The 57,671-nt window shown below is 29.3% G+C and carries 58 protein-coding genes, 1 tRNA gene and 2 pseudogenes (1 of these 61 running past the window's edge); 45 read left to right on the top strand and 16 right to left on the bottom strand.

Annotated elements, in window-relative coordinates; genetic code table 11:
- The 6 genes and pseudogenes from AJN60_RS06160 to AJN60_RS06135 form a co-directional block, all read left to right on the top strand.
- Positions 1-840 carry the end of a proline dehydrogenase family protein gene (locus AJN60_RS06160; protein ID WP_070286103.1) on the top strand. Its footprint begins 2,649 nt before the window's first position, so only the last 840 of its 3,489 coding nucleotides appear in the window; its start codon lies off the left edge, out of view; the stop codon is at positions 838-840.
- A gap of 17 nt (positions 841-857) precedes the next feature.
- Positions 858-2,327, top strand: coding sequence for a sodium/proline symporter PutP (putP, locus tag AJN60_RS06155; protein ID WP_070274658.1), 1,470 nt, complete (start codon positions 858-860; stop codon positions 2,325-2,327).
- A gap of 73 nt (positions 2,328-2,400) precedes the next feature.
- Positions 2,401-5,370, top strand: a complete 2,970-nt coding sequence (locus AJN60_RS06150) for a type I restriction endonuclease subunit R (protein WP_070286102.1) — start codon at positions 2,401-2,403, stop codon at positions 5,368-5,370.
- Positions 5,363-6,025, top strand: a complete 663-nt coding sequence (locus tag AJN60_RS09565; protein ID WP_070286101.1) for a restriction endonuclease subunit S — start codon at positions 5,363-5,365, stop codon at positions 6,023-6,025. The genes AJN60_RS06150 and AJN60_RS09565 overlap by 8 nt, the downstream gene beginning before the upstream one ends.
- A gap of 10 nt (positions 6,026-6,035) precedes the next feature.
- Positions 6,036-6,617 (top strand): annotated as a pseudogene (locus tag AJN60_RS09560) (restriction endonuclease subunit S); the annotation flags it as partial.
- A complete protein-coding gene (locus tag AJN60_RS06135) occupies positions 6,614-8,143 on the top strand; it encodes a type I restriction-modification system subunit M (protein WP_070286099.1) in 1,530 nt (509 codons plus the stop codon). The pseudogene AJN60_RS09560 and the gene AJN60_RS06135, both read left to right, overlap by 4 nt.
- A 72-nt stretch (positions 8,144-8,215) precedes the next feature.
- On the opposite strand, the gene yedF is transcribed toward AJN60_RS06135, so the two are convergent.
- Positions 8,216-8,443 carry a sulfurtransferase-like selenium metabolism protein YedF gene (gene yedF / locus AJN60_RS06130; RefSeq protein ID WP_070286098.1) on the bottom strand — a complete coding sequence of 76 codons (228 nt, stop codon included), beginning with the start codon at positions 8,441-8,443 and terminating at the stop codon, positions 8,216-8,218.
- Between the two features lie 3 nt (positions 8,444-8,446).
- Entirely contained in the window at positions 8,447-9,655 is a 1,209-nt protein-coding gene (gene yedE, locus AJN60_RS06125; protein WP_070286097.1) for a selenium metabolism membrane protein YedE/FdhT, read from the bottom strand.
- 138 nt (positions 9,656-9,793) lie between these two features.
- Here yedE and AJN60_RS06120 point away from each other — a divergent pair.
- From AJN60_RS06120 to AJN60_RS05975, 30 genes are all read left to right on the top strand, one after another.
- Positions 9,794-9,891, top strand: a tRNA-Sec gene (locus AJN60_RS06120).
- 27 nt (positions 9,892-9,918) lie between these two features.
- The gene (locus AJN60_RS06115; RefSeq protein WP_002862151.1) at positions 9,919-11,169 is read left to right on the top strand and encodes an adenylosuccinate synthase; all 1,251 of its coding nucleotides are present in this window, start codon (positions 9,919-9,921) and stop codon (positions 11,167-11,169) included.
- Positions 11,166-11,594 carry a flagellar export protein FliJ gene (locus AJN60_RS06110; RefSeq protein WP_002880459.1) on the top strand — a complete coding sequence of 143 codons (429 nt, stop codon included), beginning with the start codon at positions 11,166-11,168 and terminating at the stop codon, positions 11,592-11,594. The genes AJN60_RS06115 and AJN60_RS06110 overlap by 4 nt, the downstream gene beginning before the upstream one ends.
- A complete protein-coding gene (locus AJN60_RS06105; RefSeq protein ID WP_070286096.1) occupies positions 11,587-12,105 on the top strand; it encodes a MotE family protein in 519 nt (172 codons plus the stop codon). The genes AJN60_RS06110 and AJN60_RS06105 overlap by 8 nt, the downstream gene beginning before the upstream one ends.
- A gap of 92 nt (positions 12,106-12,197) precedes the next feature.
- Complete coding sequence (locus AJN60_RS06100; protein ID WP_002851269.1) at positions 12,198-12,749, top strand: DUF507 family protein; 552 nt, start codon at positions 12,198-12,200, stop codon at positions 12,747-12,749.
- A complete protein-coding gene (gene carA / locus AJN60_RS06095) occupies positions 12,749-13,867 on the top strand; it encodes a glutamine-hydrolyzing carbamoyl-phosphate synthase small subunit (RefSeq protein ID WP_052858372.1) in 1,119 nt (372 codons plus the stop codon). Before AJN60_RS06100 ends, carA begins: the two co-directional genes overlap by 1 nt.
- Entirely contained in the window at positions 13,864-14,523 is a 660-nt protein-coding gene (locus AJN60_RS06090) for a sulfite exporter TauE/SafE family protein (RefSeq protein WP_070286095.1), read from the top strand. The genes carA and AJN60_RS06090 overlap by 4 nt, the downstream gene beginning before the upstream one ends.
- Positions 14,520-15,731, top strand: a complete 1,212-nt coding sequence (gene bumS, locus AJN60_RS06085; protein ID WP_070286094.1) for a butyrate sensor histidiine kinase-like phosphatase BumS — start codon at positions 14,520-14,522, stop codon at positions 15,729-15,731. The genes AJN60_RS06090 and bumS overlap by 4 nt, the downstream gene beginning before the upstream one ends.
- Before the next feature lie 2 nt (positions 15,732-15,733).
- On the top strand, positions 15,734-16,414 hold the full coding sequence (gene bumR, locus AJN60_RS06080; RefSeq protein ID WP_002862143.1) for a butyrate response regulator transcription factor BumR: 681 nt from the start codon (positions 15,734-15,736) through the stop codon (positions 16,412-16,414).
- A gap of 125 nt (positions 16,415-16,539) precedes the next feature.
- Positions 16,540-18,006, top strand: coding sequence for a cytochrome-c oxidase, cbb3-type subunit I (ccoN, locus tag AJN60_RS06075; protein ID WP_044779979.1), 1,467 nt, complete (start codon positions 16,540-16,542; stop codon positions 18,004-18,006).
- Positions 18,007-18,018: 12 nt separating this feature from the next.
- Complete coding sequence (gene ccoO, locus AJN60_RS06070; protein WP_002855439.1) at positions 18,019-18,684, top strand: cytochrome-c oxidase, cbb3-type subunit II; 666 nt, start codon at positions 18,019-18,021, stop codon at positions 18,682-18,684.
- A gap of 4 nt (positions 18,685-18,688) precedes the next feature.
- On the top strand, positions 18,689-18,952 hold the full coding sequence (locus tag AJN60_RS06065) for a cytochrome c oxidase, cbb3-type, CcoQ subunit (RefSeq protein ID WP_002851307.1): 264 nt from the start codon (positions 18,689-18,691) through the stop codon (positions 18,950-18,952).
- Positions 18,952-19,815, top strand: a complete 864-nt coding sequence (locus tag AJN60_RS06060; RefSeq protein ID WP_002870877.1) for a cbb3-type cytochrome c oxidase N-terminal domain-containing protein — start codon at positions 18,952-18,954, stop codon at positions 19,813-19,815. Before AJN60_RS06065 ends, AJN60_RS06060 begins: the two co-directional genes overlap by 1 nt.
- Positions 19,812-20,033 carry a DUF4006 family protein gene (locus AJN60_RS06055; protein WP_072223679.1) on the top strand — a complete coding sequence of 74 codons (222 nt, stop codon included), beginning with the start codon at positions 19,812-19,814 and terminating at the stop codon, positions 20,031-20,033. The genes AJN60_RS06060 and AJN60_RS06055 overlap by 4 nt, the downstream gene beginning before the upstream one ends.
- The gene (locus AJN60_RS06050; RefSeq protein ID WP_002858872.1) at positions 20,030-20,131 is read left to right on the top strand and encodes a hypothetical protein; all 102 of its coding nucleotides are present in this window, start codon (positions 20,030-20,032) and stop codon (positions 20,129-20,131) included. Before AJN60_RS06055 ends, AJN60_RS06050 begins: the two co-directional genes overlap by 4 nt.
- The gene (locus AJN60_RS06045; protein ID WP_002870878.1) at positions 20,128-20,730 is read left to right on the top strand and encodes a hypothetical protein; all 603 of its coding nucleotides are present in this window, start codon (positions 20,128-20,130) and stop codon (positions 20,728-20,730) included. Before AJN60_RS06050 ends, AJN60_RS06045 begins: the two co-directional genes overlap by 4 nt.
- Positions 20,717-21,238 carry a FixH family protein gene (locus AJN60_RS06040; RefSeq protein ID WP_070286093.1) on the top strand — a complete coding sequence of 174 codons (522 nt, stop codon included), beginning with the start codon at positions 20,717-20,719 and terminating at the stop codon, positions 21,236-21,238. The genes AJN60_RS06045 and AJN60_RS06040 overlap by 14 nt, the downstream gene beginning before the upstream one ends.
- On the top strand, positions 21,235-23,601 hold the full coding sequence (locus AJN60_RS06035; RefSeq protein ID WP_070252600.1) for a PD-(D/E)XK nuclease family protein: 2,367 nt from the start codon (positions 21,235-21,237) through the stop codon (positions 23,599-23,601). Before AJN60_RS06040 ends, AJN60_RS06035 begins: the two co-directional genes overlap by 4 nt.
- Complete coding sequence (locus tag AJN60_RS06030; protein WP_070286092.1) at positions 23,598-26,363, top strand: RecB-like helicase; 2,766 nt, start codon at positions 23,598-23,600, stop codon at positions 26,361-26,363. Before AJN60_RS06035 ends, AJN60_RS06030 begins: the two co-directional genes overlap by 4 nt.
- An 83-nt stretch (positions 26,364-26,446) precedes the next feature.
- Positions 26,447-26,872 carry a 50S ribosomal protein L13 gene (gene rplM, locus AJN60_RS06025; protein WP_002779321.1) on the top strand — a complete coding sequence of 142 codons (426 nt, stop codon included), beginning with the start codon at positions 26,447-26,449 and terminating at the stop codon, positions 26,870-26,872.
- Positions 26,873-26,874: 2 nt separating this feature from the next.
- Complete coding sequence (gene rpsI, locus AJN60_RS06020; protein ID WP_002851459.1) at positions 26,875-27,264, top strand: 30S ribosomal protein S9; 390 nt, start codon at positions 26,875-26,877, stop codon at positions 27,262-27,264.
- Between the two features lie 124 nt (positions 27,265-27,388).
- Positions 27,389-28,348: a fibronectin-binding outer membrane protein CadF gene (gene cadF, locus AJN60_RS06015; RefSeq protein WP_070286091.1), complete on the top strand. Its 960-nt coding sequence runs from the start codon at positions 27,389-27,391 to the stop codon at positions 28,346-28,348.
- The gene (locus tag AJN60_RS06010; protein WP_002887739.1) at positions 28,348-28,989 is read left to right on the top strand and encodes an HAD family hydrolase; all 642 of its coding nucleotides are present in this window, start codon (positions 28,348-28,350) and stop codon (positions 28,987-28,989) included. Before cadF ends, AJN60_RS06010 begins: the two co-directional genes overlap by 1 nt.
- Before the next feature lie 93 nt (positions 28,990-29,082).
- Complete coding sequence (gene nifJ, locus AJN60_RS06005; RefSeq protein ID WP_070286090.1) at positions 29,083-32,643, top strand: pyruvate:ferredoxin (flavodoxin) oxidoreductase; 3,561 nt, start codon at positions 29,083-29,085, stop codon at positions 32,641-32,643.
- Positions 32,644-32,666: 23 nt separating this feature from the next.
- Entirely contained in the window at positions 32,667-32,978 is a 312-nt protein-coding gene (locus AJN60_RS06000) for a hypothetical protein (RefSeq protein WP_002862131.1), read from the top strand.
- Positions 32,956-34,368 carry a pilus (MSHA type) biogenesis protein MshL gene (mshL, locus tag AJN60_RS05995; protein ID WP_070243187.1) on the top strand — a complete coding sequence of 471 codons (1,413 nt, stop codon included), beginning with the start codon at positions 32,956-32,958 and terminating at the stop codon, positions 34,366-34,368. The genes AJN60_RS06000 and mshL overlap by 23 nt, the downstream gene beginning before the upstream one ends.
- Positions 34,361-34,969, top strand: a complete 609-nt coding sequence (locus tag AJN60_RS05990) for an ATP-binding protein (RefSeq protein ID WP_070243186.1) — start codon at positions 34,361-34,363, stop codon at positions 34,967-34,969. The genes mshL and AJN60_RS05990 overlap by 8 nt, the downstream gene beginning before the upstream one ends.
- Before the next feature lie 3 nt (positions 34,970-34,972).
- Positions 34,973-35,560 carry a hypothetical protein gene (locus AJN60_RS05985; protein WP_002921278.1) on the top strand — a complete coding sequence of 196 codons (588 nt, stop codon included), beginning with the start codon at positions 34,973-34,975 and terminating at the stop codon, positions 35,558-35,560.
- On the top strand, positions 35,550-37,109 hold the full coding sequence (locus AJN60_RS05980; RefSeq protein ID WP_002862127.1) for a GspE/PulE family protein: 1,560 nt from the start codon (positions 35,550-35,552) through the stop codon (positions 37,107-37,109). The genes AJN60_RS05985 and AJN60_RS05980 overlap by 11 nt, the downstream gene beginning before the upstream one ends.
- Entirely contained in the window at positions 37,106-38,287 is a 1,182-nt protein-coding gene (locus AJN60_RS05975) for a type II secretion system F family protein (protein WP_070286089.1), read from the top strand. Before AJN60_RS05980 ends, AJN60_RS05975 begins: the two co-directional genes overlap by 4 nt.
- Here the strand turns inward: AJN60_RS05975 and AJN60_RS05970 are convergent.
- The 9 genes from AJN60_RS05970 to AJN60_RS09385 form a co-directional block, all read right to left on the bottom strand.
- A complete protein-coding gene (locus AJN60_RS05970; protein WP_070286088.1) occupies positions 38,280-39,044 on the bottom strand; it encodes a TSUP family transporter in 765 nt (254 codons plus the stop codon). The two genes, AJN60_RS05975 and AJN60_RS05970, sit on opposite strands and share 8 nt — an antisense overlap.
- Positions 39,045-39,047: 3 nt before the next feature.
- On the bottom strand, positions 39,048-39,812 hold the full coding sequence (locus AJN60_RS05965) for a TIGR02757 family protein (RefSeq protein ID WP_002921261.1): 765 nt from the start codon (positions 39,810-39,812) through the stop codon (positions 39,048-39,050).
- 16 nt (positions 39,813-39,828) lie between these two features.
- A complete protein-coding gene (gene flgK / locus AJN60_RS05960; protein WP_070286087.1) occupies positions 39,829-41,655 on the bottom strand; it encodes a flagellar hook-associated protein FlgK in 1,827 nt (608 codons plus the stop codon).
- Positions 41,656-41,664: 9 nt separating this feature from the next.
- Positions 41,665-42,099 (bottom strand): flagellar protein FlgN, encoded by a 435-nt coding sequence (locus tag AJN60_RS05955; RefSeq protein WP_002856482.1) that lies wholly within the window; start codon positions 42,097-42,099, stop codon positions 41,665-41,667.
- 41 nt (positions 42,100-42,140) lie between these two features.
- On the bottom strand, positions 42,141-42,338 hold the full coding sequence (gene flgM / locus AJN60_RS05950) for a flagellar biosynthesis anti-sigma factor FlgM (RefSeq protein WP_002855791.1): 198 nt from the start codon (positions 42,336-42,338) through the stop codon (positions 42,141-42,143).
- A 62-nt stretch (positions 42,339-42,400) separates the two neighbouring features.
- A complete protein-coding gene (locus tag AJN60_RS05945) occupies positions 42,401-42,742 on the bottom strand; it encodes a hypothetical protein (RefSeq protein ID WP_070286086.1) in 342 nt (113 codons plus the stop codon).
- Positions 42,742-43,788, bottom strand: coding sequence for a flagellar basal body P-ring protein FlgI (locus tag AJN60_RS05940; RefSeq protein ID WP_070252594.1), 1,047 nt, complete (start codon positions 43,786-43,788; stop codon positions 42,742-42,744). The genes AJN60_RS05945 and AJN60_RS05940 overlap by 1 nt, the downstream gene beginning before the upstream one ends.
- Positions 43,789-43,883: 95 nt before the next feature.
- Positions 43,884-44,810: a class I SAM-dependent methyltransferase gene (locus AJN60_RS05935; RefSeq protein ID WP_070286085.1), complete on the bottom strand. Its 927-nt coding sequence runs from the start codon at positions 44,808-44,810 to the stop codon at positions 43,884-43,886.
- Positions 44,811-44,920: 110 nt separating this feature from the next.
- Positions 44,921-45,088: a sugar transferase gene (locus AJN60_RS09385; RefSeq protein WP_079861555.1), complete on the bottom strand. Its 168-nt coding sequence runs from the start codon at positions 45,086-45,088 to the stop codon at positions 44,921-44,923.
- 113 nt (positions 45,089-45,201) lie between these two features.
- Between AJN60_RS09385 and AJN60_RS05930 the strand changes: the two genes are divergently transcribed.
- From AJN60_RS05930 to AJN60_RS05900, 7 genes are read left to right on the top strand one after another with little or no spacing between them, the layout of a single operon-like run.
- Positions 45,202-45,600: an HAD-IIIC family phosphatase gene (locus AJN60_RS05930; RefSeq protein WP_070286084.1), complete on the top strand. Its 399-nt coding sequence runs from the start codon at positions 45,202-45,204 to the stop codon at positions 45,598-45,600.
- On the top strand, positions 45,597-47,120 hold the full coding sequence (locus AJN60_RS05925; protein WP_070286083.1) for a capsular biosynthesis protein: 1,524 nt from the start codon (positions 45,597-45,599) through the stop codon (positions 47,118-47,120). The genes AJN60_RS05930 and AJN60_RS05925 overlap by 4 nt, the downstream gene beginning before the upstream one ends.
- Complete coding sequence (locus AJN60_RS05920) at positions 47,117-47,839, top strand: glycosyltransferase family 2 protein (RefSeq protein ID WP_070286082.1); 723 nt, start codon at positions 47,117-47,119, stop codon at positions 47,837-47,839. The genes AJN60_RS05925 and AJN60_RS05920 overlap by 4 nt, the downstream gene beginning before the upstream one ends.
- On the top strand, positions 47,832-48,170 hold the full coding sequence (locus AJN60_RS05915; RefSeq protein ID WP_070286081.1) for a nuclear transport factor 2 family protein: 339 nt from the start codon (positions 47,832-47,834) through the stop codon (positions 48,168-48,170). The genes AJN60_RS05920 and AJN60_RS05915 overlap by 8 nt, the downstream gene beginning before the upstream one ends.
- Positions 48,171-48,179: 9 nt before the next feature.
- Entirely contained in the window at positions 48,180-49,211 is a 1,032-nt protein-coding gene (locus AJN60_RS05910; RefSeq protein WP_070286080.1) for a radical SAM/SPASM domain-containing protein, read from the top strand.
- Positions 49,204-50,343: a class I SAM-dependent methyltransferase gene (locus AJN60_RS05905; RefSeq protein WP_070286079.1), complete on the top strand. Its 1,140-nt coding sequence runs from the start codon at positions 49,204-49,206 to the stop codon at positions 50,341-50,343. Before AJN60_RS05910 ends, AJN60_RS05905 begins: the two co-directional genes overlap by 8 nt.
- Positions 50,337-52,253, top strand: coding sequence for a capsular biosynthesis protein (locus AJN60_RS05900; RefSeq protein ID WP_070286078.1), 1,917 nt, complete (start codon positions 50,337-50,339; stop codon positions 52,251-52,253). The genes AJN60_RS05905 and AJN60_RS05900 overlap by 7 nt, the downstream gene beginning before the upstream one ends.
- Here AJN60_RS05900 and rsmD read toward each other — a convergent pair.
- Genes rsmD through AJN60_RS05885 form a run of 3 tightly spaced genes read right to left on the bottom strand, consistent with a single transcriptional unit; the run spans position 52,248 to position 54,389 of the window.
- The gene (rsmD, locus tag AJN60_RS05895) at positions 52,248-52,943 is read right to left on the bottom strand and encodes a 16S rRNA (guanine(966)-N(2))-methyltransferase RsmD (RefSeq protein WP_070286077.1); all 696 of its coding nucleotides are present in this window, start codon (positions 52,941-52,943) and stop codon (positions 52,248-52,250) included. The genes AJN60_RS05900 and rsmD overlap by 6 nt on opposite strands.
- Positions 52,936-53,319 carry an ornithine carbamoyltransferase gene (locus AJN60_RS05890; protein WP_070286076.1) on the bottom strand — a complete coding sequence of 128 codons (384 nt, stop codon included), beginning with the start codon at positions 53,317-53,319 and terminating at the stop codon, positions 52,936-52,938. The genes rsmD and AJN60_RS05890 overlap by 8 nt, the downstream gene beginning before the upstream one ends.
- Positions 53,316-54,389: a DUF5644 domain-containing protein gene (locus AJN60_RS05885; protein WP_070286075.1), complete on the bottom strand. Its 1,074-nt coding sequence runs from the start codon at positions 54,387-54,389 to the stop codon at positions 53,316-53,318. The genes AJN60_RS05890 and AJN60_RS05885 overlap by 4 nt, the downstream gene beginning before the upstream one ends.
- A gap of 86 nt (positions 54,390-54,475) precedes the next feature.
- Between AJN60_RS05885 and AJN60_RS05880 the strand changes: the two genes are divergently transcribed.
- Positions 54,476-55,297, top strand: a complete 822-nt coding sequence (locus tag AJN60_RS05880) for a thiamine-phosphate kinase (RefSeq protein ID WP_070286074.1) — start codon at positions 54,476-54,478, stop codon at positions 55,295-55,297.
- Positions 55,266-56,384: a tRNA pseudouridine(13) synthase TruD gene (gene truD, locus AJN60_RS05875; protein WP_070286073.1), complete on the top strand. Its 1,119-nt coding sequence runs from the start codon at positions 55,266-55,268 to the stop codon at positions 56,382-56,384. The genes AJN60_RS05880 and truD overlap by 32 nt, the downstream gene beginning before the upstream one ends.
- Here truD and AJN60_RS05870 read toward each other — a convergent pair.
- Both AJN60_RS05870 and AJN60_RS05865 read right to left on the bottom strand, forming a co-directional pair.
- Positions 56,377-57,339, bottom strand: a complete 963-nt coding sequence (locus AJN60_RS05870; RefSeq protein WP_070286072.1) for a radical SAM protein — start codon at positions 57,337-57,339, stop codon at positions 56,377-56,379. The genes truD and AJN60_RS05870 overlap by 8 nt on opposite strands.
- Positions 57,339-57,671, bottom strand: a pseudogene (locus AJN60_RS05865) (glycosyltransferase family 2 protein); the annotation flags it as partial. The gene AJN60_RS05870 and the pseudogene AJN60_RS05865, both read right to left, overlap by 1 nt.

Raw genomic sequence — 57,671 nt, 5'->3', positions numbered from 1 at the left:
GATATAGTAAATTCCACAGGTTATGGTTTAACTGCAGGTTTTGAAAGCTTAGATGAAAGAGAATGGGAGTATTTTCACACTCATATAGAAGCAGGAAATATTTATATCAATAAACCAACCACAGGGGCTATAGTTCTGCGTCAACCTTTTGGTGGGATTAAAAAATCTGCCATAGGTTTGGGTAGAAAAGTGGGAATTTATAATTATATCACTCAATTTTTAGAGATTAAGCAAGAAGATTTTGATGATCATTTAATTGAAGATAAATTTTCAAAAAAATTAGCACAAATAGATTTAAAAGAATCACAAGATTTTATGAACGATTTAATTAAAATGTCTCAATCTTATGCTTATCATTATAAAAATGAGTTTAGTGTTTCAAAAGATTATGTCAATATTCGTGGAGAAGATAATCTTTTTTCTTATACTAAAATAAAGAATATGGTTTTAAGACTTTGTGGAAATGAAAGCTTAAAAGATGTTTTAGGGGTGATTTTAGGTGCAAATATTGCAAATATTGATCTAAGTATTAGTTATGATGAACAAGATATTAGTATGATGGAACAAATTGTTCAAAGTATAGGAGCAAAAGTACTATTTTTAAAAGAAAATAAAGAAAATTTTATCAAGAGCATTAAAGAATATGAAAGAGTGCGTTATTTGGCAAAGCCAGATGTAAATGATGAGATTTATAAAGAGGCTGCAAAGCTTGCTAAAATCATCATAAGAGAAAAGCCATTGTTAAATGGTCGTTTTGAACTTTTAAATTATTTTAATGAAAAAGCTTTAAGTATATCTTTTCATCGCTATGGAAATTTAGGCATTAGAGCGATATCTTAATGATTAAGGAGAGATTGATGGAAGTGGTTCAAATTAATACCCCAATAGCAGTGATGTTTGTAGTATATGCCTTATTGATGCTTTATATAGGTTTTTATTTTTATAAACAAAATAAAAATTCAGAGGATTATTTTTTAGGTGGGCGTACTATGGGGCCTGTGATATCTGCACTTAGCGCAGGGGCTTCTGATATGAGTGGTTGGCTTTTAATGGGATTACCAGGAGCTTTATATGTAAGTGGTTTTATAGATTCTTATATTGCGATCGGGCTTACTATAGGGGCTAGTTTAAATTGGATTTTTGTGGCAAAAAGACTTAGAATTTATACCAGCGTGATTGCAAATTCTTTGACTATTCCTGATTATTTTGAAACTCGTTTTGATGATGATAAACATATACTGCGCATCGTATGTGCGGTGGTAATTTTGATATTTTTTACCTTTTATGTTTCATCAGGGCTTGTAAGTGGAGCAAAACTTTTTGAAAGTACTTTTGGTATCAGATATGATTATGCTTTAACTACTGGAACGATTATTATTGTTGCTTATACTTTTTTAGGTGGATATAAGGCAGTTTGTTGGACGGATATGATACAAGGGCTTTTAATGATGATGGCTTTAATCATTGTGCCTTTGGTTATGCTTTATCATTTAGGTGGCTTTGGTGAAGCGATGAATATAGTAAGAGAAATAAAGCCACAAGCTTTATCTATGGGCGAAGGAGTAGGAGTTATAAGCATTATATCTGCACTTGCTTGGGGTTTGGGTTATTTTGGTCAACCACATATTTTAGTGCGTTTTATGTCGATTCGTTCTACTAAAGATATTCCTATGGCCACTTTTATAGGTATTGCTTGGATGGCGGTTTGTCTTTTAAGTGCTTGTATGATAGGTATTTTGGGTATAGCTTATGTGTATAAATTTGAATTAAGTTTGCAAGATCCTGAAAAGATTTTCATCGTGATGTCGCAACTTTTATTTAATCCTTGGATAGCAGGTATTTTACTCAGTGCTATTTTAGCGGCTATTATGAGTACGGCAAGTTCACAATTATTAGTTTCAAGTTCTACTATAGCAGAAGATTTTTATAAAAAGATTTTTAGAGAAGATGCGCCAAGTCATGTTGTATTAAATTTAGGTAAATTAGGTGTTTTATTAGTAGCTGTAATAGCGTTTTTGATTTCTACTGATAAAAACTCAAGTGTTTTGAGTATAGTTTCTTATGCATGGGCTGGATTTGGAGCTTCTTTTGGTTCTGTAATGCTTTTTTCTTTATTTTGGAGTAGGATGACAAGAGTAGGAGCGATTTTAGGTATGATAACAGGAGCTGCTACTGTGGTACTTTGGAAGAATTTTGCAAATTCGGGTCTTTATGAAATAGTTCCAGGATTTTTAGCAGCTTCGGTGGTGATTATTATTGCAAGTTTACTTACTAATGTCCGCTCAGGAACTAAAGCTGCTTATGAAAGGATGTTAAAAGAGCTTTGAAAATCTCTAAAAATCCCTACTTTTGTAGGGATAATTGTGTATAATTTCCTAAATTATATTTTTAGGTTTTTTTATGAATGATTTAATGACGCAAAATGACAACACTACTATTATTACAGAATATAAATTCACACCAAAAGAGCCAAAAGCTTATCAAAGCGAAGAGGATTTAGAAAGATTTCTTATTAAAGAACTTACACTTCAAGGCTATGAGCGATTAAATTTAAGCGATATAAACGATCTTGAATCTAATTTTAAATTACAACTTCAAAGGCTTAATAATATCTCTTTTTCACCGACAGAATGGGAAAGTTTTTATAAGCAAAATATCACTAATCTTAAGCTAACTTTTGAAGATAAAACTAAAATGCTTCAAAGCGATGGTTTTACACTTACACTTGAAAAAGAAGATGGAAGCAAGAAAAATATTATTTTGATAGATAGAGTTAATCCTATTAATAATCACCTTCAAGTTATCTCGCAGTTAAAAAATGAAAATGGAGAATTTAAAAATCGCTATGATGTTAGCATTTTAGTAAATGGACTGCCTTTGGTGCATATTGAGCTAAAAAGGCGTGGGGTGAATCTAAAAGAAGCTTTCAATCAAATCAGGCGTTATCAAAAAGAAAGCTTTTTAGAGCGCAATGCACTTTATGAATTTGTGCAAATTTTTATTATTTCAAATGGCACACTTACTAAATACTATAGCAACACAAACCAGCACAAAGCTAAAAAATCACAAAACGATAATTATGCTTTTTGTATGAGTTTTTCAGATGCTAAAAACAATATTATCGAAGATTTAGAAGACTTTGCAAAAACCTTTTTAGCTAAAAGAAATTTGCTTAATATCCTTACAAAATATTGTGTTTTTAATGCAGATAATGAATTGCTTATCATGCGTCCTTATCAAATCGCAGCAAGTGAGAGGATTATAGATAAAATTAAAATCGCCCATAATCACAAACATTATGGCAGTGTAGAAGCAGGGGGCTATATATGGCATAGCACAGGAAGCGGAAAGACTTTAACTTCCTTTAAAACAGCGATTTTAGCCACAAAACTAAACTTTATTCAAAAAGTGCTTTTTGTTGTAGATAGGAAAGATTTAGACTATCAAACGCAAAAAGAATATGATAAATTTGAAAAAGGTGCAGCTAATGCCACTAAAAATACCAATGAGCTAAAGCGTCGCATAGAAAGCACAAAAGAAGATGAGAAAATTATCATTACCACAATTCAAAAGCTTTCAAAATTCGTGCAAAAATATGAAAATTCTCGCATTTTTGATTCTGAAATCGTCTTTATTTTTGATGAATGCCATAGAAGTCAATTTGGCTTAATGCACGAACAAATTATCAAGAAATTTAAAAAATACTATATTTTTGGTTTTACTGGCACGCCGATTTTTGAAGAAAATGCTAGCAAAAATTATTTTGTTAATAGTGATAAAAATTTAGAGCTTAAAACCACGCAAAGCACTTTTGGTACTTGTTTGCATTCCTATACGATTTTAAATGCGATAAAAGATAAAAATGTCTTACCTTTTAAAGTAAGTTATCATTCTACAATGAAGCAAATTGAAAGTGATTCAGATAAGAAAATTCTAACCATTGATAGAGAATCAAGCCTTTTAAATGATGAAAGAATAGAAAAAATCACAAGCTATATTTTAGAGAATTTTAATCGTCACACCAAAAGACAAAACGCTTATATGCTTAAAAATCAAAGAGTGCAAGGTTTTAATGCTATTTTTGCTACTGCTAGTGTGGATTTTGCCAAAAAATATTATGAAGAATTTAGCAGACAATTAAAACAAAACAAACAAGATTTAAAAGTTGGCATTATTTACTCTTATGAACAAAATGAAGATTTAGATGAGTTTGCAAGTGATAGTCAAAGTGCAAAAGAGTTTTTAAGCAATGCGATAAAAGATTATAATAGTTATTTTAAAAGTGATTTTAGCTTAGAAAAATTTGACAATTATTATAAAGATATATCCCAAAAGCTTAAAAATAAAGAGCTAGATTTGCTTATAGTTGTTAATATGTTTTTAACAGGCTTTGATTCTAAAACGATCAATACTCTTTATGTGGATAAAAATCTCAAATACCACGGACTACTCCAGGCTTTTTCACGCACCAATAGAATCTTAAATGAGCAAAAAAATTGCGGCAATGTCGTGTGTTTTAGAGATTTAGAAAATGCCACAAATGAAAGCTTAAAAATGTTTGGTGATGAAAAAGCATCAAGCATTGTTTTGCTAGAAAATTTTGCTTTTTATTTTGAAAAATATAGTGCGTTAGTGGATGAATTAAAACAAAAATTTGAACTTTTAAATTTTCCATTAAAAAGCGAAAAAGAGCAAAAAGAATTCATTAAAATTTTCAATGAAATTTTAAAACTAGAAAATATTTTAAATCTCTTTGATGAATTTAAAAACCCTTTAAACATCAGAGATAAACAAGACTATCAAAGCTACTATTTAGAGCTTTATACTGCAATCAAAATTAAAAAAAGAGTGGAAAAAGAAAATATCAATGATGATTTAATCTTTGAAATCGAGCTGATTAAACAAAATGAGATCAATGTAGACTTTATATTGTTCTTGCTTGAAGAGTATCACAAAGATTCCAAAGAAAAGACAAAAGAAAATATTTTAAAAACCATTATTTCAAACCCAAGCCTAAGGGATAAAAAAGAGCTAATCGAAGGGTTTTTAAATGAGATTGATCATAATAAAAATAGCGATTATAAAAGCCTTTTTGAAAGTTTTATGCAAAGAAAAAAAGAGCAAGAATTACAAAAAATCATAGAAGATGAAAATTTAAATGAACATTTGACAAAAGAATATTTAGATGAAGCCTTTGGGCTAAATTTCTTCCAAGATAAAGGAGAGGGCATAGGAAGACTTTTACCGCTTATTAATCCTTTTGCTCCAAAGAGTGAAGGAAATGACGAAAAACGACAACAAATCATTAATAAACTTAAGAGTTTTTTTGATAAATTTGTAGTTTTTCTTAAAAAGGAAGAGAATGAATAAAATAGAAAAATTATTAAATGAGCTTTGTCCTAATGGCGTGGAGTTTAAGAGTTTATGGGAAATTGGGGAGTTGTCAAATACAGGAGTTGATAAAAAAATAAGAGAAAACCAAAAAGAAGTTTTTCTTTTAAATTTTTTAGATGTGATGAATAATCACTATATTAATAAAAATATTCCTTCAATGAAAGTAACTGCCTCAGAAGCTGAAATACAAAAATGTAATATTTTAAAAAATGATTTATTTATTACTCCATCGTCTGAGAATATTAATGAAATTGGTTTTGCTTCTGTTGCAATTGAAGATATGCCTAATGTTTGTTATAGTTATCATATTATGCGTTTTAGGATTTTCAATAGACAAATTAATCCTTATTTTTTGAGATATTGTTTTGATTCTGAGAATCTGCGAAAACAAATTTTAAAAAATGCACAAGGAATTACTAGATTTGGTTTAACTCAACCCAAGTGGAAAAATCTCCAAATCCCTATCCCACCGCTTGAAATTCAAGAAGAGATAGTAAAGATTCTAGATGCTTTTACAGAGCTAGAAGCAGAGCTAGAAGCAGAGCTAGAAGCCCGCCGCCGTCAATATGAGTATTATCGCAACAAGCTTTTATCTTTTGAGTATCTAAAAACTAATGGGGGGGGGGTATAAGCTAAAAATGTTAGGGGAAATAGGAAAATTTACTCGCGGAAATGGTTTGCAAAAAAAGGATTTGCTAGATTCTGGAATCCCTTGCATTCATTACGGACAGATTCATACTTATTATGAGAACTATACGCACACCACTAAAAGTTTTGTTAGTGCCGAAAATGCTAAAAAACTCAAAAAGGCTAAAAAAGGTGATTTAGTTATTGCGGGTGCTAGTGAAAATATAGAAGATATTTGCAAAACGGTTGTATATTTAGGTGAAAGTGATGTATGCATTAGCGGAGATAGTTTTGCTTTCTCTCATTCTTTAAATCCTAAATATGTGGGTTATGTGTTTCAAGGCGAACAATTTATAGAATATAAGAAAAAATACGCACAAGGAACTAAGGTAATGCGATTAAGCATTGAAAGGCTTAAGCAATTCCAGATCCCAATTCCTTCACTAGAAACCCAAGAAAAAATTGTTAGCATTTTAGATAAATTCCACGCACTTACCACGGATTTACAAAGTGGAATCCCCGCAGAGATAGAAGCAAGAAAAAAGCAGTATGAATACTATAGAAATCAATTATTAACTTTTAAGGAAGCCATATGAAAAGCGTTGTAGAGAGAGAAGAATTACACAAAACCATTTGGAAGATAGCAAATGATTTGCGTGGAAGTGTCGATGGCTGGGATTTTAAAAGTTATGTTTTGGGATTTTTATTTTATTATTTTATCTGCGAGAATCTAAAAAATTATGTTTTAAAATCTTTTGAGCAAGATTATGAAAATTTAAGCGATGAGATGGCAGAAAATGGTAGAGATACAATCATTAATGCTAAAGGATTTTTTATAAAGCCAAGCCATCTTTTTTCAAATATGTTTAAAAATGCAAAATTAGAAAATTTAAATGAAAAACTAAGTGTAGTTTTTAAAGAGATAGAATCTAGTGCTAATGGAAGTGAGAGCGAAAAAAGTTTTAAAGGGCTTTTTGATGATTTGGATCTCTACTCTAATAAACTTGGAGCGGATAATAAAGAGCGTAATAAAAAGATTTTAAAGATTATGGAAACAATAAGTGAGCTTGATTTGCACTATAATGAAAATGAGATCGATGCTTTTGGTGATACTTATGAGTTTTTAATGACAATGTATGCAAGTAATGCGGGTAAAAGCGGGGGAGAGTTTTTCACTCCACAAGAAGTAAGCAAACTTTTGGTAGAAATTACTTTGTATAATAATGCTAAGCCAAATAAAGTCTACGATCCTGCTTGTGGGAGTGGATCGCTACTTTTGCAATACAAAAAATCACTAAAAAGCGATCCTAAAAAGGGCTATTTTGGGCAAGAGATCAATATCACTACCTACAACCTTGCTAGAATGAATATGTTCTTACATGATGTAAATTATACACGCTTTGATATCGCACACGGCGATACTTTGATAAATCCTAGTGAAAATCATAAAGAGCTAGAGCCTTTTGATGCAATAGTTAGCAATCCGCCTTATAGTACCAAATGGGAGGGCAAAGACAATGCACTTTTAATCAATGATGAGAGATTTAACAAAGCAGGGGTTTTAGCACCCACTTCAAAAGCTGACTTGGCTTTTGTGATGCACTCACTCTCTTGGCTTAGCGAGAAAGGAAGTGCAGCAATTGTCTGCTTTCCTGGGGTAATGTATAGAGGTGGAGCAGAGAGAGATATAAGAAAATATATGATAGAAGAAAACTTTGTAGATTGTGTGATCTCTCTAGCACCAAATCTCTTTTTTGGCACAAGCATTGCGGTGTGTATTTTGGTGCTTAGAAAGAATAAAACTGATAAAAATACACTATTTATCAATGCAAATGAAGAATTGATCAAAGTAACTAATAAAAATATGCTAAGCAAGGAAAACTTAGAAAATATCTTAAAACTTTATAAAGATAGAAAAGAAGTACCACATTTAACTAAGCTTGTAAGCATTGAAGAGATCGCAAAAAATGATTATAACTTAAGCGTATCAAGCTATGTAGAAGCAAAAGATACAAGAGAGATAATCGACATAAAAGTACTAAATAAAGAAATAGAAGAGATTGTAAAACGCCAAAGTGTTTTAAGAAATAGAATTGATAACTTGGTGCGTGAGCTTGAATGATTAAGGTTTAGAGAGAGAATAATTTTAGATGAATATTCTCACTATTTTTTTAAAGCTTAAAAATTAATATTTTTAAGGCTTTTGGATTAAAAATCTTAGTGTGGGTCCACTTTGATCGATTTCAAGCACTTCAAAACCACGGTTTTTTGCATCTTGAGGTATGGAATTGATACTTTGTGAGCAATCGCAAAGTACTTCTAAAATTTCTCCACTTTTAAGCTTAGGTAAGACATCAAGTGTTGCTATAGCAGGATAAGGGCAAGCTTCACCTTGTAAATTTAAACTATAAGTAATTTTCACTGTTTATCCTTTAAGTTGATTTTTAAAAAAGTGTTTTTTGTAAAATACTACAAAAACAAACATTAAGATGAATAAAATAAGGTTGATAAAAAATCCATTTAAATTGCCAAATTCAGTTAAAAGATTGATTTTTATACCTTCTTTAAAAGCTTTTGGTAAAAAGTCATAACTTAAAGCTAAAATCATAGTTCCTATTATATTTGCAATTCCTACTATCATAAAATGACTTTGTCCTTCAAAGGCACGATAAGCCCAACCACACTCACAACTTCCGGCAAAAACTATACCAAAACCAAACAAAAATGCTCCTACAGCTACAGCAGGAGAAAGTTCTATGAGTTTGCTAGTATGACCTTGCAAGATAAAAGCAAAAGCGATTAAAGAGGCGATAATCATACTGATTAATGCACCTTTTATAGCATTATCTCTACCAAATAAAAATAAATCTCTAAAGCAAGAAGTAAAACAAATTTGCCCTCTAGAAATAACAAAGCCAAAAACAAAACCAAAAATCAGTGCTAAAGCTAGAAGACTTTGTTTGTTTTGTGTGCTGATATTGCCATTTGTAAAAACAAGATAAAACACCCAAACTAAAAAGGCTATGAAAAGCAATATGCCTAAGTTAAAATATAATTTTGTACGCAAACTTTGCTTGTTTAACGGTAAGTTTTCTTTATTTACACGTTCTAATTTAGCTTTAGGTTTAAAAAAGGAAGTGTTGCAAATTTTCACTCCTAGATAAATTCCTAAAACCATAAAAACAGTAAAAAGCCAAGTGTGTAAAGAAAAATAAGGTAAACCTGTAAAAAAATTAGCTAAATTGCATCCAAATGCAAGTCTTGCTCCATATCCTGAAAGAATTCCACCTACTATTGCTTGAAAAATTCTTATATTGCTAGCAGGTAGACGAAATTTGACTTTGTTAGCTAAAAGTGCGGCTACTAAACAACCTATAAACATACCTATGAGCATAATACCATCAGTTCTTGTTAAAGGGGTTCCATTTAAATTTTGCTTTTGGTAATAAGAATATCCATCTAAATTCATACCTAAAAACTCTAAAAACTCACCACCCCAACGCGTCATTTCTCCAGTAACAGCCCAAACGCCACCAAAAATCCCAAAATACACTGCACTTAAAATTCCAAGTGCAATCATAGAACGGGAATTGTCCCAAAAATTGATTAAATATTTTTGTTTAAAAGAATTCAAAGAAAGATCCTAAAAATGTAATCATCAAAATTGATGCTAAAAAAGAGTGAGATTATAGCTTAAATTTAACATGAAGTCAAAAAGAATATTGGTAAATTTATTTTGTTTTTCATTAAAAATCGCTATAATTATCGCTTTGGAAGATTAGCGTATCTGGTGATCGCCACTGACTTCAAATCAGATGAAAGGATAGTTGACTATTCTTTGGGGAGTTCGATTCTCTCATCTTCTCGCCAATATTAAGTAAAATCAAGGAAATTTTTATGAGCAAAGCAGATATTATTGTCGGCATTCAATGGGGCGATGAAGGAAAAGGTAAGGTAGTTGATAAATTATGTGAAAATTATGATTTTGTTTGCAGAAGTGCAGGTGGACACAATGCAGGACATACGATTTGGGTAAATGGTGTAAGATATGCGCTTCATCTTATGCCAAGTGGAGTTTTGCATCCAAGATGTATTAATATTATCGGAAATGGAGTTGTGGTTTCTCCTGAAGTATTGATTGCTGAAATGGCTCAATTTGAAAATTTAAAAGGTAGATTATATATCAGTGATAGAGCTCATTTAAATTTAAAACATCATTCTTTAATAGACATTGCAAAAGAAAAACTCAAAGGCAAAAATGCCATAGGAACAACAGGTAAGGGTATAGGACCTTCTTATGCAGATAAGATTAATCGTACAGGACATAGAGTTGGAGAGCTTTTAGAACCACAAAGACTTTGTGAGGCTTTGATGAAAGATTTTGAAGCTAATAAAACTTTTTTTGAAATGCTTGAAATTGAAATTCCAAGTGCTGAAGAATTGCTTGCTGATTTAAAACGCTTTAATGAAATTTTAACTCCTTATATTACAGATACTACAAGAATGCTTTGGAAGGCTTTAGATGAAGATAAAAGAGTACTTTTAGAAGGAGCTCAGGGCTCTATGCTTGATATTGATCATGGAACTTATCCTTATGTTACAAGTTCAAGTACTATTTCAGCAGGCGCTTTAACAGGACTTGGGTTAAATCCTAAAGAAGCGGGAAATATTATAGGTATTGTAAAAGCTTATGCAACGCGTGTGGGAAATGGAGCTTTTCCTACTGAGGATAAGGGCGAAGATGGAGAAAAAATTGCACAAATTGGAAAAGAAATTGGCGTAAGCACGGGACGTAAAAGACGCTGTGGATGGTTTGATGCGGTTGCTGTAAGATATACAGCAAGGCTTAATGGTCTTGATGCTTTATCTTTGATGAAGCTTGATGTTTTAGATGGTTTTGAAAAGATAAAAATTTGTCGTGCTTATGAATATAAGGGCATGGAAATCGACTATATACCAAGTGATTTAGAAAATGTTCAACCTATTTATGAAGAAATGGATGGTTGGGATAAAGTTTTTGGTATAAAAGATTATGATTTATTGCCAGAAAATGCTAAAAAATATATAGCAAGACTTGAAGAGCTTGCAGGGGTTAAAGTAAAGTATATTTCCACTAGCCCTGAAAGAGATGATACTATCATCTTATGAAAAGTAAATATAATTCTGTTGTAAAAGTAAGAAAACAACAACTTGATAAAGCAGAATCAAATCTTAATCAAGCCAAACAAAGACAGCTTGAACATGAAAAAGCTTATGAACTTTCACGCCAAGAGTGTGAAAGTTTAGGCGTATTGCCAAAATCAGGATCTATAGCAGAGTTAAGATCAAATTTAAGTATGGCGCAAGTAGGACGCGAGGCTTTGGCAAGAGCTAAGGAGAAAGTAGAACTTTCTAAAAAAGAAATGAACCATTATCAGTTTTTATATCAAAAAGCGCATTTAGATTATGAAAAAATGAAGGCTTTGGAAACTGAGGAAATTAAACAAAAACAAAAAGAACTTGCGAAGGCTGAAGAAAAATTTTTAGATGAAATTGCAATCAGTCGTTTTTTCAAAGGGGAAAAAGATGATTAAAAAATTTATATTGTTAGTTTTTATTTCAAGTGTAGTTTTTGGAGCTGAACAAGATTGTGAACAATATTTTGAAGCTAGAAAAGCTCAAATTGAATTGCAAACTAGAGAATTTGATGAAGCAAGACAATCTTTAGAAGCTTATAAAGCCTCTTTTGAAGCTTTGCAAAAAGAAAGGCTTGAAAATTTAGAAAAAAAAGAGGCTGAGGTTAATGCGACTTTGGCAAAAATTGAAGAATTAAAACTTGAAAACGCAAGGCTTGTAGAAGAACAACAAAAGATTTTAAATTCAATCAATGATAAAACTCAAGGTAGGATTAAAGAAATTTACTCCCAAATGAAAGATGCAGCCATTGCAGATGTTTTAAGTCAAATGGATGCAGAGGATGCAAGCAAAATAATGCTTTCTTTGGAATCGCGTAAAATTTCAGGTGTTTTATCTAAAATGGATCCAAAAAAAGCCAGCGAGCTTACTTTACTTTTGAAAAATTTAGATAATAATGCTAGTAATTAGGTGATTAAAAAAATGAAAATTTTTCATTTTTAACATTCTTTTACCAAAAATAAGCTATTATTTTAAACATTATTAAATAAAAGGTTTTTAAGATGCGTATAAAATTACCACATATTCCTTATATCGCAAATAAAATGATGTTAGATATAGCTAATTCTTCTTTTGTAGAAATTAAAGATCAGTTAGAAAAGCTTAAGGTATGTATAATAGAAGTTTTAGAGAAAGATATTCTAAATGAAAGAAAATTAGATGAAAGAGTCAAAGAGCTTTTAGAGCAACAAGAAGATGAAATGGAGCTTATGCAAGTAGATCGTAAAAATATGTTTTGGCTTGTGAAGAAAAAGTTAGCTCCTGAATTTAATGTGATTTTAGATTCTGAAGATAGACATAATCATCTAGCGCATCAAATTTTAGAAGAACTTGTAGAGAATGATTATATTAATTTTATAGTGAGTGAAAATAGAGTTAAAAATTTAATCTTTTCAAGCATAGAGTCTTATCTTAAAATTTATGAAAAACTTGAAGATGAGGTTTATGAGAAAATTAGCAATTATAAAACAAAACCTATTCCAGGTAGCGAAGAATACGATCTTATCTTTGAAAAACTCTATCAAGAAGAGCTTAGAAAAAAAGGTATGTTTTAATGAAGGCTTATATTTATTTAGAAAATGATATTTTTTTAAGTGCTAAGGCTTTTGGAAAGAGCGGTACTTTTTTTGGAGAGCTTGTATTTAACACTTCTTTAACAGGATATCAAGAAATTATTTCAGATCCTTCTTATGCAGGGCAATTTATCGTATTTTCCATGCCAGAAATTGGTATAGTGGGAACCAATGAAAATGATAATGAAAGTAAGGAAATTTTTGCAAGTGGTGTTTTAATGCGTGAATTAAGTTCCAGTTTTTCAAATTTTCGCGCTAAAGAAAGTCTGCAAGATTATCTTGAAAAACATGGAAAAATAGGAATTTATGAACTTGATACGAGATATCTAGTAAAAATGATAAGAAATAATGGCAATTTAAGAGCTGTAATTTCAACTGAAATTTCAAATAAAGAAGATTTAAAAATCGCCTTAGAAAAATCAGCAAAAATTGATGAAGTAAATTTTGTAAAAGAAGTTAGCACTAAGAAAAATTATTCTCACAAACAAGGCGTTTGGAATGCTAGTTTTCAAAAATTTAATGACGCTAAAAGAGGCGAGAAAAAAGTTGCTGTTATAGACTATGGTGTTAAAACAAATATCTTAAATGAACTCGTAGAAGTAGGTTTTGAAGTAGAAGTTTATCCATATAATATTAAAGCAAATGAGTTGATTACTCTGTATAAAAAAGGTGAAATTCAAGGTGTGTTTCTTTCTAATGGTCCAGGTGAGCCAAGAATTTTAAAACAAGAGATTGCAGAGATTAAAAAACTTGCAGAAGCTAAAATTCCTATGCTTGGAATTTGCTTAGGTCACCAGCTTTTAAGTAATGCTTTTGGATATGAAACTTATAAAATGAAATTTGGACAACATGGAGCAAATCATCCTGTGATCAATCTTGATACAAAAACGGTAGAAATTACCGCACAAAATCATAATTATAATGTTCCAGAAGAATTAGCTCAAGTGGCTCATATCACTCATAGAAATTTATTTGGCGATAATGTTGAAGGAGTAAGATATAAAGACTATCCTATTATTTCAGTACAACATCACCCGGAAAGTTCTTCAGGTCCTCATGAAAGTAAGTACATTTTTAAAGAATTTATGAATTTGATGTGAGTATAGATTTTTTAGCTATTATCAGCGTTGCTTTTTTATCTAGTTTTGGACACTGCTATTTTATGTGTGGTGGTTTTAATTTACTTTTTATAAATTTAAATTCAAAAAGCAATAATTTATTTTTATTAACTTTTATTTATCATTTGTTTAGAATTTTTGCTTATATTGTTTTAGGGATAATTTTTGGGACTTTTGGGAATATCTTGGCAATCAATGCTAAGGTTCAAAGTTTGTCATTTTTTATTCTTGGTATATTTATGATGATTTTGGGTTTTGCTCTTATTTTTAGAGGCAATATGTTATCTTTTATTGAAAATAATGTTTTTTTTGATAGTTTTGTAAAGAAAATTATTAAAAAATCTAAAAATTTTAAAGGATTAAAATCAGCTATATTTTTAGGATTTTCAAATGGTTTTGTTCCTTGTGGATTGGTGTATTTTTTTATAGCCAATGCAATAAGTAAGCAAAATATTTTTGAAGGTATTTTGGTAATGATGATTTTTGGAATATCAACTTTACCTGCGATGTTATTTTTTTCTAAAATTTCACAATTTTTTAGTGATTTTTTGAAAAATTTGTTTAATTATTTATCGTATGGCATTATTGTTTGTTACGGTATAAATCTTGCCTATATAGGTTTTAAGGCTTTTCAATGAAAGATTTTTTTAAAGATCAGTTTTTTAAAGCTCTGGAAAAAAATACAATTTTTTCAAGAGCTGATGTGCAAGGAAATTTAATTTTTGTTAGTGATAAGCTTTGTCAAATAAGTGGATATAGCAAAAAAGAGCTTATAGGAAAAAAACATTCAATATTTAAACATCCAGATGTTGATGAATGTTATGTTGAGAAGCTTTTAAAAGATCTTTCATATAAAAAGCCTTATCAGGTTATTTTTAAAAATATTGATAAATTAGGCAAAACCTTCTATCTTGAAACTTTGTTAATCCCCATATTGGATAAAAATAATGAATTAATAGAAATAGTAGCACTTTCTCATGATGTCAGTAATTCTTTTAAGCTTAATGAAGAGCTTGCTCTAAATCACGCTAAATTAAGAGAATTAAGTATTAATCTTGAAAATACAGTTAAAAATCACCAACAAGAATTTATACAGTTAGGTAAAAAATTTGAGAAAAAAATGAAAATTGCCTTGGAAAAAAATGAAAAAGATATTAAAATAGCATATGAAGAGATTTTGAAATCTTCATTAGAACAAATGATTAGTGATATAGCACATCAATGGAGACAACCGTTAAATGAGCTTGGTATTGCCATGTTTCAAATGAAGCAAAATCTTAAAGATGAAAAAGGATTTGCTGAAATTTATTCACAATCAAAAGATATGATTAAAAATATGTCAGAAACAATTGATGTGTTTAGAACTTTGTTTAACAAAGGAGTAGAGCAGTGTGTATTTATAAAAGAGACTTTAAATAAAGCCTTAGAAATTGCTTTTGAAACTATAGAAAAAAATCATGTAAATATTAATATTGTTTCGAAAAGTGATTATGAAGTTTTGGCGTATGAGAATGGTTTAATAAGAGTTTTTCTTAATTTGATTTTAAATTCAATAGAGGCATTTAAAAACAAAAAAAGGAAAATCATAACAATAAATTTTTCAAAATTTGGAAAAAACTATCTGAAAATTACAATAAAAGATAATGCTGGTGGGATTGATAAAGAAAATTTAGATAAAATTTTTCAACCTTATTTTACAACAAAACATCCCAGTCAGGGTATAGGAGTAGGACTTTATATAAGTAGACAAATTATTGAAAGTTTCCAAGGAAAAATAAAAGTTAAGAATGGAAAAGAAGGGGCTTGTTTTGAGATATTTTTAAAACTAAAAGAGAGGGTAGAGTAGAAATGTCACAAGAATGTAAAGAATTGATAATATTAGTAGTTGAAGATGAAATTAAGACTAGAGAATCATTGATTAATGTATTAAGCGAACGCTTTAGTAAAGTAATCGGAGCTCAAAATGGAGATGAGGGTCTTAAAAAATTTAAAAAATTTAAGCCGGATTTAGTTATCACAGATATTGCTATGCCTATTATGGATGGGCTTGATATGGCAAGAGAGATTAAGGAAATTTCAGATGATGTCCCAATTGTTGTTCTTAGTGCGTATTCAGAGAAAGAGAGACTTTTGCGTTCTATTGATATTGGTATAGATAAATATTTGATTAAACCTGTTGATATAGAAGAGTTGTTTAAAGTTTTAGATTATCTGATAGGCGAAAAAATTGAAGCAAATATGCTTGTAAAAATTTCTGAAGAATATCAATTTAACAAAACTAAAAGAACTTTGATTTACAATGGTGAAGAAATTGTTTTAACTAAAAAAGAATTGGCTTTTATTTCTTTGCTTTTAAAGCAACCTGGGGCTTTGGTTTTGCATGAAGATATAAAGAAAAATGTTTGGATAGGTGAACATGTGAGTGATACTGCTGTTAGAACTTTCATTAAAAGAGTAAGAGATAAAGTAGGTGAAGATTTTATAAAAAATGTGCCAAGTTTAGGTTATAAGATAAATATCAATAAATAAGACTGATTTAGCCTTAAAATATAAAGCATAACAAATGATTAACAAAATTATCATTTTTAAGAAAAAATGTATAATTAATATTCTATAATATTCTCTTGTTATCAAAAATTTTAAGGAGAAAGTCGATGCATCCAGGTAATGTATTAAATTACGACTATACGGTTGCAAGATATTTTATGTTTACAACCGTATTGTTTGGCATTGTTGGTATGGCTATAGGAACTCTTATAGCTTTTCAAATGGCATATCCTAACTTAAATTATTTAGCAGGAGAATATGCTACTTTTTCAAGACTTAGACCACTTCATACTTCAGGTGTGATTTTTGGTTTTATGCTTTCAGGGATTTGGGCAACTTGGTATTATATAGGTCAGCGTGTTCTTAAGGTAAGTATGGCTGAGTCAAGATTTTTAATGGCTGTTGGTAAGCTTCATTTTTGGCTTTATATGCTTACTATGGTTTTAGCTGTTATATCTTTGTTTATGGGTGTGACTACATCTAAAGAATATGCAGAGCTTGAGTGGCCTTTAGATATTCTTGTTGTTCTTGTTTGGGTTTTATGGGGTGTAAGTATTTTTGGACTTATTGGAATTCGCCGTGAAAAAACTCTTTATATTTCTTTATGGTATTATATAGCTACATTTTTAGGTATAGCTATGCTTTATCTTTTTAACAACATGGAAGTACCAACTTATTTTGTTACTGGAATGGGTAAATGGTGGCATAGTGTATCAATGTATGCAGGAACAAATGATGCTTTAGTACAATGGTGGTATGGACATAATGCTGTGGCATTTGTATTTACTGTGGGTATTATTGCTCAAATTTATTACTTCTTGCCAAAAGAAAGTGGTCAGCCGATTTTCTCTTATAAACTCTCTTTATTTGCATTTTGGGGCTTAATGTTTGTTTATCTTTGGGCAGGTGGTCACCATTTGATTTATTCAACTGTACCTGATTGGATGCAAACTATGGGTTCGGTTTTCTCTATAGTATTGATTTTACCTTCTTGGGGTTCAGCGATTAATATCTTACTTACTATGAAAGGTGAGTGGAGCCAGCTTCGCGAGAGTCCATTGATTAAATTTATGATTTTGGCATCAACTTTCTATATGTTCTCAACACTTGAAGGGCCAATTCTTTCAATTAAGTCTGTTAATGCTTTAGCACACTTTACAGATTGGATTCCAGGACATGTTCATGATGGAACATTAGGTTGGGTAGGATTTATGACTATGGCTGCGCTTTATCATATGACTCCTAGAGTTTTCAAAAGAGAGCTTTATAGCAAATCTTTAATGGAAGCTCAATTTTGGATCCAAACCACAGGTATAGTTCTTTATTTTGCTTCAATGTGGATTGCGGGTATTACTCAAGGTATGATGTGGAGAGCGACAGATGAGTATGGTAACTTGCTTTATAGCTTTATTGATACTGTTGTGGCTATTATTCCTTATTATTGGATTAGAGCGATTGGTGGATTGTTGTATCTTATCGGTTTCTTTATGTTTACTTATAATATTTACAAAACAATTGCTTGTGGAAGAGTGCTTGATAAAGAACCAAAAAGCGCTTCGCCTATGGCAGCATAAAAAGGAGAAAATATGTTTAGTTGGTTAGAAAAAAATCCATTCTTTTTTGCTGTAGCTGTTTTTGTAGTGATTGCTTATGCAGGCATAGTTGAAGTTTTACCAAATTTTGCAGAAAATGCAAGACCAATTGAAGGTAAAAAACCTTATACGGTTTTACAACTTGCAGGGCGTGCAGTATATATTAAAGATAGTTGTAATGCTTGTCATTCACAGCTTATTCGTCCATTTAAATCAGAAACAGATCGTTATGGTATGTATTCTGTAAGTGGTGAATTTGCTTATGATAGACCTTTTCTTTGGGGTTCAAAAAGAACAGGACCTGATCTTGCTCGTGTAGGAAATTATAGAACAGCTGATTGGCATGAAAATCATATGTGGGATCCTACTTCTGTTGTTCCAGATTCTATTATGCCTTCATATAAGCATATGTTTAAAAATAATGCAGATATTGAAACTGCTTATGCTGAGGCTTTAACCGTGAAAAAAGTTTTCAATGTTCCTTATGATACAGAAAATGGAACAAAACTTGGTTCTTGGGAGGATGCGCAAGCTGAAGTAAAAGCTGAAGCTCAGGCTATAGTTGATCAAATGAAAAATCAAGAAGTAAAAGATGCTTTTGCTAAAGGTGAAATCAAAGAAATAGTTGCTTTGATCGCTTATTTAAATAGCTTAAAGTAAGATGATGGAACATTTATCAATAGTTTTTGATGTGATTAAAAATTTAATCACATTTGATTTAGCAACAGTTCAAAAACATGAGTGGGAGATTTTTCAAGGTTATGGTTTTTTTGCACTCGTGATGTTTTTGTCAATAGTATTATATGCGTATTGGTATCATTTATATAGAACAGAAAAAAAAGGTGAGAGAAATTATGAAAATTATGCAAACCTTGCCTTAAAAGATGATATTGATGATAGTGTATTAGAAAGTAAAAGGAGTGCTTAATGCAATGGTTAAATTTAGAAGATAATGTTAATCTCTTATCTTTAATTGGAGCTATTCTTATCATTTTAATCACACTAGTTATTGTGAGTAGAATGTTTAAGCAAATGAAAGAAAAAAAGGGCGAGTCAGAGCTTAGTGAACATAGTTGGGATGGAATAGGAGAGTATAAAAATGCTGTTCCTACTGGTTGGGCTGTGGTATTTTTCCTGACTATTGTTTGGGCTATTTGGTATTTTCTATGGGGATATCCTTTAAATTCTTTTTCAAGTATAGGTCAATACAATGAAGAAGTAGCAACTCATAATACAAAATTCGAAGAAAAATTTAAAAATTTATCTCCTGAAGATAAAATAGCAATGGGTCAAAATATCTTTTTAGTTCAGTGTTCAGCTTGTCATGGAATTACAGGCGATGGTATCAATGGTAAAGCTCAAAATTTAAATATTTGGGGTAGCGAAGAAGGTATAATCAATGTAATTAAACATGGTTCAAAAGGTATGAATTTTCCAGGTGGAGAAATGCTTGGTGCTGCTGATTTAGGTGTGGCAGAAGAAGATATTCCTGCTATTGCTGCTTATGTAGCAAAAGATCTTTCAGCTATTAAGAAAACTGCAAATGAAAATTTAGTAGCAAAAGGTAAAGAAGCTTATGCAACTTGTGCAGCATGCCATGGAGAAGATGGAAAAGGTCAAGATGGAATGTTCCCAGATCTTACAAAATACGGTTCTGCAGCTTTTGTAGTAGATGTTTTACATAGTGGTAAGGCTGGTTTTATAGGAACAATGCCGAGTTTTCCAACACTTAATGATATTCAAAAAGAAGCTGTTGGCGAGTATGTAATTTCTCTTTCAAGGGGTGAATGATGGAAAATAATAATAGATGCGTGTTTTCTCTTTCAGGTGTTACAGGTATGTTAATTGCTACGGTTTTATTACTTGCTATCTTAGTAGTTTTAACTATTTGGGGTCTTAAAGCTCAGCAAGAAGTGATGCAAAAGCCATATAGTCTTAAAGATGCACAAAGTGTAAAGATGTTTGGTTCAAAAGAACAAGATCATAGAAGTATAAAGGAAGCACAATGAGTAAGGCTTTGGAATATTTAATTGTTATTGGTTTAGTTGTTGCTGCTGCAATCACCGCTTGGTCGGTTTTAACTGTAAATCATCTTCATATAGGATGAAAAAAATATTACAAGATGGCTTTTTTTTAGCCATCTTCTTCTTTGTTTTATTGCCTTCTAGGGTTTTTGCTCTTGATGCTGTACTTTTTAATGAAAATATTTTAAGTCAAAAAGTAAGTAATGAGATTAATCTTATAGGAAAAGAGCTTTACCAAAAAAGTAATATTTTTATCGGCGTTATGGTTGGTGATGAAACTGAAATTGAAACTTTATTAAATAAACAAAAAGAACTTCCTCAATCTTATATATTGCTTCTTTTGTCAAAAAATTCTCACAAAGTTGATATAGTGGGCTCAAAAGGTGCTTTAGCTTTGATTGATAAAGAATCCGTGCTTAGTCCTTATCCTGGAACAGGATCTATTTTGCCGATATTAGCTACAAATAAAGGTGATATTTATAATGCTGCTATACTTAATGGTTATGCAGATATTGTAGATCGTGTGGCAAAATCCTTGGGATTACAATTAGAACATTCTATAGGTAATGCAAATCGTGATACTATCAATATCTTAAGAATACTTATCTATGGATTTATTTGCTTTGCATTGTTATACTATGCACAAAGAAGAATAAAGAGGAAAAAAAATGTTAGAAACTAAAAGAAGTTTTTGGCCTTATGGTATTTTGCTTTCACTTTTGGCTATAATTATTGCTTGTATTGTAACGATTTTTATAGCAAGTCACCATCCTGTATATGAGGATGATTTTTATTTTGACTCTTATCAAAATGTTGAAAATAATTACAATCAAATACAAAAACAACAAGTAAATTTTGATAAATTTTTTAAAGTAAATTTTCAAAATGATAAAATCACTTTTATAGGTAAAAGAAAAATTCCTAGTTATGAAGTGGATCAAAATTTCTATGTTGCAAATTTTAAAATTTCTGCATTACAAAATATAAATTCTGATGATTTAAAAGTTCAAGTTCTTCTTACAAGACCATTCACTAAAAATTTTGATCAAAAGTTAGAAGGACAAGTTAAAAATGGAATTTTAAGTATCGCTTTGCCTAAATTAGATAAAGGTAGATGGGAGCTTAAGCTAAAGTTTTATGCAAATCAAGAAACAGTGGGTTTTTTTAGCTACGAATTAAATGCTCAATGAAATTAAGAATTTTTAGTTCTTCAAGACAAATTAGAGAGTATTATAACCAAAAAAAACAGCAAAATGCTTTATTAGATAGTGCTATTCATATAGGTGAATTTTTAGATAAAGTTTGTTTGAGTAATTTTCATAAGGCAAGTTCTTATGAAAGCTTGCTTTTAATGCAAGAAGCTTGTCTAAAAAGTAAGGATTTAGAAAAAAAACTAGGAATTTCTGTAGAATTTTTTGCTTTTTTGAAAAACAACGAATATCTTTTTTCCTTTTTCAAAGAACTTAGTTTAGAAAAAAAAAGCATAGAAGATCTTAAAAATAATGATTATTATGCCACCTATAATGAACATTTGGAAATTTTAGATGAGGTATATAAGAATTATCTTGCTTTGCTTGAAAAGAAATCTTTTTATGATGATCTTTCTTTGCCTAAAAATTACACTCTTAATAAAGATTTTTTAGATGAGTATGAAGCTATAGTTTATGATTTGCAAGGTTTTTTGAGTAAATTTGAAGAAAATTTATTAAGTGAAATTTCTCAGATTAAAGAAGTGGTTTTAAGTTTTAAAACGAGTAAATTTAATCTCGAATATCTTTTAAAACTTGATTTTTTAAAAACATTTGATTTAAAAATAAACACTCATTATGAAATCAATCTTTCAAAACAAGAGATTTTAAAAGAAGAAATTTTTAAAACAAAAAATTCAAAAATTAAACTCAAATCTTTTGAATTAAGGGCTTTACAATGCGCTTTTGTTATGGATGAAATTTCACATTTTGTACGCAAAGGTTTAAAGTCTGAAAATATTGTAGTTATAACTCCAGATGAAAGTTTTTGTGAGTTTTTAAGACTTTTTGATAAAGACAATATGCTTAATTTTGCAAGTGGGATTAGTATTAAAGAAAGTTTATTTTATCAAAAATTTCAAGCACTTTATGAAAGTGCTAGTAGTGCTTCTTTTGTTTATAAAAATCAAGAGGATTATTTTGAAGACACGCAGATGATTTTTGATTATCACAATACGCTTTTACATTCTTTAAAGCTTGATTTTATAGAGTTTAAAAAGTATTTTGATGAGAAATGTGATTTTGAATATTTTGAAAAATTACTTGCTTTATTTTTAGAAAATGAAAAGCAAGAGCTTATTTATTTGATACGAAAAGAACTTTATTTTATTAAAGATTTATTGAAAAATCAGTCTTTAACTCTTAAAGAGTTGATCCATCTTTTTTTCATGCAAATTTCACAACTTTCCCTTAGTGATGTAGGTGGAGGTAAGGTTACGGTAATGGGGCTTTTAGAAAGTCGGGGGCTTTGTTTTGATGGGGTGATTTTGGTTGATTTTAATGAAGAATTTATTCCTAAAAGAAGTGTTAATGAACTTTTTTTAAACAATGAAGTGCGTAAAAAAGCAGGATTGATTAGCTATGATAGAAGAGAAAATTTACAAAGATTTTATTATGAAAGCTTGATGAAGAATGCTTTAGAAGTAAGTATTTGCTTTGTGGAAAATGAAGAAAAAAGCAAATCACGTTTTTTAGATGAACTTGATTTTGACTTTTTTTATGAAACCCATATTCACCAAAAAGCTTATCTTAATGCTTTAAAATTAGACTATGAGGGCATAAAACCTAATCTAACTCCTATAAAAGCTCCTATTTTAAAGCATAATCCTTTCGAGTTCCCGCTTTCTTTTAGTCGTTTTAATTTATTGGAAAATCAAAAAAGAACTTATTATTATCGCTATATTTTAAATTTAGCAGAACCTAGGGTTTTAAGCGAGGAAAGTAAAGCGAAAAATCAAGGAAATTTCATCCATAAAATGCTTGAAATTTATTATAAAAATTATGCAAATAATGATTTTGATATAAAAGTTTTTACAAATTTATTGGATAAAGAATATCAAAAATACAATATCAGCGAACTTGATCTTGAAGTGTTTAAATTAAAATTTATACAATTTGCTAAAAATGAAAAAGAGCATTTTTCAAAAGGCTTTTATGTCGCACATACAGAGCTTGAGTTAAATAATATTTTAAAGCTTGGAGCAGATAGTATAAAACTTAAGGGCACTATAGATCGTATCGATAGTTCAAAAGAAGGTAATTTGATTATTGATTATAAAAGTGGAAAAGTGCCAAGTAATTCTTATCAACTTGCTTTTTACCAGGCTTTATATGATGAAAATGCAAGCGTGGGTTTTTATGATTTAAATAGTATGCAAATATTACATCAAAAAGCCAAAAGTTTAGATGAGCTAAGAGAAAGACTTAAAGATTTAGTTCTTATGAGCAAGGAAGAAATAGAGTTTGAAAATGAACAAGATGAGTATTGTCCTTATAAACTCATTTATAAAAAGGAATTAAAATGAGTCAATTTGAGCCTTTTTTGGCATTAGAAGCGAGTGCAGGAAGTGGAAAAACCTTTGCCTTGAGCGTGCGTTTTGTAGCACTTATTTTAAAAGGAGCTAGGATTAATGAAATTTTAGCTTTAACTTTTACTAAAAAAGCTGCTAATGAAATGCAAAAAAGAATTATTGAGACTTTTTTAAATTTAGAAAAAGAAAATAAAACCAGTGAATGCAATGAGCTTTGCAAGCTTTTAGGTAAAGATAAAGAAGAGCTTATTTCTTTAAGAGATGCTAAAAAAGAAGAATTTTTAAGAACAGAGTTAAAAATCAGTACTTTTGATGCTTTTTTCGGAAAAATTTTGCGTGTTTTTGCTTTAAATTTGGGCTTAAGTAGTGATTTTACAATGAGTGAAGAGAAGCTTGATGTAAGAGAGATTTTTTTAAAACTTCTTAAAAAAGATGAATTAAAAGATTTGGCTTATTATATTAATTTAGTTGATGAGAAAGAAAATTTTTTTAACGAGCTTGAAAAATTTTATGAGAATGCTTATTTTCAAAATCTTCCTAAAATTCCAAATCCATCTAAAGCTTATATCAATAAAGCTTATAGTGAGTTAAGAAGTTATTGTTTGGGTTTTACTCATGTAAAAAATTATAAAAATTTGTGTGACAATTTTAAAAGTGAAGTTTTAGATTTGTCTGTATTTATGCAATCAAGCTTTATGACAAAATTTGAAAGTACAAAATATTTGCAAGATTTAGAAAGCACTAACTTGCATTTTAGCGCAAAAAGAATGGAGCTTATAAATGCTTTAAATACTTATGCTATAGAGCTTGAAAATTATAAAATTGCTAATTTAATGAATCTTTTAAATCATTATAGTGAAGCTAAAAATATATTTCATAAAGATAAAAATACTTTAAATTTCCAAGATGTGAGTAAAAAAGTTTATGAGTTAATAACCAGTGAATTTAAGGATATGATTTATTTTCGCTTAGATGGTTTTATTTCGCATTTGCTTATTGATGAATTTCAAGATACAAGCGTGATCCAATATCAAATTTTACGCCCTTTGATTGCTGAGCTTGTTTCAGGGGAAGGAGTTAAGAAAAATCGCACTTTTTTTTATGTAGGAGATAAAAAACAAAGTATTTATCGCTTTCGTAAAGGAAAAAAAGAATTATTTGATTTGTTAAAACAAGAATTTGATCAAATTAAAAGTGACAGTTTAAATACTAACTATCGTTCTAAAGAGCTTTTGGTTGATTTTGTTAATGAAACTTTTAAAGAAAAAATCAAAGATTATAAAGAGCAATTTGCCTTAGAAAGCAAAAAAGGCGGTTTTGTGCGTATTGTGGAATCTAAAGAACAAAAGGTTAAAAACCAAGCTCAAGAAATCAAGGAAAAGACTTTAGAAACTTTATTTGAGCAAGTTAATTTTTTAAGATCTAAAAATATTTCTTATGATGATATTTGTATTTTGTGTTGGAAAAATAGCGATGCAGATATGGTTTTGGATTTTTTAAGAGAGCAAAATATTCCTGCATTTACTCAAAGCAATGTTTTACTTGAAAATAAAGCAAGCGTAAGACTTGTTTTAGAATATGCTAAATATTGTATTTTTGGTGATGAGTTTTACTTGGTATTTTTAAAAGAACTTTTAGGTTTTGAGCCGAGAAAAATCACCCTTGATTTTTCAAAAAATGCTATGGAAAATGTACTTTTTTTAATAAAAGAATTAAAACTTGATTTAAATGATATAGCTTTAATGCAATTTATCGAATATGCTAAAACTAAGGAAAATTTTTTAAAGCTTTTATTTGAGCCTTGTACTTTGAAAATAGTAAGCGAGCAAAATATGGGTATTAGTATTATGAGTGTGCATAAATCTAAGGGTTTGGAATTTGATCATGTGATTTTGCTAGATAGTTTATCTAAAAACAATTCAAACAATGAAGATATCATGCTTGAATATGATATCAATCAAGGTTGGCAACTCCATATTAAGGATAAAATTCGAGAGCTTACTAAAGAGCCTATTTATACCCTTTTTAAAGAAAATATTACAAGAGCAAATTATGAAGATGATATCAATAAACTTTATGTGGCTTTTACAAGAGCTAAGGAAAGTTTGATTATCATAAAAAGAAACGAAGAAAGTGTAAATGGAAATTATCCAAGTTATTTTAAGGGGGGATTTTTAAATATACATTCTCAAGAGAGAGGTTTTTTAGAAAGCAAAGAGCAAATTTTAAGTATTAAAAAAGAAAGTATTCAAGCTTTACAAAAATTTGAAAAAATTAGCCCACAAGAAGTTCAAAGTGAAGAAAAGCTTGATAGTAAAGAGTTATATTTTGGAAATGCTTTTCACTTTTTTATGCAAAATTTAAAACTCCCTAAGGGTGAAAATTTTCAAATACTTACTCAAAGATGCAAGAGCAAATTTAGGCATTTTTTAGATGAGAGTGATTTTGAAAAGCTTTTTAAAAGAATTGAAATTTTGCTGAAAAATACTCAATTTCAAAATTTAATTAGCGATGGAAAGCTTTTAAAAGAGCAAGCTTTGAGTTTTAATGGAGAAATTAAACAATTAGACTTGCTTGCTCTAAAAGATGAAGAAGCTTTCATAATTGATTATAAAACAGGTCTTGCTATGCAAGATAAACATAAAGAGCAAGTAAGAACTTATAAGATTGCCATTAGTGAAATTTTAAAAAAAGATAAAGTGCGTGCTTTTATAGTTTATTGTTTGGAAAATGAAATTCAAATTTTGGAAATATAAACTTTATTTTTACTTAAATTAAGTAAAAATTAATATTATTTTTTATACAATCACATTTTAAATTTTTGGCAAAGGTAAAAATTATGACAAAGATAACAAAGCCAAACGAAGTAAAACGAGAATGGATTGTTTTAGACGCAGAAGGCAAACGCTTTGGTCGTCTTTTAACTGAAGTAGCAACAATTTTGAGAGGTAAAAACAAGCCTTGCTTTACTCCAAATGTTGATTGTGGTGATTATGTAATTATCATCAATGCTTCAAAAGCTGTATTTACAGGTGCTAATAAAGCAGAAGATAAGCTTTATCATAGACATTCAGGATATTTTGGAAGTGTAAAAAGCGAAAAATTTGGTGATTTACTTGAAAAAAATCCTGCAAAATTATATAAATTAGCAGTTAGAGGTATGCTTCCTAAAACAAATTTGGGCAGAGCTATGCTTAAAAAATTAAAAATTTATGCGGGTAGTGAGCACCCACACACTGCGCAAATTGCTAAAGAAGGAAAATAATCATGGCAACAACATACGCAACAGGTAAGAGAAAAACTGCTATCGCAAAGGTATGGGTAAAACCAGGTAGTGGTAAAATTAGTGTTAATGGTGTTGATTTAAACACTTGGCTTGGTGGACACGAGGCGATTAAGCTTAAAGTGGTTCAACCTTTACTTGTGACTAAACAAGAAACTTCAATGGATATTAAAGCAACTACTTTAGGCGGGGGCTATAGTGCTCAAGCTGAAGCTTTAAGACATGGAATTTCAAGAGCTTTAGCAGCTATGGATGCTGATTTTAGAGCTTTATTAAAACCTAAAGGACTTCTTACTAGAGATAGTAGAACTGTTGAGCGTAAAAAATATGGACGCCGCAAAGCAAGAAGAAGCCCGCAATTCTCTAAACGTTAATATTTTTGGTGGGATTTTCCCACCTTTCTACAATTTTTTATAAAACTTATCCTTTTTTCTGTCATTTATGATATAATTGCAAAATTTAAATTTTTATTTTATAACACAATGAAAGGTTTTTTCTATGAAAAAAATATTATTATGTTTAGGTTTGGCAAGTGTTTTATTCGGTGCTGATAACAATGTAAAATTTGAAATCACTCCAACTTTAAACTATAATTACTTTGAAGGTAATTTAGATATGGATAATCGCTATGCACCAGGGATTAGACTTGGTTATCATTTTGACGATTTTTGGCTTGATCAATTAGAATTTGGGTTAGAGCATTATTCTGATGTTAAATATACAAATACAAATAAAACTACAGATATTACAAGAACTTATTTGAGTGCTATTAAAGGTATTGATGTAGGTGAGAAATTTTATTTCTATGGTTTAGCAGGTGGAGGATATGAGGATTTTTCAAATGCTGCTTATGATAATAAAAGCGGTGGATTTGGACATTATGGCGCGGGTGTAAAATTCCGTCTTAGTGATTCTTTGGCTTTAAGACTTGAAACTAGAGATCAAATTAATTTTAACCATGCAAACCATAATTGGGTTTCAACTTTAGGTATTAGTTTTGGTTTTGGTGGCAAAAAGGAAAAAGCTGTAGAAGAAGTTGCTGATACTCGTCCAGCTCCACAAGTAAAATGTCCTGTAGAACCAAGAGAAGGTGCTTTATTAGATGAAAATGGTTGCGAAAAAACTATTTCTTTGGAAGGTCATTTTGGTTTTGATAAAACTACTATAAATCCAACTTTTCAAGAAAAAATCAAAGAAATTGCAAAAGTTTTAGATGAAAATGAAAGATATGATACTATTCTTGAAGGACATACAGATAATATCGGTTCAAGAGCTTATAATCAAAAGCTTTCTGAAAGACGTGCTAAAAGTGTTGCTAATGAACTTGAAAAATATGGTGTAGAAAAAAGTCGCATCAAAACAGTAGGTTATGGTCAAGATAATCCTCGCTCAAGCAATGACACTAAAGAAGGTAGAGCGGATAATAGAAGAGTGGATGCTAAATTTATTTTAAGATAATGAATAAAACTATTTTATTTGATTTAGATGGCACTTTAATTGATTCTACTGATGCTATTTTAAATTCTTTCCAAGGAGCTTTTAAAGCCCTTGGATTAACTTCTAAAAATAATGAAGAAATCAAAAATCTCATAGGTTATCCTTTAGAGCAAATGTTTAGAATGCTTTATCCAGATAAAGTAAATTTAAGTAAAGAATTTGTATTAGCTTATCGTGAAATTTATGCACAAATTTATTTAGAACAAACCACTCTTTTGCCTAAAGCAAAAGAAGCATTAGAACTTGGAAGCGAAATTGCAGATCTTGGTATAGTTACAACAAAAGGAGGTAAATTTACTCCGATTTTACTTGATTATTTGGGGGTTAAAAAATTCTTTAAAACTTTAATTACTCTTGAAGATGTCATAAATCCAAAGCCAAGTTCTGAACCTATAATTTTAGCCTTAAAAAGACTTAATAAAACTCAAGAAAATGCCTATATGATAGGCGATACAATACTAGATATTCAAGCTGCAATTTCTGCTAATATCACTCCTTTGGCCTTAACTTGTGGCTATGGCAATGAAAATGAATTAAAAGCTCATTCTATGGTATTTTTAAATGCATATGAGGCTGTTAATTATATAGCTAGATTAAACTAATTTCAAGTTTTCGTTAAACGCCTTTTAAGAGAATTTATAGTAAATTGATAGCTAAAAAATTATAAAAATTATCAATATATAAGGAAGGTCTCAATGGGTAAAATTATGAAAACTATGGACGGAAATGAGGCTGCTGCATACGCTGCGTATGCTTTTACTGAAGTTGCTGGAATTTATCCTATTACACCTAGTTCTCCTATGGCTGATTACACCGATATGTGGGCAGCTGCAGGCAAAAAAAATCTTTTTGGAGTTCCTGTAAAAATCGTAGAAATGCAAAGTGAAGCAGGTGCTGCAGGTAGTGTGCATGGATCTTTACAGGCTGGGTCTTTGACTACAACTTATACAGCTTCTCAAGGATTACTCCTTAAAATTCCAAATATGTATAAAATAGCAGGTCAATTACTCCCCTGTGTAATCCATGTAGCAGCGCGTTCTTTGGCTGCTCAAGCTTTGTCTATCTTTGGTGATCATCAAGATATTTATGCGGCAAGACAAATTGGTTTTGCTATGCTTTGTTCGCATTCCGTGCAAGAAACCATGGACTTAGCTGGTATAGCACATTTAGCTGCAATTAAGGGAAGAGTGCCATTTTTGCATTTTTTTGATGGTTTTAGAACAAGCCATGAAATTCAAAAAGTTGAAGTAATGGATTATGCACATTTTGATAGATTATTAGATAGAGAAGCTTTGCTTGAATTTAGAAATAATGCTTTAAATCCAGAAAATCCAAAAACACGCGGAACAGCACAAAATGATGATATTTATTTTCAAACTAGAGAAGTAAGTAACCGTTTTTATGATGCTTTGCCTGATGTTGTTAATGAATATATGCAAGAAATTTCAAAAATCACAGGTAGAGAATACAAACCATTTACTTATTATGGACATAAAGAGCCAGAGCGTGTGATTGTTGCTATGGGTTCTGTGACTCAAGCACTTGAAGAAGTGGTAGACTATCTTAATGCTAAGGGTGAAAAGGTAGGGATTTTAAAAGTTTATCTTTATCGCCCATTTAGCTTAAAATATTTCTTTGATGTTATGCCAAAATCAGTGAAAAAAATCGCAGTTTTAGATAGAACCAAAGAACCAGGAAGTCTTGGGGAGCCACTTTATCTTGATGTAAAATCAGCTTTCTATGGAAGAGAAAATGCTCCTGTTATAGTGGGTGGAAGATACGGACTTTCTTCAAAGGATGTTGATCCTGCTCAAATGATAGCAGTATTTGAAAATCTTAAACTTGATAATCCAAAAGATGGCTTTACTGTAGGTATAGTTGATGATGTAACTCATACTTCACTGAGTACCGGAGAGAAAATTTCACTTGGAGATGAAAGTACGATCGAATGTTTATTTTACGGACTTGGTGCTGATGGAACTGTGGGCGCAAATAAAAACTCGATTAAAATCATCGGGGATAAAACGGATTTTTACGCTCAAGCTTATTTTGCTTATGATTCTAAAAAATCAGGGGGTTATACAAGAAGCCATTTAAGATTTTCTAAAAAACCTATCCGTTCAACTTATCTTGTTTCAACTCCGCATTTTATCGCTTGTTCAGTAGCGGCTTATTTGGAAATTTATGATGTTTTAGCAGGAATTCGTAAAGGTGGAACTTTCCTTTTAAATAGTATTTGGAATGCTGAAGAAACCATAAGACAACTTCCAGATGCAGTAAAGAAAACTTTAGCTGAAAAAGAAGTAAATTTTTATATCATCAATGCAACCAAACTAGCTCGTGATATAGGTTTGGGAAATCGTACAAATACCATTATGCAATCAGCCTTTTTTAAACTTGCAAAAATCATTCCTTATGAAGACGCACAAAAATACATGAAAGAGCTTGCGTATAAATCTTATAGTAAAAAAGGCGATGCTATTGTAGAAATGAATTACAAAGCTATTGATGTGGGGGCTGATGGACTTGTAAAAGTTGAAGTGGATCCAAATTGGAAAAATTTAGAGCTTAAAGAAAAAGAACAAACCAATGCCTATAAAGGCACTGAATTTGTTGAAAAAATCGTAAAACCTATGAACGCAGCTAAGGGTGATGATTTGCCTGTTTCAGCCTTTTTAGGTTATGAAGATGGAAGTTTTGAACACGGCACAACCGAATACGAAAAACGCGGTGTTGGGGTTATGGTACCAAGATGGATAGAAGCAAATTGTATCCAATGTAATCAATGTGCTTCAGTTTGTCCACATGCTGTTATTAGACCATTTTTGATTAATGATGAAGAAATGGCAAATGCACCTCGCGGTGTAAAAGATCATGCTTTAGAAGCTAAAGGGACCAAAGGAGAAAAATTAAGCTTTAAAATTCAAGTTTCTCCACTTGATTGTACAGGCTGTGAGCTTTGTGTTCATGAGTGTCCTACTAAAGAAAAATCTTTGGTTATGGTACCACTTCAAGAAGAGATGGATTTTGGTGAGCAAGAAAATGCGGATTATTTATTTAAAGAAATCACATATAAAGATGATATTTTAAATAAAGAAACCACAAAAGGAGCGCAATTCGCCCAACCTTTATTTGAATTCCATGGAGCTTGTCCTGGATGTGGAGAAACTCCTTATATCACTTTAATTACAAGATTGTTCGGTGAAAGAATGATTGTGGCTAATGCGACAGGTTGTAGTTCTATTTATGGGGGTTCAGCTCCATCAACTCCTTATAGAAAAAGTGTGAAAAATGGACACGGTCCTGCTTGGGGAAATTCACTTTTTGAAGACAATGCTGAGTTTGGTTTGGGTATGAAAATTGCAACTGAAAATACAAGACACCGCATTGAACATATCATGAATGAAAGTATGCAAGAAGTTCCAAATGCTTTATCAGCTCTTTTTAAAGATTGGATTGCAAATAAAGACAATGGTGCTATGTCTGTGGAAATTAAAGATAAAATGATCCCTATTTTAGAGCAAAATAAAAATATTAAAGCGGTGCAAGATATATTAGAGCTTAAACAGTATTTAAGTAAAAAATCTCACTGGATTTTTGGTGGTGATGGTTGGGCTTATGATATAGGCTATGGCGGACTTGATCATGTTTTAGCAAGTGGAGAAAATGTAAATATTTTAGTGCTTGATACAGAAGTTTATTCTAATACAGGTGGTCAAAGTTCAAAATCTTCTAGAACAGGAGCTGTGGCACAGTTTGCAGCAGCAGGCAAACCTATACAGAAAAAAGATCTAGGTCAAATTGCTATGACTTATGGTTATATTTTTGTAGCACAAGTAAATTCAACGGCAAATTATACTCATCTTATCAAAGCTATCACTGCAGCTGAGGCCTATGATGGACCATCTTTGGTGATTTGTTATTCTCCTTGTATAGCTCATGGTATTAAAGGTGGGCTGGGCTACTCAGGAGAGCAAGGTGAGCTTGCTACAAAATGTGGCTATTGGCCACTTTATACCTTTGATCCTCGTTTAGAAGAACAAGGAAAAAATCCTTTAACTCTAACAGGAAAAGAGCCTGATTGGGATTTATATGAGCAATTTTTGATGAATGAAGTGCGTTATAATTCACTTAAAAAAGCAAATCCTGAACATGCTGCTGAGCTTTTTGAACGCAATAAAAAAGACGCTCAACGTCGCTATAGACAGCTTAAGCGTATCGCTATGGCTGATTATAGTAATGAGGTTGAAAGCTGATAAAATATATTTTTAGTGCTACATTGTGTTTTAGCACTTTGTTTGCACAAGATAATTTTGAAGAGTATTTTAAACTTATAGATAAAGAAAATCGCATAAATTTTAATACTCTTCAAAATCCATTTGTGAATCCTACTTTTGAAAAATTAAGACATATTAAAATTACTGCAATTATGCTTGATAAAGTAAAAATTTATGATCGATGGTATAAAAAAGGTGATATGATTGATGATGCTATAATACATGAAATAAATACTAAAGAGATTAAATTCCAATATGATAATTTAGAAATTGCAATCCAAATAAATAAAAATGATAAGATTAATATTAATTAACATTCTTTTTTGCCATTATCTTTATGCTTTAGATTGTCAAAAGCGTCTTTTTGATATCAGTATTAATGAAAAATTAAGCATACAAGAAAGTCTTGATGAGCTTGCAAAATATTGTTCTTTTAGTATTATTGTTAAAGATAAAATTGCCAAAGAAAAATTAGAAACATTGCAAAATTCTGTCAATATTCATCAAATGAGTTTAGACGAAATTTTTAATTTTTTTATCAAAGAGCATGATCTTAGCTATGATTTCGATGGTAAAATTTTAAGAATTTCAGGTATTGATACGAAGATTTTTAAGATAAGTTATATCACTTCTATTAGAGAAGGACAAAGCATAACTAAAGCGTCTGTAGACGCTAAACCAAGGCAAAGTGAATATAGCGGTAGTTTCGATGATGCAGAAGACAATATGATTAAAAGTATGGAAAAATTTGATTTTTGGCAAAATATAGAAAAAGAGATTATTGTATTATTAAAAAATTCTCATGAAGATTATGAGGCTAAAACTCCCATTATAAATCCCAATGCAGGTCTTATTATAGTAACTGGAACAAATTCTCAGTTAAAAAGTGTGAAAAATTATTTGCAAAAACTAGAAAATCGTCTTAAAAAACAAGTTATTATTGATGTTAGCATACTTGCTGTGAGTTTAAATGAAAGCCATTCTAGTGGGATTAATTGGCAAAATTTTAATATAGGTTTAAATTCGCAAGTAAATAATGAAAATTCTTTTATTCAGTTTCAAAATGAGCAAGGTTTTGTTAAGAATTTGGGTTTAAGGGCAAATTTAAATTTTGATTCTATTATTAACTTTCTTTCTCAAAATGGAAAAACTAGCGTGCTTTCTAATCCAAAGCTTATGGCTTTAAATAACCAACAAGCCATTATTTCTGTAGGCGATACTATAAATTATCAAGTTAAAGAAAGTTCTAAAGGTACTGAAAATGGGACTACTGTTAGTGAAAGTTATAATAATTATTCTATTTTTGTAGGCATTTTACTCAATATTTTACCAGAAATTTCCGATGATGGAAAAATAATGCTTAGGATTAATCCAAGCTTAAGTGATTTTAAGTATCCAGAAGATAATAAACGACAAAAAGAACCAAGAACTATTGCTCCTGATACTATACAAAAAAAGCTTTCTAGTGTTGTGCAAGTAGAGAATAATCAAACTTTAATTTTAGGTGGATTGATTTCTCACGATAAATCTAATGAGAAAAATTCTATCAATTTTCTATCAAAAATTCCAATCCTAGGTTCTTTGTTTGAAGGAGAAGTTTTAAATTCTAAAGCAACCGAAATTGTTTTTATTATCACTCCAAGTATAGTAGATAGCGTAAATGCCCCAAGTCTTAAAGATCTAGGATTTAAGCATTATGAATAAAATTATTTCATTTAGGGAAGAAATTTTTCATCAAATCAATCAAATTTTAGAAAGTCAAAAAGCTTTTATTTTTTTATGGGGAAAAAGTGGTAGCGGTAAAAGTGTATTGTTGCAAAGATTGGCAAAAAAATATAATGTTGATTTTATTAATGAAAATTTTAAAGATCAGAGTTTCTTAAAAGAAAAAATTGAGTTTTTGATTTCACAAGGTCAGAGTTTAATCATTCTTGATGAAGTAGGAATGTATGATTATGCAATGCTAGAAAGCATTAGGATTTATAGTGATTCTATAAGTTTTGTTTTAAGTTCTCATAAAAAGTTAAATATACTTAAAAAAGAGCATTTTAAAAGTCGTTTAAGTGCTTGTTTTGAATTGAAAAATATTAGTCTTTTAGAGCTTGATGATTATATTAAATTGAAATTCGGAATGAATTTTTCAAATAAATGTCTTAAGTTTTTACAAAAAATTTCTCAAGGAAATTTAAGATATATTGATAAAACTTTAAAAAGTTTTTATGAGATAAATAGTTTTTTTGATACAAACAAAAGTCAAGAGTATATTTTAAAGCTTAGTGCTTTAGAGAATGGCTTATTAAGGTAAGGTATGCAAGAAAGAATTAAAGAACTTGAGCTTAGGTATAAATATTTTTTACTTAAAAAATATTTAAAATATTTATTTTTAATTGTTTTAATCTTAGTGATAGCATTTTGTTTTTTTGTGCTAATGCAAAAATATAATAAGCAAAAAAATATTTATTTGCAAGCTATTGAACATAAAAAGCATTTAGAGCAAAAGATTCTTCAAGCGCAAATTTTACAAGAAAAAAATAAGATTTCTAGGGAAAAGTTATATAAAGAACTAGAAGAAGTTAAAGCGGTGCGGGAAAATACACACATTAGTAAGATAGAAATTGATTCTAAAATTTTAAATATTTCTGATTTAAAAAAATCTTTTTATCAAAATCCAAGCTATGAAAAGGCATTAAATTTAGCTAAGAAGTATTTTGATATTAAAGCTTATCAAAAGACAATATTTTGGGCTTTAAAAGCCAATGAACTTGACAAGCAAAAACAAGATTCTTGGCTGATTTTTGCTCAGGCTAAAAGAGCTTTAGGTGAAGAAAAAGAAGCTCAAAGTGCTTTAGATGCTTATATAAATTATTATGGTTTAATGGAATTAGATGGAAAGTAGAATGGATAAAATTTTTCAAGCTTATATTGATAATGAAATAAGTCTTGATGAAATTTGCACTAAATTTAATATCACTTCTTGGGATTTTTTTAAAAAATTAGCAAATTTTTGTAATTTACATTTTGTTGATTTAGATGAAGATAATGATTTTATTTATGAAGGTATACCTTTTTCTTTACTTTTAAAATTTAAATTTCTGCTTATTAAAAACAATGACGGCTTTATGATTATTAGATCTAAACCTTGTTCTTTAGAGCTTTTAGAGCAAGTTAAGACTTTTATGATTTGTGAAAAAATCGTCACTGCAATTGCCGATGAATTAAAGATAGCTAAAATTTTAAATCAAATTCGTATTCAAGAGGAGATTAAAAGATTAAGCATTAAGCTTAGACTTGAATGGCAAGAAAATCAAAAAAGAGATGATCAAAGTTGCATCAGTCAAATTTTTGATTTTTTATTACATGAAATTTTATCTTTTCATGCGAGTGATATTCATATAGAAGCAAGGAATGATGATGCTTTGATTAGGTTTAGGGTTGATGGAATTTTGCGTGAATTTGCTATTTTTGAGAAGGATGTTTATGAAGCTTTGGTTTTTCATGTCAAATTTTTAGCTTGTTTGAATTTAGCTGAATCAAGAAAAACACAAGATGGAAGTTTTGAATTAGATTTTGAAAATGAAAGATATGATTTTCGTGTTTCATGTTTGCCTTTGATTTATGGCGAAAGTGTTGTTATAAGAATTTTAAAACATGATAAAGAAATTTTGGATTTGTATAAACTAAATCTTGGAGATAAAAATTTAGAAATTTTAAAAAAGATTTTACATCGTCCCAATGGAATGATTTTATTAACCGGCCCTACTGGCAGTGGTAAAAGTACAACTTTATACGCGTGTTTAAATGAGTTGAAAAGTATTGAAAAAAAGATTATTTCAGCAGAAGATCCTATAGAATATAAAATTCCTTTAGTGCAGCAAATTTTGCTTAATTCAAAAGTTGGAGTCGAGTTTAATAGTATTTTAAGAGCAATTTTAAGGCAAGATCCTGATATTATCATGATAGGAGAAATTCGCGATGAAGAAAGTTTAGATATTGCACTTAAAGCTTCTTTAACAGGTCATTTGCTTTTAAGCACCTTGCATACTAATGATGCTCTTAGTACCATTGATAGGCTTTTGGATATGCAAGCAAAAAGTTACTTGATAGCATCGGCTTTGAGTCTTGTTATAGCACAGCGTTTGGTTAGAAAACTTTGTCCTTGGTGTAAGCAAAAAAGCAAAAAACATTATATTGAATTTGAAGGTGAATTTTTTGAACCAAAAGGATGTGAGCGTTGTCATCATAGTGGATTTTTTGGCAGAGAATTAATCGCTGAGTGCTTAGAGATCAATGAAGATTTAGCTTGTGCAATTAGGGAAAATCAAGATAAAACGATTTTAATGGAGCTTGCAAAAAAATATGGTTTTCAAACTATGTTTGAACAAGGTTTAAAAAAAGCCAAAGAAGGTCTTACAAGTATAGATGAGCTTTTAAGGGTTGTAAGATGAAATTTTATGAAGTAGAATTTCTTAAAAACAATCAAAATTATACAAAAACTATAAAAGCTGAAAATTTAAATACAGCACAAGCAAAAGCCTTATCAAAGAATTGGAAAATCATTAATATAAAAGAAATTCAAAAATCTAATTTTCAGAGATTAAAAGATGAAAATTTTATACTCTTTTTTAAAGAGCTGGCTTTGTTGTGTGAAGTTGGATTAAGTGTTCAAGAAGCGATTAGAGAATTATATCTTATGCATTCTTGCAAGATTATGAAAAAAATATTAGACAATTTAATTTTAGCTCAAAATCTAAATCAAGCTTTTGAAAATGCTAATTTTGGATTAAATCGTGCGGAGTTAGCCTTGATTAAAACGGCTGAAAAGACAGGAAAAATCAGCGAAGTGTTTAGTCAAATTTCTAAACTTCGAGAAAAAAGCTTAGAGACTCAAAAACAATTAAAAAAGGCTTTTAGATATCCTTCTTTGGTTTTTTTAAGTATTATCGGAGCATTTTTGTTTTTAATGCTTTTTGTAGTGCCTAATTTTAAAGATTTATTTGAAAATTTAGGCACGAGTTTGCCTTTTATCACGCATGTAATGTTAGAAATTTATAATTTTTTAGATGGCTATGGAATTTTTTGCATATTTTTGTTTGTTATTTTTATTGTTATGCTTATTTTAGCTTATAAAAATTTTCATTCTTTTGCTTTTTCTTGCGATTTTTTATTTTTAAAAATACCTTTGATTTCTCGTTTGATTATTTATAATCAAAATTATTATTTTTTTATGGTTTTTTCTTTACTTTTAAAAAATGGAATTTCAATATCTAAAGCTTTTGATTTAGCTATTATAGGGCTTGAAAATAAATTTTTAATTTTTCAGTATAAAAAACTTTTTAGTTTTATAGATTCTGGTCTTGAGTTAAGTCAGGTTTTTAAAAAGATTGATATTTTTGATTCTTTGGTATTTTCTATGCTTAGTGTTGCGATGAAAAGTGGAAGACTTGAAGTATTAAGTGAAGAAATTGCCAAATATTATCAACAAAAAAGCGAAAATTTAATGGATAGATTTTTGATTTTTTTAGAGCCTATGATGACTTTATTTGTGGCGCTTTTAGTTTTGTTTTTGGCTTTAGGTATATTCTTACCTATGTGGGAGCTTAGCTCAGGGGTCAATTTTAACTAAAATAATCCCAAGCTACTTTAATGATAGTAGCTCCTACAACGATTAAAAATAAAGTTTTTATAAACTTTCCATTAGTTTTTAATACAAGTTTTGAGCCTAAATAAGCTCCTAAAACTTGTCCTACGCCCATAAGCAAGCCTACAGCCCATAAAAGTTCGTATTGCCATAAAAATATAACAAGAGCAATGATATTACTAGTGAAATTTAAAATTTTAGTATTAATGCTTGCTTTTCTCATATTAAAACCTAGTAGCATCACACAAGCAAAAATCCAAAATGAACCCGTTCCAGGCCCTAAAAATCCATCATAAAATCCTAAAGTTAAGCCACAAATTAAATGAAAAATTTTGATATTTTTTATTTTAGGTTCACTTTCGTGTTTACCTAAGTTAGGACGTAAGGCTGTATATAAGAAAGTAAGAGTTAAAAAGATTAAGATAATAAGCTTTAATTGCTCGTCTTTTACAAAAAGAACACTATAACTTCCTATAGCTGCTCCTAAGGCTGTAAAAAAAACACCCCAAGCAAGATGAGGTAGAGTGGTGGATTTAAAATAAGTTAAAGTGGCCGTAAAAGAACCAAAGACGCTTTGGAGTTTGTTTGTTGCTAAGGATAAATGCGCAGGAATTCCACAGGCTATGAGTGCTGGTAGAGTAATAAGCCCTCCTCCACCTACAATAGAATCTATAAAACCAGCAAAAAGAGCTACAAAAAAAAGTGTGAAATAATAAATTGTATCTAAGTGCTCAAAGCCCATTTTTCACTCCTTAAATTTGTCAATTTCCTTACTTTGCCCTAAACGATAGAGTGCAAAGTCATATTTTATGGGATCATTTGCATCTAATTTTTTTAAATTTTGCGTGAGTTCTAAAACACTTTTATAATCATATATTTTACGCTTTAGAAGTCCTAAAGTCAAGGAAATTTTATGTGTATGTGTATCAAGTGGAATTAAAAGATCTTTGGTGTGAATTTTGGTAAAAAGTCCAAGATCAAGTTCATCTTTTCTAACCATCCATCTTAGATACATATTATAGCGTTTAAGAGGTGAAGTAGGGGTGTTTTGCCAAATTTTTCCAAAGAAAAAATCATACCCATAACTTGAATATGAATTTATGGTTTTGATTTTTTGCATAAAAGCTAAGATGGCATCTGTGGTATTTTCTCTTTTTTGATAGGCTTGATAAAAAAGTTCGTAGAGTGAAATTTCATTTTTAAGTCTTGAAAGAGTGATAAAAATTTCTTGTATATCTTTCTCATTTTGGAAGCGGTATTTTAAATTTTTAAGTTCTTTTTTTATTTGTTTTTCTTGAAGGTTTAATAAAGAAAAATCAAGTTTTTTTAGAAAATTTACTATATTTTTAGCATTTCCATAGGCAAATAAAGCACAAATTAAGGCAGTAAATTCATCATTGTGAATTTTAGCAATTTGCAAAGGATCTGGAGTTTCAAAAAGGGAATGATTGGTGTTTTTTTGATTGGCTAAAAAATCAAGCTTGGCTTTAAGATGGATAAAATTTTTCACTTGATATTACTAGAGCTTAAGATTTAAGTCCTAGTAAGGTATCAAGCATTTGATCTACAGTTGAGACGATTTTTGCTGCAGCACCGTAACTTGATTGGTATTGTATAAGAGCGGCTAATTCTTCATTTGTATTTACACCACTTTTAGATTGGTACTCGCTATAAACAGAATTATAAAGAGTTTCATTGCTTGAATTTACAACATTGTTATTTTCACCATCTGAGGCTATTTTACCTGTAAGTTTGCGGTAATATTCTTCCATAGTAAGATTATCGATAGTACCATCTTCATTATAAAAATTAACTTTTTCATATTGAAGTTGGATGATTTTATTTGCCATGTCATTGCCACTATCAACCCCATTTGAGCTTGCTCTTACTGTGCTTGGATCATTTAAGATAGAATCTTTTACTTTCATGTCACTTGCATCAGTTCCGCTGAAAAAACCACCTATGCTAAACGCACCTGCGAAATTTGTGCCCTTATCTTCAATGGCTACCTTAAAGCCTGATTTTGCATTGATTTGGAATAAACCATCTCCAGTTTTTGCATCGTAGCTAAAACTTGCATTGATATGATCATCAACATCATTATTTGCATTGTTATCGTTATTATCATCTGTATTAGCATTGATTTGACGCATGATATCATTCATGGTTGTATTTACATCTATAGTGATGGTTTTGGTGAGTTTTTTATCGCCTTTATCATCATAAATGACTATATCAAAACTTCCTGGTTGTATGGTTCTGTCGTAATTAACTAAAGGAATATCTCCCTTAAGTCCAGATAGATAATCAGAAGTAACAGAACTTTTCGCAGAACTCGCATAAAGATTGTTAGTTTCATTGATCATGGTCTTAGCAAAAGTATCTAAAGAATCCATATAACCTTGGATAATTCCATCTTTATATTTTCCTTCGCTTTTGCTATAGTTTCTACCGCGTAAGTCAAGTTGAGCACCAAGCTGTCCACCGTTAATCTTTGCAGTAAGATCGCGAACTTTTTCATCAGGAGTTTCATAATAAATACTATAAGATTTATTTTTATCATCATAATCAAGCTTTAAAGGATGAAAATTTATCCCATCTACTATACTAAAACCTTCTATACTTAGATTGTATTGATGTCCTGGATCAGTGATGGTTGTATCAAGGCGATTGTCTTGATTGATTTCATTTTTGCTTGCAACTGCACTAACTAGCTTTGAAAGGGTAAGTTCAAGTTCATCTCTTCTATCCCTAAGCTCATTTGCGTGTTCTGTTGGTAAGGCTTCTTGTCCATAAATTTGTTTATTTATAGTGGCAATTTCTTCACCGATTCTATTAATCTCATCAACCGTATTTTTAATATCATCATTTACTTTTTTTTGGATTTTATCCAAGGTTGCAAAAGTGTTATTAACGCTTTCTGTTAAGGTTTGAGAAGCTTTTACAAGGGCTATTTTTGTGGCATTTTCATTGGGGTTAGATGCAAAATTATTCCAAGCTTTGTTATAATTTTCTAAATCTTTCAAAATTCCAGTATTTTGTAAGTCTGGAAAACGCTGAGCGATTTCTTGTAAGGTTGAAGCCATATATTTAGTGTATTCTAGTTGGTTTGATGCACCTTTTAATTTATAGTAAGAATACTCATCATGCAAACGCACTATACTTTCTATAGCAGTTCCTGTGCCTACTTGAACTCCACCTGTGGTAATATACCCATTTGTAGTTTGCACTACTCTTTGGCGTGTATAAAAAGTTGCATTAGCATTTGAGATATTATTTCCAGTTGTTGCGATTTGAACTTCGCTTGCCTTTAAGCCTGTAACACCTGTGTATAATGTTCCAAAAATACCCATTATAAATCCTTATACATTGATCTTGAAAATTGACTCTGGATTTGTCTTTTTATCTCCATAAGCATTATTTGTTCCATCATTGATATCAAACATTTTATTTACTAAGCTATCAAGAAAATCTTTGACAATAAGAACAAATTTAGCATACTCTTTGTTTTTACTATGAAGGTTTTGAAGATTTTTTTTAAGTAGATCTAGTTTTTGTTTATCTTCATCATCTAAGAGTTCACTAAGCCCTTTTGTAGAGCTATTATTTAGCTCAACCAAGGCAACATCAAGTTGTTTTTTAGCTGTAATAAATTCGGCGATAAGTTTGTTTTTTTCTTCTACACTTGGCGTTACACTCTCATGTTTAGCCACTTTGATATTTTCTATATCTTCTTCGGTTAAAGCAATAAGTTTTGCTAAGATAGCATTTACTTCATCAAGTCTTTGTTTAAGCATATTTTCTCCTTTTCTCTCTCAAAAAAAGGAGAATGAAAGTTTTAGATTAAAGAGTCAGCAATCGCAGAAGCCGTAGCTTTTGTATCGATTTTATAAGTACCGTTTTTAATCTGCTCTGCGATTTTACTCGCTTTATCATTTTCCGTTTTTTGAGTATCGTTTGTTTTAGTTTCTTTATCTATTCTATTTGTATTTAATGTGGTATTTGCCACATAACTTTGTTGTATAGGATTGATCATTTCTGCCTCCTTGATCTTAGTTATAATCCTCTACAAACCATATCGACCCAAATTTAAAAAACTTAACCCCTTCCTTTTAAAAAATCGTATAATAATTTTGAAAAACCCATACCTCCACTTAAAGCTTTACTCATGGTATCGTTATACATGGAAGAGTATATTTCATCGCTGGCATCTTTTCCAAAGAGTGAATTTTGACTTTTTAAAGATACGTCTAAAACTTGCTTTAAAAAAAATGCTTCAAAAGCATCTGTTTGTTCTTTTAAGGCTTCATCTTCTTTGCTCTTTGTAACTATATTATTATCATTTATTTTGATGCTTGATTCTAAACTTCTTGCTTTAGCGGCACGATCAAGTAAAGCGCTATTCATACTATAAGTATTTAAAAAATTATCGATTTTCATTAGATGATCTCCAAATCCGCATTAATTGCACCTGCGCGCTTTAAATTTTCCATAATAGCGATAATGTCATTTGGGGTTGCTCCAAGTTTGTTAAGCATTCTAGCTATATTTGCAACTGTGCTTTTTGCATTGTTGATTCTTAAGGTATTTGAACTTGGATCTACAAAACCACCATCTTTCATATCGATTTCATTTTGATTAGCTACTGCGTTATTGTTTGGATCTATTTTTATGGTGATATCTTTATGGGTGATTAAAACAGGTTCTACCTCTACATCAACTCCAGCAATCACTGTTCCTGTTCTTTCATCGATGATAACTTTGCTTTGTGGTTTATAAGCTATATCTTGTTCTAAAACTCTTGCCATAAAATCAACATTTGAAAGATCTTCAGGTTTTTTGAGTTTTACTGTGCGAGAGTCGATGGCTTTAGCCACTTCTTCGCCAAAGACAGTATTTAAAACTCTTTCTATATCGTTTGCGGTTTTAAAGTCCGCTACTTTTAAACTTAAGGTTAGATCATTATTTTGGCTAAAATTTTGTGGAATTTCTCTTTCTACATTAGCTCCACCCATTACAGTTGCAGTAGTTGAGTGAGAACCTGCTCCTCCTGGTCTAGGTGTTAAACCTCCTGTTGAGATAGAGCCTTGTGCTATGGCATAAATTTCACCATCAATCCCACGAAGTGCAGTCAGTAAAAGTGTTCCGCCTTGTAAAGATTTTGCATCACCCATAGATGAAACGGTAATATCAAGTTTATCTCCGCTTTTTGCAAAGGCTGGAAGTTTGGCTGTAACCATAACAGCTGCGGTATTTTTTGATTTGATATCGTTAGGATCTACTTTGATATTCATACCTTGCAAAAGGTTTGAGATGGATTGTAGTGTAAATTTAGAGCTTGTTCCATCGCCGCTTCCATTAAGCCCTACAACAAGTCCATAACCTATAAGTTGGTTATCTCTTACACCTACAGTGTTTGCTACATCCTTGATTTGTACTGCAAAAATGCTTGTCATAAAGAGTAAAAATATCGTTAAAACTCTCATGGATTCTTCCTTTAATCTATTGTTGATGATAGATCAAGCAAGAAGTGTTCCAAAAATTTAAACCAAAGAAAAAAGTTTTGTTTTGGTTATAAAAATTATTTTTGAAGTAAAATATTTTTTTCTGTGGTAATAATATCTCCTTTATATCCTTTTTCTCTTAAAGATCTTATAATTTCTTCTTCATATAAAGGCGCTGCTATAATAATGACTTCAAGGTCTTTAAAATTTTCTATATTTGGTTCTTGAATGATAATTGAAGAATTTTGCAAATACATTCCTTGTTTTCTTACGTCAAGATCGAAGCATTTTTTAATTTTAATACAATTTGCTTGATTGATATAGCAAGGCAAAGAGCAACCTTGAGAGCCAGCTCCATAGATTCCTATAGAATTATAGTTATTTAATAAATTATTTAATTTTTGAATGTTTAAACTAAATTTCTCGGCAATATTATTAAATAATTCTATTGGATATAGGGTATTTTGTGGTTTAGATAACTCTTTTTTAAAAATTAAGCCTAATATATCGCCATTATGTAAAATTATATCTTCTAGTAAAGTAAAATTAAGTTTTAACATCACATTAATAATTGTGTTTTTTGAGTAGTATCCACAATGATCATTATAAATATCATAAAATCTAGAGTATTGAACTGATTTTGAAAAATTTGGAATTTCTATATACACTAATCCATCATTTTTCAGTAGTTTTGCAACATCACTTAAGAAATCAAATGGAGTGTTAATATGTTCCAATAAATGTCTAAAAATTATTAAATCAATTTTATCTTTTAATGTTGTTTTTAATGTATTAAAATTAAAAAACCCTTGTATATGTTTAAGATTATTTATATTTTCCATTTCTAAAGAAACTAAAGATGGATCAATGGTGTACATAAATTTTACATCATGTATGAGAGCATTTACCATGTCTCCGCTTCCTGGAGCGATTTCTAAACAAGTACTGTTTTTGTTGATATATTTTAAACAATTTTCTTTGATTAATTTTATCGTATTATTCATAGCTTTTGATACTATTTTTCTAGAAAGGTAGGTTTTGTTTTGATATTCTTGTGAGATTTTATTTAAGTCGAATGTAGAATTAAATACATAGCCACAACTTTTACATTGTACTAGAGTGATAATATTATCACCTTTACAATATCCCCCCCCCCGCTATCACTATCATCAAGATTATTAATAAGTTGTTTAGTATCAAATTTTACAGTTGAAGTAAAAGCATTTAAAGTCTTAAAAAGTTCTTTTTGATTGTTTTTGTTTTGACATAATGGACAGTGCATAATTTTCCTTTTTTATAAAATTCTCTTAAATTTTTCCATTTATTATACTAAATTATGTTAATATGTTTGTATAAAAAAATAAATATAAAATTATAAAAAACAAGTGTAAAATTATGAAAACATTACTTATTGATTTAGATGGAACTTTAACAATTGATGAAGAGAATGCTGATTATATTGATAAGAAACCAAATCTTGATTTAATTCAAACTTTAAAAGAGTATAAAAAACAAGGTTTTAAAATCGATATTTTCACAAGTCGTAACATGCGTACATTTAATGGTGATCTTGAAAAAATTAAAATTCATACTTTGCCTACAATTATCACTTGGCTTCAAAAACATGATGTACCGTATGATGAGATAATCATAGGTAAACCTTGGTGTGGGTATGATGGATTTTATGTGGATGATAAAGCCATTCGTCCGTCTGAATTTATAAGTTTAAATTATGAGCAAATTAAAAAGCTTTTAAAAAAAGAAAACCCTCATAAAGATGGTGGCAATAAATGATACTCATAACTTCTGCAAAATATTCATCTTCTGATTTTACTTTAGAATTTGGGAAAATCCCTCCATCTTTCTTACCACTTGGTAACAAAAGATTGTATGAATATCAAATAGAGCTTTTTAAAAATTTTAATCAAAAAATTTTTTTATCCCTACCCAATGATTTTAAGTTAAGCAAATTTGATGAGAAAAAGTTAAAAGAATTTAATATTGAAATTTTATTTGTGCCAAATAATTTATCTTTAGGTGAATCTGTGGTTTATTGTTTAAATGTTTGTTGTACTTTTGATGAAAAACTTTATATTTTACACGGGGATACTTTTTTCAAAGAACTTGTCTTCAAAGAAAACTCTTTACAGGTTGCAAAAGTTAAGGAAAATTACGATTGGGCTTATTTAGATAATGAATTTAATGTATTATCAAAAACATTAGAAGATGATTTGATTTTAGCAGGAGCTTATAGTTTTTCTCATCCTCAGTTTTTGATAAAATGTATGGTTGAAAGTAGTTATTCTTTCGTGGACGGCATGAAATCTTATTCTAAAGCTTATGCTTTTGATATTATAAAAAATGATACTTGGCTTGATTTTGGTCTTATAACAAGTTATTTTCACTCCAAAAAAGCTGTAAGCACGCAAAGAAATTTTAACAATATAGATATTTTAAATGGCTATATAAAAAAGTCTTCTTCTTGGCAAAAAAAAATAAAAGCAGAGATTAATTGGTTTGATAATTTGCCTAAAGAACTATTTATCTATACTCCTAAAGTTATAACTTATGAGGATAGTTATGAAATAGAATATCTTTGCAATAATACTTTAGCAGAATTATATGTTTTTGGAAAATTACCTAGTTATGTTTGGAAAAGAATATTTAAATCTTTAAAAGAATTTTTAGATAAGTTGCATTCTTTTAAAAGCAATAATAAAGATATAAATTTTAATTGTAAGGAAAAAACTTTAAAAAGATTGCAAGAATTTAGTAAACAAAGCGGAATTAATTTGCAAAAAAATATTGTTATCAATTCAAAATCTTATCCAAGTATTTTGACTTTAGTAGATAAGCTAGATTTTTATATGAACGATATAAATGAATTTTCATTAGTACATGGAGATTTTTGTTTTTCAAATATTATGTATGATTTTAGAGCTGGTGCTATAAAAACCTTTGATCCAAGAGGGTTTGATTTTAATGGAAAAATTACTCCTTATGGAGATAAAAAATATGATTTTGCAAAATTGGTTCATTCTGTTTTTGGGCTTTATGATTTTATTATTGCAGGATTTTTTGAGTGTAAAGTTAATAGCGATAATATAGAGTTTTTTATAGAAGAAGATAAAAATATTTTGGATATTCAAAAAGAATTTTTAAATATATTTAATATAGATGATAATATTAAAACTTTGACTTTGCATTTGTTTTTATCTATGTTGCCTTTGCATAATGATTTTAAAGAAAAGCAAATGGCATTTTTAGCAAATGCTTTTATACTTTATGATAAATTTTTTAAGGAGAGCAAATGATTATAATCTTTCCTATGGCAGGACTAAGTAGTCGTTTTGCAAAGGCAGGCTATGATAAACCTAAATATATGCTTGATTTAAAAGGAAATAGCGTATTCTTTCACGCTGTAAATGGTTTTAAGAAATATTTTAAAGATTTTAATTTTCTTTTTATATATAGAGATATTGAGAATACTAGCAATTTTATAAAAGAAGAATGTGAAAAATTGGGAATAAAATCTTACAAAAGTGTAAGATTAGAACAAGAAACTTTAGGTCAAGCTCATACGGTAAGACTTGGATTGGAAAGAGCAAATATTAAAGATGATGAAAGTATTTTGATTTTTAATATTGATACTTTTAGACCAAACTTCTCTTTACCTGCTACTTTGGATTTTTGTAAAATTGATGGTTGTTTAGAGGTATTTGAGGCAGATGGAGAACAATGGAGTTTTGTTTTAGCTGATGAAAATGAAAATGTAATTAAAACCGCAGAAAAAGAAAGAATTTCAAATCTTTGTAGCAGTGGGCTTTATTATTTTAAAAAAACAAAAGATTTTAAAGAAATTTTTAATAGAATGAAAGCTGAAAATGATTTTACCAAAGGAGAATTATATATAGCTCCTATGTATAATTATCTTATAAAAAAAGGCTTACTTATAAAATATCATAAAATTTCATTAGATGAAATTGTATTTTGCGGAACGCCTGATGAGTATGAAAGGATAAAAGATGCTTAGGGAACTAACAAAAAAATATATTACTGCCTTTAATGATAAAAATTTAAAAGAAATAGCAATCTTGCTAAATGATAATTTTATACTAGAGGATCCAGTTGTAAAAAGAATAGAGGGTAAGGATAAATGTTTATTAGCAATACAAAATATTTTTAAAAGTTGTAAAGAGTTAAACTTTAGTGCGAAAAATATTTTTCAAGATAAAGATACAACTTTTATAGAATTTATCTTAATACTTGATGGTATTAGAATTGAAGGTGTGGATATTATAGAATGGAAAGATGGAAGAATTGTTGAGCTTCGTGCTTATCTGGATACTAAAAATAAAAACTAAGGAGAAAAAATGAGTGAGTTAAAAAGAAATAAGACATCATTTACAGGTGTTTATGGTAGTGAAAATATGAATAATCTTGCTAAGATTAAAGATGAAAAAAAATGGGTTTCATATAGGGAAATGTATGATAAAGCTTCTAAATTAGAGTTGGTTCCAAATTTTCCTATTCAAATTGATTTTGAGTTAAATGCCACTTGTAATCTTAGGTGTCCAATGTGTCCTTTATCTGTGGAGTCAAATAATGAAAAAAAACATTTTCAAATTTCTTATGATTTATTTTGTAAAATTATCGATGAAGGTGTAGTAAATGGTTTACAGTCTATAAGACTTAACTATTTAAATGAGCCTTTATTAAGAGACGATTTAGAAAACTTTATTCGTTATGCTAAGGATAAAGGAGTGTTGGATATTTATTTTTCTACTAATGGAACTTTATTAACTAAAGAGAGAGCAAAGAAATTAATTGAAGCAGGTCTTGATAGAATTCAAATATCCCTAGATGCAAACTCGCAAGAACTTTATGAACAAATGAGACCTGGAAGTAATTATAAAAAAGTTGTTGATAATGTTTTAAATTTGATTGAGTTGAAAAAAGAAATGCAAAGTTTAACTCCTTTGGTCCGTGTAAATTTTGTTCGAACTGAAATTAATGAACATGAATTGGATAATTTTATGTCTTTTTGGAAAGATAAAGCAGATATGATAGGTGTTCAAGAGATGGTTAAGCCTCCTAGGAGTAAAAAAGAAATAAAAAGTAAAACTACTGAAAAAAAATCTGAATTCCAGTGTTCATTTCCATATAAAAATCTAGTAATCACGGCTGAAGGAAATGTTCTTCCTTGTTGTACGTTTTATGGTGATGAAATGCCAATGGGTAATATACATGATTTTTTAAAGAGTGAAGAGGCAAAAACCAAGGGCATTATAGAATATTTTTGGAATCATACCAAGATTAATCAATTGAGAGATTTGCATAAAAATTGTAAGTATTATAAACATTCTATTTGCAAAAAATGTGTTGAAGGTGCTTTGTATGAATGATATAAAATTTATTAAGCGTCAAAAATGTACTATAAATAACACGGAATTAGAGCTTTTATCTAGAGATGAATTTCCTTTGTTTTGTGGTTGTGTTGAAAGTGATTTAAAAGATGATTTGATTTGTAAGCAAGAATGGGTTATTTCTAAAGAAGGTGTGATTCAGCTTAAAAATCTTATTCCTTTGGAGGTTTTATATGCAAATGGACATGATGCTGGTGTTGTTGGAGCTCTTTGGGAAGAGCATCATAGAGAATTTGCAGATTTTATCATAAAAAGTAACCCTAAGAGTGTTTTAGAGATAGGTGGAGGACACGGAAAGCTTTCACAAAATTGCTTAAATTTAGCCGATATAAAATGGACTATAGTTGAGCCTAATTCGAAAAATAAACATAAAAATGTTGATTATATAGATGGATTTTTTCATAAAGAAATTTTTAATAATAGAAGCTTTGATGCTATTATCCATAGTCATACTTTTGAGCATATTTATAATCCTCATGAATTTTTAGAAGAAATTTCTTCTGTTTTGATGGCGGGGGGGGGTAAGATGATATTTTCATTACCAAATATGGAAAAATGGCTTGAAAATAAATTTACAAATTGTCTTAATTTTGAACATACCATATTTTTAAATGAAAATATTCTAGAGTTTTTACTACAAAAGCATAAGTTTAAGATAATTCAAAAACAGTATTTTAAAGAACACAGTATTTTTTATCATGTTTGCAAAGATGAAAGTGTCAATACTCAAAATATAGTTTTGAAAAATGAATATGAGAAAAATAAAAAGTTATTTTTGGATATGAAAAAATATTATCAAGAGAAAATTTTATATCTAAATGAAATTTTAGAAAATACTACTAAAAAAGTTTATCTTTTTGGAGCACATTTATTTGGGCAATATTTGATTTTTCAAGGTTTAAATATTGAAAAAATTATAAATATTTTAGATAACAATCCAAGCAAGCAAGAAAAAAGACTTTATGGAACAAAATTTATAGTAAAATCACCAAAAATCCTAAAAGATCAAGATGATTCCTTGGTGATTTTAAATGCTGGTATTTATAATAATGAAATAGAAAAAGATATTTTGGAGAATATTAATAAAAACATAAGGATTTTAAAATGTTAATTTCCAAAAAAATAAATGATCATATTTACCTACAAAAAGAGATTGGTTCTTGGAATTTTGATTTAGTAAACCAAATTTATGGGAATATAAATTTAGATTATAATTTGTTTAGTGACAAGTTAAGATATTATTATTTAACAGGGCAATTTATTTTACTTTTAGAGATTTGTATTCAAAAAAAATATCAGTTTTATATTATTTCTTGGATAGGGGAAATGTTTGATAATGTTATTACATTGGATAAATTTATAGCATTGTTAAAAGATATTATAAATAAACCACAATCTGACTATTTGTTGCAAAATTTTTTAGAAATTGATTCTGGTGCTAAGGTCAATTTTTATTTAAATTATTTATTAGAAAATAATGGATCTATAGAATTAGATCAAATTTATCCTATTTATGCATCTGTCATCCATCATCATAATAACGAAATTGTATTTGCATATTTTATTTCTCGTTTAATAGATTTTATTAAGAAAGAAGAAAATCAAGAGAAAGTAATCCCAATGAAACCTCTAGATTTTACTTATCTTTTGATGTGTAAAATGTATTATACAAATTCAGATGGCGCAAAATATTATTACGATATTCTTACCAATCTTATAAGATCATGCTTAGCTCAAAAAAATACTTTTATTGAATATGTAAAACCTAGAGTGGCAATTTGTTTTTTTGGAATTTTAAGAGGTGATTGGGAATTATCTATAAAGGCAAATATTAAAAATGTTGCACAAGCTCTAAATGCTGATTGTTTTTTATTTTCTTGGGATGAGGAGCAGCTATGGCCTAGTTTAGGAGGTGGGGGTAATTGGATTGAGAGAAAATTTGACGCTAATTTTGCTAAAAAAATTGGAAAAATAGGAGATAAAATATTTTTATTTGACAATTTTAGACATACTTTTTTAAAGCTTGATTCAGAATATTTAAAAAATTTAAATTGTTCAGATGTAAAAAAAATAAAACAATATTTTAAAAATATTAAATTAGAAAAACAATCAAATTTAAATTTAAGTTCATCTGTAGAAAAATTTTATTACGGAATTTATCAAAGTTTTGAAGTTATGAAAGAATATGAAAGGCTATATAATTTTCAATATGATTTTGTAATTAGTACAAGAGTTGATGTCGATATATTGCTAAATGAAAGTTGTATTAAAAATTTTTATGAGATGAAATTTTATGAAATTTGTGACAGCCATATTGGAGATGGAACTGGAACAGGATGTGTTTTTGGTGGTAGGGAAGCTATGGAAAAATATACTTCCTTGTATTGTTATATGGATAAATTAAAAGGAAGATTTGTTAATTATAAACTTGATAATCATGAAATGTTTTTTAAATTTAATATTTATAAAAACATAAAAAATGTATTTGTCAATCTATTGCAAATTAATATTTGGGGCAAAACAAGAGTTGGTAATGGGTATTATTTTCCAAATATAAAAAATGAATTAAAAATGGATATAGAAAAATTAGAAAACAAATTTAGTAAACAAGAGATTGATTTATTTATAAAATCCTTTTCTATAATAGAAAAAAGGTTTAAACCGATGAGTTCAAATGTTAAAGTTTTTAATAAGCATACCGGACTAGTAAGCAATAATTATAAAATACCTCTATCTTATATTATAGGAAATAAATTAATTAAATCATCAAAAAAATCTTATTTTTATTTATTTAAGTCATTGATAACGCTAGCTTATTTTTCTAAAAAATATAAGATTAATCCAGAGTATACCACAGATTATGAAACTTTAAAAAAATATAAAAATAGTTTTTCTTTTAAAGTAGGAAGTCAATTTATTAATGCTCATAAGAATTGGTATAAAGGCGGATATATTAAGTTTATATTTAAGGATATTCCTAGATTAAAAAGAGAATTTGATAATAAAAAATATAAATTATAACGATATAGGTTTTTTATAAAAACTCAAACTTGTTGATCCAAATTTCTTTTCTTTGACTTTTTGAAAATTTTGGATTTTTTCGGGAGTTTTTATGGTTGAGTGGTGTTCAAAAATGATTAAATTTAAAGTCTTTAAATCTAAATTTTCTAAAAAATGATAAATTTTTTCATAAATATCGCTAAAACCTTCTCTGATATCAAAAGGTGGGTCAAGATATAAGATGATTTCATTTTTTGAATTTTCTATGAGTCGGGGTAAAATTTCAAAAGTATTTGCATGGATTACTTCTAAATTTAGATCTATGTTTTTAGCATTTTCTAAAGCAATTTTATAAGCTTTTACATCAAGTTCTATAGCATAAGATTTTAAAGCATAATTACTTAGTGCTTCAGTCGCCATTAAAGCACTTCCACCAAAGGCTTCAATGAAAATTTTATCTCTTAAATCTTCTCTTATTACATTAAAAACACAACTTTTTACTATGCTTTTAGTGCTTCTTGTTGTTGTAAGACTAGGTAAAAGTAGTTTTTTCCCTTTGTATTTACCACTTTCTATATTTGTATAAAGCTTTGTTTCTTTGATTTTTTTTATTTTTTCTTTAGGGGAACTAATTTCTTGTTTTTGAAGAAATTTTTTTCTTTTTTCATTGTGATTAAAAAAGTCTTTCACGCTTATAAATTCATCATTCATCATTAAGTGCTTTTACGAGTTTGTTTTTAAGATCTTTTATGGCAAGATCGATTTTATTTTCATAATCTTTTTTAAATTCCAAGGCAATAGCGTCAATTTTTTCTTCAAGCAGTCTTTTTTGTTCAAGTGCAAGTTGTAAAGCTGCTGCTTTTAAAACATTGTCAAATTCATTTAAAGACTCAAACAAGGCTTCTTTGCTAAATGGCACGCTTAAAAATGGAGAGTTCTTAGAGATGATAAATAAGGGTTTTGCGGTATGAATTTTTTCATCGCTAATGATAAAATCACAATCTTTTTTCATCACCAAATGATCTTTTAAAAAAAGTTCTAAAGTTTTTTCTATGATGAGATCTTTGCATTCTAAAGAGATTTTCATATCAAACTAACCTTTAAAGTGTGATTTTTTAATGATGGAGCTTGTATACCTTGAATAAGAGCTAAAAACTCAAAACGGCTCAAAATATAAAAGTCTTCAAATTCCCTTCCACTTGTTTGCATAAGTTTTTTAGCGCAAGTATCAAAAAGATAAAAATCCTTTTCTTCTTTTACTACCATAAAATCAGCTCCGCTATCATAAGCGTCCAAAACAATATCTGCAGCCATTTTATAGCTTAGTGTAGGATTTAAATTCAGTAAAGTAAAGCCATTATTTTTTATACTGTTTTCATAGGAAATAAATTTAGCCTCAAGTTTGGATTTTAAAGTATCACAAGCATTAAAACCATAAAAAGCTATATTGAAATCTTTAAAATTATGCTTAATTTCCTTAAGTTCTTTAATCTCATTATCAAAAGCATTGGTTTTAGGTAAATCAAAGTGTAAAATATTTTTATCAAAAAGCCCTAAATTTAAAATTTCATTCTGTAGGTTTTTGATCGTTGTTTCTAAAATTTCATTTTTACTTTCAAGGTGATAAAAAATACCCTTTTCTTTATCTGCTAGAGTTTTTAAAATTTCTATCTTTTTTTCAGGATATTTTTCTATCATTTTTGAGGCCAAATAAAACACTCCATCGCCCATATATTCAGGAAGATAGTCTAAAATTTCACTTGCATAATATAAATAATCATATTTTGCATAAAGCTTTTTATCCTCTTCATCGCCAAATTTTTCAAGATATTTGTATTTGTCTAAAAAATCATTTTTATCAATGATAAGATCTTTAATAGCTCTTTTTGTACTTAAAGGCTCGATACAAAGATTAAAATCAAATTCTTTTGCTATTTTTTCTAAAGGTGTAAAAAGTGGTATGATTTGCTTATTTACAACTATGTAAGTATCTTCATCTTTATCAAAATCAAAATAAATATCATCATCTTGAATTTGCAAAAGCAAATCATAAAAACTTGCAAAATTTTCATAATTATCATAAATATAAGGTTTATAATAAGCCTCATAATCCTTGGTTTTATCAAATCTAAAAATTCTTAATTCTAATTTTTTCATGGTTTTTCCTTAAATATTTGTATATTATATAAAATTTTTCTAAAATTCACTAGAATTTAAAAGGAAATTTTATAAAATCACGCATTATGAACAAAGAAGATTTTATTATCAAAGTTTTTTTAAATGAAAAAAATGGCGATGATGGAGCTATTATTGATGATTGGTGTTTTAGCAAGGATTTGTTTTTTGAAAATGTGCATTTTAAAAGAGAGTGGCTTAGCTTAGAGCAAATCGCTACAAAAGCAATGCTTGTCAATATCTCAGATGCCATTGTGATGAATGCTGTACCAAAATACGCACTTTTAGGACTTGCTTTACCAAAAAATTTAAGCGAAAATGAGATCAAAGCCTTGCAAAAAGGTTTTTTAAAAACAGCTAGGAAATTTAATATAAAAATCATAGGCGGCGATACTATAGGCAATGATAAAATAGACATTAGTCTTACTATCATTTCAAAGATCAATAATAAAGCTGTTTTTAGAAAAGGTTTAAAAAAAGGACATTTACTTGCTTATACAGGAAAATTAGGACAAAGTTTAAAAGGGCTTGAAATTTTACAAAATGGGGGTGCTTTAAAACCAAACCATGTATTTATAAAGCCAAAATTAAGAGCTAGTTTTTTTTATGAAGTCGCACCTTTAATTTCTTGTGCTATGGATATTTCAGATGGTTTAAGCAAGGATTTATCAAGACTTTTAGCCTTAAATAAATGCGGTATTTCTTGGTTTAAAAAACTTGATGATTATACGCTTTATAGCGGAGAAGAATATGAAATTTTGTTTGCTTTTGATGAAAAAGAACGGCAAAATATAGAAACAATAGCCAAAAAACACGGCGTGAAATTAAATATCTTTGGAAAAGCAGTGAAAGGAAAATATGAATTTAGCGGAAGGGAACACCATTTTTAAGCCTTTGTATAGTTTAAAACACAGTCCTATTAATGCGTATTTTAGTAAAAATAGCGATGATTTTGTAGTGCGTGAAAGGCCTTTGTATGAATTTAGCGGTAAGGGCGAACATCTTATTTTGCATATCAATAAAAAAGATTTAACCACAAATGAAGCTTTAAAAATTTTAAGTGAAGCAAGCGGGGTTAAAATAAGAGATTTTGGTTATGCAGGGCTTAAAGACAAGCAAGGATCAACCTTTCAATACCTTTCTATGCCTAAAAAATTTGAGAGTTTTTTGTCAAATTTTTCTCATCCTAAACTTAAAATTTTAGAAACTTTTATCCATGAAAACAAGCTAAGAATAGGGCATTTAAAAGGAAATTCTTTTTTCATACGCTTAAAAAAAGTTTTACCAAGCGATGCTTTAAAACTAGAACAAGCTTTGATGAATTTGGATAAACAAGGTTTTGGAAATTATTTTGGCTATCAGCGTTTTGGAAAATTTGGGGATAATTATAAAGAAGGGCTTGAAATTTTGCGTGGCAAAAAGATGAAAAATGTAAAAATGAAAGAGTTTTTAATTTCAGCTTTTCAAAGTGAGCTTTTTAATCGCTATTTGAGCAAAAGAGTGGAGTTATCACATTTTTCAAATGATTTTAGTGAAAAAGAATTGATCCAAATTTATAAAATCTCCAAAGAAGAAGCTAAAGAACTTAAAAAACAAGAACAATTTTTTAAGCTTTTAAAAGGCGAGGTTTTAGGGCATTATCCTTTTGGAAAGTGTTTTTTATGTGAGAATTTAAGCGTTGAGCTTGAGCGTTTTAGGGCAAGAGACATTAGTGCTATGGGACTTTTAATCGGTGCTAAGGCTTATGAAACAGGAGAAGGTTTGGCTTTAAATTTAGAAAATGAAATTTTTAAAGATGCTTTGGAGTTTAAATCCAAAATGCAAGGTTCAAGACGCTTTATGTGGGGATATTTAGAAGAGTTAAAATGGCGTTATGATGAAGAAAAAGCTCATTTTTGTATAGAGTTTTTCTTGCAAAAAGGCTCTTACGCCACTGTGGTTTTAGAAGAAATTTTGCATAATACAATCTTTAGTTAACTGCATATTCTGTTATGTTTTTTGTACTATGACACCAAGGTCTACAATCCATTTTTGAAATGGCACAATATCTACAGAATGGCAAAGGTTTGGATATAAAGTTTAATATTTCATCGTAACTTGTAATTTTTTTAAGTTCAAGATAATCTCTATTAGAAATTTGCAAATTTTGCTTAAAGTAGCTATTAAAATATTTGATATTTGCTACTATGGGACATGGGTATACTATACCATCCTTTATTTGTATTCTTATATTAGCTCTGTGACAAATTGTAAAATTATCGAATGGATCGCTATCGCCTTTTAAATTTAAAGCTGTTTTAAAACTGGTTTTTTCTATGTTTTCATCATTGAAAAAAGATAGTGTTATGTTATATTCTTTGCATTTTTGTTTAATATTTTCCCAGTCAATTTTCAAGGGATATTTTGTAGGTCTTAGGATGATATTATTTTCTTCTAAAGCTTTCCAGAAAGAATTATCTTGTTTTGGGAGTAAAATTCCATTAGTAATTAACCAAATTGAGTTATTTTTAAAATGTTTCCTTAAAATATAAAAATATTCTTTACAATCTTTATTCATCAAAGGTTCCCCTCCTGCTAAATAAAACTGTTCTACCATTCCTTCGGTAATGTGAAATATTTTTTGCACATCTTTTTCAAATTGATTTAATTCATAATAGCCTTTTTTAGCTATCTGAGAGAAATTATCGCAACTAAAACAATTTAAATTACAGTGTTCTGCTAAATGAAAACTAATACCGTGTAAAAAAGGTCTAGGAGTAATTTTTTTAATTTTTTCTGTTATACTCCCCCCCCCCGTTGTCATATTGTTTAATAAAATATTATTTATTTTTTCTAGTTCTGTAATTCTAGATTGCAATTCTAAAATATGCTTATATTTCTTTTTAGTCTGTAGTTTTTTTACTAGTGATAATAGCCATTGTTTTAGTTTCATTAATTTTTCCTTTTTAAATTTTGTATGTTAATTAACCAAAATTTAATATACCCACCCCTATACCAATTTTTACTAGCCTTAATAAATTCTTCTCCTAATTTATAAGTAAAACATTCTTTTTCTTTTAAAGCTTCATTATAATCAGGATAAGTTTCTAAAGGTGGTAAAGCTAAATTTGGATTTTTCTTTACTTTAAATTTATAAGCCTTTTGTTCTTGTTTATGTGAAATAACAATGCTTAATATTATAAAAGGTAAAGATAAAAAACCGAATACACTTTTAGAATTTAAAATCAAAGCTTGTCCTAGTTTATAAGAAAGTTGGTTTTGAAT

It is taken from the genome of Campylobacter sp. BCW_4323 (genome assembly GCF_001763115.1).
Lineage (GTDB): Bacteria > Campylobacterota > Campylobacteria > Campylobacterales > Campylobacteraceae > Campylobacter_D > Campylobacter_D jejuni.
Note: the sequence above shows the minus strand (reverse complement) of the source record. Positions and strands in the feature narration are given on the sequence as shown.

What these genes read in the sequence shown, in the direction of transcription:
- putP (WP_070274658.1), top strand. Translation starts at nt 858, where the DNA reads ATGGAAGTGGTTCAAATTAATACCCCAATAGCAGTGATGTTTGTAGTA.
- AJN60_RS06150 (WP_070286102.1), top strand. Translation starts at nt 2,401, where the DNA reads ATGAATGATTTAATGACGCAAAATGACAACACTACTATTATTACAGAA.
- AJN60_RS09565 (WP_070286101.1), top strand. Translation starts at nt 5,363, where the DNA reads ATGAATAAAATAGAAAAATTATTAAATGAGCTTTGTCCTAATGGCGTG.
- AJN60_RS06135 (WP_070286099.1), top strand. Translation starts at nt 6,614, where the DNA reads ATGAAAAGCGTTGTAGAGAGAGAAGAATTACACAAAACCATTTGGAAG.
- AJN60_RS06115 (WP_002862151.1), top strand. Translation starts at nt 9,919, where the DNA reads ATGAGCAAAGCAGATATTATTGTCGGCATTCAATGGGGCGATGAAGGA.
- AJN60_RS06110 (WP_002880459.1), top strand. Translation starts at nt 11,166, where the DNA reads ATGAAAAGTAAATATAATTCTGTTGTAAAAGTAAGAAAACAACAACTT.
- AJN60_RS06105 (WP_070286096.1), top strand. Translation starts at nt 11,587, where the DNA reads ATGATTAAAAAATTTATATTGTTAGTTTTTATTTCAAGTGTAGTTTTT.
- AJN60_RS06100 (WP_002851269.1), top strand. Translation starts at nt 12,198, where the DNA reads ATGCGTATAAAATTACCACATATTCCTTATATCGCAAATAAAATGATG.
- carA (WP_052858372.1), top strand. Translation starts at nt 12,749, where the DNA reads ATGAAGGCTTATATTTATTTAGAAAATGATATTTTTTTAAGTGCTAAG.
- bumS (WP_070286094.1), top strand. Translation starts at nt 14,520, where the DNA reads ATGAAAGATTTTTTTAAAGATCAGTTTTTTAAAGCTCTGGAAAAAAAT.
- bumR (WP_002862143.1), top strand. Translation starts at nt 15,734, where the DNA reads ATGTCACAAGAATGTAAAGAATTGATAATATTAGTAGTTGAAGATGAA.
- ccoN (WP_044779979.1), top strand. Translation starts at nt 16,540, where the DNA reads ATGCATCCAGGTAATGTATTAAATTACGACTATACGGTTGCAAGATAT.
- ccoO (WP_002855439.1), top strand. Translation starts at nt 18,019, where the DNA reads ATGTTTAGTTGGTTAGAAAAAAATCCATTCTTTTTTGCTGTAGCTGTT.
- AJN60_RS06065 (WP_002851307.1), top strand. Translation starts at nt 18,689, where the DNA reads ATGGAACATTTATCAATAGTTTTTGATGTGATTAAAAATTTAATCACA.
- AJN60_RS06060 (WP_002870877.1), top strand. Translation starts at nt 18,952, where the DNA reads ATGCAATGGTTAAATTTAGAAGATAATGTTAATCTCTTATCTTTAATT.
- AJN60_RS06055 (WP_072223679.1), top strand. Translation starts at nt 19,812, where the DNA reads ATGATGGAAAATAATAATAGATGCGTGTTTTCTCTTTCAGGTGTTACA.
- AJN60_RS06050 (WP_002858872.1), top strand. Translation starts at nt 20,030, where the DNA reads ATGAGTAAGGCTTTGGAATATTTAATTGTTATTGGTTTAGTTGTTGCT.
- AJN60_RS06045 (WP_002870878.1), top strand. Translation starts at nt 20,128, where the DNA reads ATGAAAAAAATATTACAAGATGGCTTTTTTTTAGCCATCTTCTTCTTT.
- AJN60_RS06040 (WP_070286093.1), top strand. Translation starts at nt 20,717, where the DNA reads ATGTTAGAAACTAAAAGAAGTTTTTGGCCTTATGGTATTTTGCTTTCA.
- AJN60_RS06035 (WP_070252600.1), top strand. Translation starts at nt 21,235, where the DNA reads ATGAAATTAAGAATTTTTAGTTCTTCAAGACAAATTAGAGAGTATTAT.
- AJN60_RS06030 (WP_070286092.1), top strand. Translation starts at nt 23,598, where the DNA reads ATGAGTCAATTTGAGCCTTTTTTGGCATTAGAAGCGAGTGCAGGAAGT.
- rplM (WP_002779321.1), top strand. Translation starts at nt 26,447, where the DNA reads ATGACAAAGATAACAAAGCCAAACGAAGTAAAACGAGAATGGATTGTT.
- rpsI (WP_002851459.1), top strand. Translation starts at nt 26,875, where the DNA reads ATGGCAACAACATACGCAACAGGTAAGAGAAAAACTGCTATCGCAAAG.
- cadF (WP_070286091.1), top strand. Translation starts at nt 27,389, where the DNA reads ATGAAAAAAATATTATTATGTTTAGGTTTGGCAAGTGTTTTATTCGGT.
- AJN60_RS06010 (WP_002887739.1), top strand. Translation starts at nt 28,348, where the DNA reads ATGAATAAAACTATTTTATTTGATTTAGATGGCACTTTAATTGATTCT.
- nifJ (WP_070286090.1), top strand. Translation starts at nt 29,083, where the DNA reads ATGGGTAAAATTATGAAAACTATGGACGGAAATGAGGCTGCTGCATAC.
- mshL (WP_070243187.1), top strand. Translation starts at nt 32,956, where the DNA reads ATGATAAGATTAATATTAATTAACATTCTTTTTTGCCATTATCTTTAT.
- AJN60_RS05990 (WP_070243186.1), top strand. Translation starts at nt 34,361, where the DNA reads ATGAATAAAATTATTTCATTTAGGGAAGAAATTTTTCATCAAATCAAT.
- AJN60_RS05985 (WP_002921278.1), top strand. Translation starts at nt 34,973, where the DNA reads ATGCAAGAAAGAATTAAAGAACTTGAGCTTAGGTATAAATATTTTTTA.
- AJN60_RS05980 (WP_002862127.1), top strand. Translation starts at nt 35,550, where the DNA reads ATGGAAAGTAGAATGGATAAAATTTTTCAAGCTTATATTGATAATGAA.
- AJN60_RS05975 (WP_070286089.1), top strand. Translation starts at nt 37,106, where the DNA reads ATGAAATTTTATGAAGTAGAATTTCTTAAAAACAATCAAAATTATACA.
- AJN60_RS05970 (WP_070286088.1), bottom strand. Translation starts at nt 39,044, where the DNA reads ATGGGCTTTGAGCACTTAGATACAATTTATTATTTCACACTTTTTTTT.
- flgK (WP_070286087.1), bottom strand. Translation starts at nt 41,655, where the DNA reads ATGGGTATTTTTGGAACATTATACACAGGTGTTACAGGCTTAAAGGCA.
- AJN60_RS05955 (WP_002856482.1), bottom strand. Translation starts at nt 42,099, where the DNA reads ATGCTTAAACAAAGACTTGATGAAGTAAATGCTATCTTAGCAAAACTT.
- flgM (WP_002855791.1), bottom strand. Translation starts at nt 42,338, where the DNA reads ATGATCAATCCTATACAACAAAGTTATGTGGCAAATACCACATTAAAT.
- AJN60_RS05945 (WP_070286086.1), bottom strand. Translation starts at nt 42,742, where the DNA reads ATGAAAATCGATAATTTTTTAAATACTTATAGTATGAATAGCGCTTTA.
- AJN60_RS05940 (WP_070252594.1), bottom strand. Translation starts at nt 43,788, where the DNA reads ATGAGAGTTTTAACGATATTTTTACTCTTTATGACAAGCATTTTTGCA.
- AJN60_RS05935 (WP_070286085.1), bottom strand. Translation starts at nt 44,810, where the DNA reads ATGAATAATACGATAAAATTAATCAAAGAAAATTGTTTAAAATATATC.
- AJN60_RS09385 (WP_079861555.1), bottom strand. Translation starts at nt 45,088, where the DNA reads ATGCACTGTCCATTATGTCAAAACAAAAACAATCAAAAAGAACTTTTT.
- AJN60_RS05930 (WP_070286084.1), top strand. Translation starts at nt 45,202, where the DNA reads ATGAAAACATTACTTATTGATTTAGATGGAACTTTAACAATTGATGAA.
- AJN60_RS05925 (WP_070286083.1), top strand. Translation starts at nt 45,597, where the DNA reads ATGATACTCATAACTTCTGCAAAATATTCATCTTCTGATTTTACTTTA.
- AJN60_RS05920 (WP_070286082.1), top strand. Translation starts at nt 47,117, where the DNA reads ATGATTATAATCTTTCCTATGGCAGGACTAAGTAGTCGTTTTGCAAAG.
- AJN60_RS05915 (WP_070286081.1), top strand. Translation starts at nt 47,832, where the DNA reads ATGCTTAGGGAACTAACAAAAAAATATATTACTGCCTTTAATGATAAA.
- AJN60_RS05910 (WP_070286080.1), top strand. Translation starts at nt 48,180, where the DNA reads ATGAGTGAGTTAAAAAGAAATAAGACATCATTTACAGGTGTTTATGGT.
- AJN60_RS05905 (WP_070286079.1), top strand. Translation starts at nt 49,204, where the DNA reads ATGAATGATATAAAATTTATTAAGCGTCAAAAATGTACTATAAATAAC.
- AJN60_RS05900 (WP_070286078.1), top strand. Translation starts at nt 50,337, where the DNA reads ATGTTAATTTCCAAAAAAATAAATGATCATATTTACCTACAAAAAGAG.
- rsmD (WP_070286077.1), bottom strand. Translation starts at nt 52,943, where the DNA reads ATGAATGATGAATTTATAAGCGTGAAAGACTTTTTTAATCACAATGAA.
- AJN60_RS05890 (WP_070286076.1), bottom strand. Translation starts at nt 53,319, where the DNA reads ATGAAAATCTCTTTAGAATGCAAAGATCTCATCATAGAAAAAACTTTA.
- AJN60_RS05885 (WP_070286075.1), bottom strand. Translation starts at nt 54,389, where the DNA reads ATGAAAAAATTAGAATTAAGAATTTTTAGATTTGATAAAACCAAGGAT.
- AJN60_RS05880 (WP_070286074.1), top strand. Translation starts at nt 54,476, where the DNA reads ATGAACAAAGAAGATTTTATTATCAAAGTTTTTTTAAATGAAAAAAAT.
- truD (WP_070286073.1), top strand. Translation starts at nt 55,266, where the DNA reads ATGAATTTAGCGGAAGGGAACACCATTTTTAAGCCTTTGTATAGTTTA.
- AJN60_RS05870 (WP_070286072.1), bottom strand. Translation starts at nt 57,339, where the DNA reads ATGAAACTAAAACAATGGCTATTATCACTAGTAAAAAAACTACAGACT.